The 47696-nt window shown below is 41.7% G+C and carries 32 protein-coding genes and 5 pseudogenes; 17 read left to right on the forward strand and 20 right to left on the reverse strand.

What is annotated here, in order from left to right; translation table 11 throughout:
* The first annotated feature begins 427 nt into the window (after nucleotides 1–427).
* From AB6C75_RS11415 to AB6C75_RS11440, 6 genes are all read left to right on the forward strand, one after another.
* Nucleotides 428–685 carry a helix-turn-helix domain-containing protein gene (locus AB6C75_RS11415; RefSeq protein WP_016800114.1) on the forward strand — a complete coding sequence of 86 codons (258 nt, stop codon included), beginning with the start codon at nucleotides 428–430 and terminating at the stop codon, nucleotides 683–685.
* Nucleotides 686–1113: 428 nt separating this feature from the next.
* Nucleotides 1114–1701, forward strand: a complete 588-nt coding sequence (locus AB6C75_RS11420) for a hypothetical protein (RefSeq protein WP_229648121.1) — start codon at nucleotides 1114–1116, stop codon at nucleotides 1699–1701.
* A 383-nt stretch (nucleotides 1702–2084) separates the two neighbouring features.
* Nucleotides 2085–2537 (forward strand): helix-turn-helix domain-containing protein, encoded by a 453-nt coding sequence (locus AB6C75_RS11425; RefSeq protein WP_017098630.1) that lies wholly within the window; start codon nucleotides 2085–2087, stop codon nucleotides 2535–2537.
* On the forward strand, nucleotides 2537–3106 hold the full coding sequence (locus AB6C75_RS11430; RefSeq protein WP_017098631.1) for a PIN domain-containing protein: 570 nt from the start codon (nucleotides 2537–2539) through the stop codon (nucleotides 3104–3106). Before AB6C75_RS11425 ends, AB6C75_RS11430 begins: the two co-directional genes overlap by 1 nt.
* Before the next feature lie 495 nt (nucleotides 3107–3601).
* The gene (locus AB6C75_RS11435; protein WP_280605215.1) at nucleotides 3602–4018 is read left to right on the forward strand and encodes an SRPBCC family protein; all 417 of its coding nucleotides are present in this window, start codon (nucleotides 3602–3604) and stop codon (nucleotides 4016–4018) included.
* Nucleotides 4011–4445 (forward strand): MarR family winged helix-turn-helix transcriptional regulator, encoded by a 435-nt coding sequence (locus tag AB6C75_RS11440; RefSeq protein ID WP_017103759.1) that lies wholly within the window; start codon nucleotides 4011–4013, stop codon nucleotides 4443–4445. Before AB6C75_RS11435 ends, AB6C75_RS11440 begins: the two co-directional genes overlap by 8 nt.
* A 184-nt stretch (nucleotides 4446–4629) precedes the next feature.
* On the opposite strand, the gene AB6C75_RS11445 is transcribed toward AB6C75_RS11440, so the two are convergent.
* Complete coding sequence (locus AB6C75_RS11445) at nucleotides 4630–5868, reverse strand: ISL3 family transposase (protein ID WP_372107818.1); 1239 nt, start codon at nucleotides 5866–5868, stop codon at nucleotides 4630–4632.
* Nucleotides 5869–6184: 316 nt separating this feature from the next.
* On the opposite strand from AB6C75_RS11445, the gene AB6C75_RS11450 reads away from it, so the two are divergent.
* Nucleotides 6185–6856, forward strand: a complete 672-nt coding sequence (locus tag AB6C75_RS11450) for a site-specific DNA-methyltransferase (RefSeq protein ID WP_372107819.1) — start codon at nucleotides 6185–6187, stop codon at nucleotides 6854–6856.
* Nucleotides 6857–7210: 354 nt separating this feature from the next.
* On the opposite strand, the gene AB6C75_RS11455 is transcribed toward AB6C75_RS11450, so the two are convergent.
* The 4 genes from AB6C75_RS11455 to AB6C75_RS11470 all read right to left on the reverse strand — a co-directional run bounded on the left by AB6C75_RS11455 (nucleotide 7211) and on the right by AB6C75_RS11470 (nucleotide 11296).
* A complete protein-coding gene (locus tag AB6C75_RS11455) occupies nucleotides 7211–8155 on the reverse strand; it encodes an SIR2 family protein (protein ID WP_372107820.1) in 945 nt (314 codons plus the stop codon).
* Between the two features lie 618 nt (nucleotides 8156–8773).
* Nucleotides 8774–9583: a DUF2167 domain-containing protein gene (locus tag AB6C75_RS11460; protein WP_102257508.1), complete on the reverse strand. Its 810-nt coding sequence runs from the start codon at nucleotides 9581–9583 to the stop codon at nucleotides 8774–8776.
* A gap of 575 nt (nucleotides 9584–10158) precedes the next feature.
* Nucleotides 10159–10863: a TetR/AcrR family transcriptional regulator gene (locus AB6C75_RS11465; protein WP_017103707.1), complete on the reverse strand. Its 705-nt coding sequence runs from the start codon at nucleotides 10861–10863 to the stop codon at nucleotides 10159–10161.
* A 28-nt stretch (nucleotides 10864–10891) separates the two neighbouring features.
* Nucleotides 10892–11296 carry a nuclear transport factor 2 family protein gene (locus AB6C75_RS11470; protein ID WP_017100096.1) on the reverse strand — a complete coding sequence of 135 codons (405 nt, stop codon included), beginning with the start codon at nucleotides 11294–11296 and terminating at the stop codon, nucleotides 10892–10894.
* 426 nt (nucleotides 11297–11722) lie between these two features.
* Between AB6C75_RS11470 and AB6C75_RS11475 the strand changes: the two genes are divergently transcribed.
* The 3 genes and pseudogenes from AB6C75_RS11475 to AB6C75_RS11485 all read left to right on the forward strand — a co-directional run.
* Entirely contained in the window at nucleotides 11723–12058 is a 336-nt protein-coding gene (locus AB6C75_RS11475) for a helix-turn-helix transcriptional regulator (protein ID WP_017100095.1), read from the forward strand.
* A complete protein-coding gene (locus AB6C75_RS11480) occupies nucleotides 12045–13307 on the forward strand; it encodes a type II toxin-antitoxin system HipA family toxin (protein WP_017100094.1) in 1263 nt (420 codons plus the stop codon). The genes AB6C75_RS11475 and AB6C75_RS11480 overlap by 14 nt, the downstream gene beginning before the upstream one ends.
* 117 nt (nucleotides 13308–13424) lie before the next feature.
* Nucleotides 13425–13664: pseudogene (locus AB6C75_RS11485) on the forward strand (IS6 family transposase); the annotation flags it as partial.
* On the opposite strand, the pseudogene AB6C75_RS11490 reads toward AB6C75_RS11485, so the two are convergent.
* A pseudogene (locus AB6C75_RS11490) lies at nucleotides 13656–13730 on the reverse strand (S-adenosylhomocysteine hydrolase); the annotation flags it as partial. The pseudogenes AB6C75_RS11485 and AB6C75_RS11490 overlap by 9 nt on opposite strands.
* Nucleotides 13731–13917: 187 nt before the next feature.
* A pseudogene (locus AB6C75_RS11495) lies at nucleotides 13918–14451 on the reverse strand (integrase).
* Between the two features lie 84 nt (nucleotides 14452–14535).
* Here AB6C75_RS11495 and traD point away from each other — a divergent pair.
* From traD to traI, 3 genes are all read left to right on the forward strand, one after another.
* Complete coding sequence (traD, locus tag AB6C75_RS11500) at nucleotides 14536–16641, forward strand: type IV conjugative transfer system coupling protein TraD (protein WP_102258447.1); 2106 nt, start codon at nucleotides 14536–14538, stop codon at nucleotides 16639–16641.
* A gap of 611 nt (nucleotides 16642–17252) precedes the next feature.
* Complete coding sequence (locus AB6C75_RS11505; protein WP_102258448.1) at nucleotides 17253–18776, forward strand: hypothetical protein; 1524 nt, start codon at nucleotides 17253–17255, stop codon at nucleotides 18774–18776.
* Nucleotides 18777–18869: 93 nt separating this feature from the next.
* A complete protein-coding gene (traI, locus tag AB6C75_RS11510) occupies nucleotides 18870–24647 on the forward strand; it encodes a conjugative transfer relaxase/helicase TraI (RefSeq protein ID WP_372107821.1) in 5778 nt (1925 codons plus the stop codon).
* Between the two features lie 18 nt (nucleotides 24648–24665).
* On the opposite strand, the gene AB6C75_RS11515 is transcribed toward traI, so the two are convergent.
* Complete coding sequence (locus AB6C75_RS11515) at nucleotides 24666–25025, reverse strand: hypothetical protein (protein ID WP_016790675.1); 360 nt, start codon at nucleotides 25023–25025, stop codon at nucleotides 24666–24668.
* Nucleotides 25026–25763: 738 nt separating this feature from the next.
* On the opposite strand from AB6C75_RS11515, the pseudogene AB6C75_RS11520 reads away from it, so the two are divergent.
* Nucleotides 25764–26729, forward strand: a pseudogene (locus AB6C75_RS11520) (IS1634 family transposase).
* Nucleotides 26730–26882: 153 nt separating this feature from the next.
* Here AB6C75_RS11520 and AB6C75_RS11525 read toward each other — a convergent pair.
* The 6 genes from AB6C75_RS11525 to darA all read right to left on the reverse strand — a co-directional run bounded on the left by AB6C75_RS11525 (nucleotide 26883) and on the right by darA (nucleotide 34606).
* Nucleotides 26883–28622, reverse strand: coding sequence for an ABC transporter ATP-binding protein (locus tag AB6C75_RS11525; protein WP_102579770.1), 1740 nt, complete (start codon nucleotides 28620–28622; stop codon nucleotides 26883–26885).
* A gap of 9 nt (nucleotides 28623–28631) precedes the next feature.
* Entirely contained in the window at nucleotides 28632–29924 is a 1293-nt protein-coding gene (gene darE / locus AB6C75_RS11530; protein WP_372107822.1) for a darobactin maturation radical SAM/SPASM protein DarE, read from the reverse strand.
* 10 nt (nucleotides 29925–29934) lie between these two features.
* The gene (locus AB6C75_RS11535) at nucleotides 29935–30600 is read right to left on the reverse strand and encodes an ABC transporter ATP-binding protein (protein ID WP_102579772.1); all 666 of its coding nucleotides are present in this window, start codon (nucleotides 30598–30600) and stop codon (nucleotides 29935–29937) included.
* Between the two features lies 1 nt (nucleotide 30601).
* The gene (locus tag AB6C75_RS11540) at nucleotides 30602–31840 is read right to left on the reverse strand and encodes an efflux RND transporter periplasmic adaptor subunit (RefSeq protein WP_102579773.1); all 1239 of its coding nucleotides are present in this window, start codon (nucleotides 31838–31840) and stop codon (nucleotides 30602–30604) included.
* Between the two features lie 2 nt (nucleotides 31841–31842).
* The gene (gene darB, locus AB6C75_RS11545; protein ID WP_372107823.1) at nucleotides 31843–34149 is read right to left on the reverse strand and encodes a darobactin export ABC transporter permease subunit; all 2307 of its coding nucleotides are present in this window, start codon (nucleotides 34147–34149) and stop codon (nucleotides 31843–31845) included.
* A gap of 289 nt (nucleotides 34150–34438) precedes the next feature.
* On the reverse strand, nucleotides 34439–34606 hold the full coding sequence (gene darA, locus AB6C75_RS11550) for a darobactin family peptide antibiotic (RefSeq protein WP_157939742.1): 168 nt from the start codon (nucleotides 34604–34606) through the stop codon (nucleotides 34439–34441).
* A gap of 337 nt (nucleotides 34607–34943) precedes the next feature.
* Here darA and AB6C75_RS11555 point away from each other — a divergent pair.
* A pseudogene (locus tag AB6C75_RS11555) lies at nucleotides 34944–35225 on the forward strand (IS5/IS1182 family transposase); the annotation flags it as partial.
* A 221-nt stretch (nucleotides 35226–35446) separates the two neighbouring features.
* Here the strand turns inward: AB6C75_RS11555 and AB6C75_RS11560 are convergent.
* Genes AB6C75_RS11560 through AB6C75_RS11575 form a run of 4 tightly spaced genes read right to left on the reverse strand, consistent with a single transcriptional unit; the run spans nucleotide 35447 to nucleotide 42771 of the window.
* Nucleotides 35447–38677 (reverse strand): type I restriction endonuclease subunit R, encoded by a 3231-nt coding sequence (locus AB6C75_RS11560; RefSeq protein WP_372107824.1) that lies wholly within the window; start codon nucleotides 38675–38677, stop codon nucleotides 35447–35449.
* Nucleotides 38674–39822 carry a DUF4268 domain-containing protein gene (locus AB6C75_RS11565; RefSeq protein WP_102458606.1) on the reverse strand — a complete coding sequence of 383 codons (1149 nt, stop codon included), beginning with the start codon at nucleotides 39820–39822 and terminating at the stop codon, nucleotides 38674–38676. Before AB6C75_RS11565 ends, AB6C75_RS11560 begins: the two co-directional genes overlap by 4 nt.
* Nucleotides 39823–39839: 17 nt before the next feature.
* A complete protein-coding gene (locus AB6C75_RS11570) occupies nucleotides 39840–41078 on the reverse strand; it encodes a restriction endonuclease subunit S (RefSeq protein ID WP_372107825.1) in 1239 nt (412 codons plus the stop codon).
* Nucleotides 41068–42771, reverse strand: coding sequence for a class I SAM-dependent DNA methyltransferase (locus AB6C75_RS11575; protein ID WP_102546629.1), 1704 nt, complete (start codon nucleotides 42769–42771; stop codon nucleotides 41068–41070). Before AB6C75_RS11575 ends, AB6C75_RS11570 begins: the two co-directional genes overlap by 11 nt.
* Nucleotides 42772–42881: 110 nt before the next feature.
* Here AB6C75_RS11575 and AB6C75_RS11580 point away from each other — a divergent pair, with 110 nt between their 5' ends.
* Nucleotides 42882–43478, forward strand: coding sequence for a tyrosine-type recombinase/integrase (locus AB6C75_RS11580; RefSeq protein WP_016788355.1), 597 nt, complete (start codon nucleotides 42882–42884; stop codon nucleotides 43476–43478).
* 195 nt (nucleotides 43479–43673) lie between these two features.
* On the forward strand, nucleotides 43674–45515 hold the full coding sequence (locus tag AB6C75_RS11585; protein WP_372107826.1) for a hypothetical protein: 1842 nt from the start codon (nucleotides 43674–43676) through the stop codon (nucleotides 45513–45515).
* Nucleotides 45516–45713: 198 nt separating this feature from the next.
* Here the strand turns inward: AB6C75_RS11585 and AB6C75_RS11590 are convergent, their stop codons facing one another.
* Both AB6C75_RS11590 and AB6C75_RS11595 read right to left on the reverse strand, forming a co-directional pair.
* Nucleotides 45714–47471 carry a hypothetical protein gene (locus AB6C75_RS11590; protein ID WP_102579782.1) on the reverse strand — a complete coding sequence of 586 codons (1758 nt, stop codon included), beginning with the start codon at nucleotides 47469–47471 and terminating at the stop codon, nucleotides 45714–45716.
* Nucleotides 47472–47506: 35 nt separating this feature from the next.
* Nucleotides 47507–47696: hypothetical protein (locus tag AB6C75_RS11595; protein ID WP_372107827.1), on the reverse strand; the 190-nt coding region annotated here is incomplete at its 5' end.

The following is a 47696-nucleotide window of genomic DNA, read 5'->3' on the forward strand; positions in this document are numbered from 1 at the left end:
GCCGTGTCACCATCGAGTCCCGCCATGGTGGTGAACTCTTCAGTGCGTGTGTAGTATTGCCATTGCTCTTTCGCCTCGGCAATATCTTCCGGTTGGTAAGCGGTCATTAGGCGTTGGACGTCTGGTTGGTTTAATCCTATGTCTTTTTCCAAGTAATTCTGGAAGCCTTGAATCGCGTTGGCCGTAAAGCTGGCACTGCCAGAGTCGAGGCGCGTTTGAGTTGTTGATGATGGGCATCACCGGACAGGGATTGGTCGAGTGTTTTTAGAAACGAATGGCTTTGAGCTTATGATTAAAAATGTCCTCGTTGCTTATTGCGCTGGACAGTTATCCATCGTATTCGTATTTTCCCGCGTCGGCTGATTTCAAGGCGATTTCATGGTAAATTTGTCAGAATGATAACGTTCCTTAATGACCTTCAACTTCTATGAATGACCAACTAACCCCAATCAACAAAGACCATTTAAAAAAACTTATCCGAGCAGAACTGGAACCGACATGGTTTGATAAACAATCAGTTAGCCCTGATATGTCTTGGGTGACTCCTGCTGTGTTTGAAATATTGTTTACTGAGTTGATAACTCATACGCGCGGTAATCAGTCTAAGGCTGCTAGGGTTTTAGGGATTAACAGAGGTAATTTCACCAAAAAGTTAAATCAGATCACAACTCGTGAATTTGGATAGGATGAGAGCTTATAAGTAGGTATCCGCCTATTGGTACCCTAACGAGGGTGCAGAGATTAACCAACCCCCATGACCTCTCAAGAAATCAATGGCAGTTGCTCTAATTTTCGCTTCAAGGAGCACTGGCGGTAATCTACTCCAATTGCAAAGTAACCATCATTGGGCTCTTTTAGAAGTCAACGAATATACCCGCCTATTTTAGTGTCGCGATAAGTTTTATAATTGGCGCTTTTTACTTCAATTTGAAAACAATTATCGGCATTTTTAGGTGATTTCGATCTATTTGGTACCATGAGCATAAACTCAACCGACGAAGGTTTTAGACAGGTTACGCCCCAACTTTGTGGATAACTGCTTTAATTTGTTATAAAAAAATAATGTTAGGTTGGAATTTAACGAAGCAAGCAAAACGGAAGGCCAAATTAACCATGGAAAAGATAATTCACTACGATATTCTCAAGGTTAAAGTTAGAAGCGATAAAGAAAGCACTCGACTGACCAGCCAATGGGATCAGGTTCTACAAATCTGTCGTGACAAACCACTCGGAGAGATCGCGAGAGCAAGATTAGCGTTTAACCTTGTCGATTACATCACAAGTGAAGATCTACCTTTTCGCTTATTCATCACACGCGCACCACAAGCTATGGCCACCATAGGCGAGGAAACACGAGTGTATAAAGAGCATCGAGTTATTAATGGTAAACAAAGCGGAATGATTTACGCCAAAAGCGAACAAATGTTACCAAGAGAAATCCACTATACGAATGAGTTTGTGGCAACCCGCTACGTTGCTGGGACAAAAACACCACTCTCTGCCACCTCCCTCGTTGATTGCCTCAAGGCTGGAGATGTCATAACACCACTCGATGGCATCTTGTTTTTAGGCTGTAAACGAATCGCCAGTGATATAGCACGTCTTAAAAAAATCGAACCCACCATGAACATCGAAATGAAACGTATCGAAGTATCAGACAACTTCACAGGCACAACAAGAAAGATGGCAAGTTACGAATGAATAACGAGGCGTAAACGATTGCCGCATGCTTTAACATGACAGATATAACTGAAACTAATCTTCGGACAATTCCGAGTTATGAATCATAGAACACTCTGACCTTTCGAATTACTTCTAATATTATAATCATTCAGCTAGCCTACATCTGGCTGACCAATTCCTCTCATACACTACATATTGAAGTACTATGATTAAAGATAGTTAAGCATGCGTTGATAGACCTTGAACTAGGCCGCCTACGAGCACTAAGTCCAACGATAATGTGACACTCTCTTTCTTTCGAATATTTCGAATGTTGACTTTTTTCGAATATTTCGGATAATGTCATGGTGAGAAGATTTGTATACCATGACATCAGAAACTAAAAACTAGAGAGAAACACGATGAATACTGCTACAAAATTGCCAAGCGCTGAAGAAATGGCACTGGCTAAGCTTGGTAGCCAAGAGTTGTCAGCCGTTATAGAAATTAATGGTGAAGCTCAAAGGATTAACGTTGTCGATAAGTCTGGTAAGACTCACGAAGTAACTATTCCAGCAAGCGCATTAAATATGATGATCGAGATGCTTACTCAATTAGGTCAAGGCAACTCTGTTAGCATCACACCTATTCATGCGGAACTCACAACGCAAGAAGGTGCTGAGATGCTAAACATGTCTCGTCCTACTTTCATTAAGCTTCTTGATTCAGGTGATATTCCGTTTAGCCGTACTGGCAACCGTAGAAAGGTAGCTTATACTGATCTTATGGAGTACAAGAACTGCCTAGAAGAGAACAGACTAGCTGCTCTTGCTGAACTATCTGCATTAGACCAAGAAATGGATATGGGATATTAATGGCGTCATATACGGTAATTCTAGACGCATGTGTAATGTACCCAGCTCCACTCCGAAGCTACCTAATGTACTTGGCCAATACTGGCCTGTTTAGAGCGCGATGGACAGAACAGATACATGATGAATGGACTCGAAATCTACTGAAAAATAGGCCAGAGCTAAATGCAGAACAACTGCAAAGAACTCGACAGTTAATGAACGCAAATGTTCCAGACTGCTTGATTGAAGGGTATGAGTCTTTAATTGATGGCCTTACTTTACCCGATGTTGATGATAGACATGTTGTAGCTGCCGCCATTAAAGGTCAGGCTGAGTCTATCATTACGTTCAACCTAAAAGACTTTCCTTCTTGCGAACTCGAGCCTTTAGGTCTAACAGCAATACATCCAGACGAGTTCCTGTGCGATATGTTCGAATTGGACAGTAGCGCATGCGTTAAGGCTGCTCAGCAACAAAGAGCTTCATTAAAAAGGCCACCAATGAGCCAAGATGAGTTCTTAGCTTGCTTACAAAAGCAGAGACTCCCAAGCTTCATCTCACACTTAAAGAGCTTCAAATTGATGCTTTAACTTTGAATTAGTAGATTTTAAACTAGGCCGCTGATTGCGGCCTTTTTGTATACACTCATTCGCGTCTGAAATGTGTTTACTATTTAGCTGTACTCTCCCCGATATTTAAGAGAGCATCATTCGATGTTCTCTTATCTTTTTAACACTTTTGGCATATAAGAAAAAGTACGGTGATTTCAGTAGCGTGATCTGCTACTGAGTAATTACGTTAACGCAGAAAAGGGCACTTTCGAGTTAGAAAGTGCCATAGGTAAAAATTCAGCCTGTGAAGGTTTTGGACAATTATGTGTCAGTGCTTTTGCTAAATTAGCAAACCATCAATAACTACAGGTATGGTAAATTGTTAACTTCGTTCCCATTTTAAATGTCTATAGACAAGAGTTATTAAGCGCGCACTCCTACCTCCTATTCAAATACACTTACTTGCTCTTGCAAGCATGCCCATAACGAAATATAGTAAACTAGTTTACTAACTTGCAATCGAGATGGAACAGAATGATTTTTGAAGAACGTATTTGCATTGAAGCCTCACCTCAAGACATATATTCGTTATATACCGATGTCGAAAATTGGAGTCAATGGGATGAAGAAGTTGACTACTCTCATCTCATGGGAGAATTCAAGATCGGTACTAAAGGTATTCTGAAGCCGAGTAATGGACCTAAATCACAGATTGTAATTGCAGATGCTATACCAAATAAGCACTTTACAGTAACAAGTAAACTACCATTCTGCGTTCTATCATTTGAGCATCATTTGCAGGTCAATGGAAAAGCAACTCAAGTAACTCATAGAGTTAAGTTTTCAGGTTTAACTAGTTTTTTGTTTGGGAAAATCATTGGAAAGAAAATCTATAAAGGTCTACCGTCTACTCTTGAAGGACTAAAAAAAAGGGCTGAACACAATGTTTAAGCACGAACTCCCTTCGAACAGCGTAGGTCTACAGCTCTGGGTTGTTTACAATAAATGGCATTCAGAGGTAATGAAGCACCTCAAGCCTCTAAATATTAATCATACTCAGTTCGTTATACTCGCCTCCATACTATGGTGTAACAAAAATAAAAACGAAACAACACAAGCAGAAATAGTCAATATCACTGGCTTGGATAAGATGACACTATCCAAGTCGATGAAGGCTCTAGTCGCTAATGAGATCATAATTAAAGATAAAGACGTTAGAGATACACGTAGTTTTTCGCTCAAACTCTCGAAAACTGGAGAATCTCTAACGAAAAAAGCCATCGCTCAGGTAGAAGAGTTAGACCAGTTATACTTCGAGAGCCTACAAGACCAGAGAGCAATATTCACTTCTCTGCTACTAGGCCTTAAAAATAGTTAAGCGAAAGTAAGGCAAGTTGCAGAATTTTAAACTGAGTTCAATCCCTCTCTGGCTGAATTTGAGTCATTTTCGAGCTAGGAAATACCATGCGTTAAAAATCAGACTGTGAAGATTTTGGACATTTCTGTGTCAGTGGTTTTGCTAAATTAGCAATTTATGAATAACTACAGGGGCTCTTCTCCGCTTAGATGAGCTTGATTTCTGGGTAAATGGTAGAGTGAGTTTCTAGGATTGAGGTTTGTCTAATCTTCAATTTAAAGTAATCAGTATCCCTTACTCCTCGGGCTCGCCGTCTAAGAAGGCCTATCGATACATTCCCAGCTTCAACTCGGGCATTCGTTAGCCTATATTTTGCATAATTGCAGATCCCAACTCTTCTCTCCCAAAGCGCATCTGCAAAGTTGATGAGAGATAAGATCCTTGTATTTTTAGCAAGCTGGCACCACGCATCAAGCGCTGCGATCATCAAGTCAAAATTACGTTCATTCCATAAGGCTTGAAGCTGCTCTTTGAGCATATAAATAGTACAAAGTGTCTTATTGCTTTCAAGTAAATCATCCAGCCTATCTGACTGCTTATCGCTTAATTTCGGCGCATTTTTGAGGAGTAAAAATAGCGTCCCCTTAAGCATTTTTTTCTCGTCATGCGTTCCTCTCCTAAACGCTTTATTACGCTCTTTCCTTATCAGAAGAGAGTAGTTCTGCATAACGTGAAACCGGTCAAAAACGATGTCTGCATTCGGAAGAGCCTTTCTCACCGCTGATTGGTAAGATTGACCCATATCCATTGATACCGCTTGGATGCCGTCTCTCGTTTGTGGTGATAATTGTTCAAAAAAGTTGATGAGTACGTTTGAAGTCCGTCCATGATCAACCCAGATAAGTTGTCCTGAAACCAGATCATAAACAACGGTCATATAGTCATGGCCTTTAGCCCTGGCGACTTCATCAACGCCAATATGAACAAGGTTGGTCAACCTCTTAGGCTCTAAAGCGGGCAAGGTAGATAACAGAAATGCTTTATCGATATTTTTCACGGTTTCCCAGCGAATGTCTAAATGCTTAGACACTGCATGGATGCTCATATAGCGGCATAGTCCACTAATAAAGTGACAGAATCTCTTGGTATAGCGACCACCCTTATCAACAAAATCAGTGGCTTCAATCAATCTTCGGCCGAGCTTATCTCTCGTCTGAGCCAGTTCAATTTCTATTACGCAAGGGCGACCACTTACAGGTAAATCTGACAGGCGACGTTGAACATAGTGGTCGACGGTACGCGGTGCTCCAGTCTCAGGGTCAACGACTTTACAGCGTCTGTCTCGCTTGCATTTGACGAGTACTGAATGAGAGCTTTCTTCGAGCGTTACAGACTGTACGGATTGACCTTTAAAATTAAATAGAGCGGAAGATAATAACGACAAACTACAACACTAAGATATAAGACAGGAAGTAATTATAAATCAATGCTTTATTGATTTTATTGTTAATTTATAGACTCATCTAAGCGGAGAAGAGCCGATTAGCTAATGGGGCTCTTTTAAAATCATGCCCACATTGCTCTGTTGCTAATGGCTCTGAGCATGTTTTCCATCGTCATCCTCAAAACTTTGGTCAAACACCAGCAAGAGTATCGGCTAGAAATCCTGATGGAGATCAAAGTTACTGTATAGATTGTAGAGCATTAGATAAAGGTGAGCCTTCTAAAGTATCTGATCGTGGGAATGTGTGTAGTTCATTTTGAGTGTATTCAATTGTGACGCGGTTGAGTGGCTTTCATCGCTAGATAGTGAAAGTGTAGATTTGCTTATTACAGATCCACCTTATGAGTCTTTAGAGAAGCATAGGAAAGTGGGTACGACAACTAGATTGAAAGTAAGTAAATCTTCAAGTAATACTTGGTTTGAAATTTTCCCGAACTCAAGATTTGAAAGTTTACTGGTTGAGATATATAGAGTGTTGAAAAATAACACTCACTTTTATCTTTTTTGCGATCAAGAAACGATGTTTTTTATCAAGCCGATAGCTGAAAAGGTAGGCTTTAAGTTTTGGAAGCCTATTGTTTGGGATAAGGTCTGTATTGGGATGGGATACCATTATAGGTCTAGGCATGAATACATACTCTTTTTTGAAAAGGGTAAAAGGAAAATCAATGATTTAAGCATTCCTGATATATTGGAACATAAGCGTGTCTTTAGAGGTTACCCAACTGAAAAACCAGTTCCATTATTAGAAGTTTTAATAAATCAAAGCTCTCAACAAAATGAGTTAGTTGTTGACCCTTTTTTTGGATCAGGGTCAACTTTACTGGCAGCTCTAAATCTGAAAAGGAAGTATCTAGGGTGTGATATATCGTCTTATGCTCATGATCTATTTCTAGAACGAATAAAAGTTGGTAATCATAGTGTTTAAAGGCTTTTTTTATGATTTGCATGGTCACGAAATCAAGACACTGACTCCCATTACCTTGCTTTCAGATTTGGAGTCATCCATTGTCGATGTTTCACTAAACCTTGGTTTAGAGCCTATGATTGTTAGTTACCAAAGAACATGGGCTTTGTTTGAGGTTAATTCTCAAATTAGGCTTCTTGTTGCTACTGACAAGTTAACGTAACGTCACTTTGTGCGTACTCAGATTTAGACACAAGAACGGCTCCCGATTGGGAGCCGTTCTTTATTGTGGGGGGGATGAAATTGAACATAATAGGAATAATAAAGACCGATTTCTAAAGCCACGTGTGGCGAATCCCTCTTGAATGCATCTTATTAGGCGATGACCACGCGCGATACGGTACACGTTTCTACCCACGGCTCAATATCAAATTCTTCTCTAGGGTCCAACACTTCAATTTTACTATTAGCCCATAGGCTCTTGGCACTTTCAACCTGCGGATAGGGATCAATTAGAAGAACGTTTTTGATGTTTGAACCAAACGTTTTAAGATACTCCAATAGTGCTTGGTCATAAGGGTTAAACGCAAAACCAAAAATAATAATGCTTTGCGATTGAGATAGTATATTTCCCCCCAGATCCCAAACTTCTTTTAGTTCAGATGGAGGCTCTTTTTCAGGAGCCGGAGGGACAATTAGTGCGTTACCCGCCTTTCCTGGCTTACCGCTAGTATATTTAGTGTCTTTATCCCACGAAAGTGAGCCATGGAGCTTAACCAATGGGGTGTCACCAGTAACTCTTAAATGCGCATTTTGCCATGGAAACTGTGGGTTGATTCCTCGACCTCTTAGTTGCTCCCCAACCATGCCATAATTAAAGCCCGATGTTCCAAGTGCACATTCGACAATCGTGTCATAGTTACATGTAATAATGCCCTTTAGACCAAAAACTTTCAGTTTTTCAAAGAATTGCTTTAGAAAAACAATTTTTTCATTTTCTCTAACAACACGCTCATCAAACATTGCTGCTGAATATGACCCACTAATTCTAGTCATAAATGGTTCTGTAAGGCGTCGATTCACATACCAGATAACTCGACTTTCCCTGTGGCTAGATTTTTCAACGCACCAATGAACAAACTTTTCTGGAGTGCAATCGGGGTTGCTTTCCCTCCACAGACCCCAGTCTTTTTTGATAAGCTCAAGTTTTTTCTCTTCGACGTCAGAGGTGGTGCCTATATCAAAATCAAACAGATTATTAACTAACGGTAGGTCAAATGCCCATTTCGAAAAGCCCGCACCTAGAAATAAAGTTACCAATGAATCCTCCTCATATCGCCTAACGCTTTCTATACGGCGAGAGGCCGTATTTAGACATTGATTTATGCTTAATTTTTCATTACCAATTATAAATTCAAAGACTTAAAACGATTTTTTGAATGTTAGATGGCAACATGTAGCTTAATGTGAGGAATTGAATTTAACGTAATGGCACCTAAACCAATACTTTTGCTAGTGCGATGCTACTCATCGCACTAGCTCTTCACAAGTAAGTCTGCCATACCTGTAGTTATTGATGGTTTGCTAATTTAGTAAAAGCACTGACAAATAAATGTCCAGAAGCTTCATAGGCTTAATTTTTACCTGTGGCACTTTCTAGCACGAAAGTGCCCCTTTAAATACTAACGTAATGACTCAGTGACAAATCGTGACACTGAAATTACAGTACTTTTTCTCATGGTTGCGACTAGCAGCGTAGTGAAAGGAATCTCCCAAAAGTGTGCGTAGACGATGTTCTCAGCTTGTAATTTTCGTATGCATCATTGTGTTTCTCGTTGGCAGTAATATCTCGCAACTGGCCAAATTGCGTGCACTTATTGATGACTGCGAGGATATCTGGACTAAATAGTACAGTAGCCCCAGTAATTAACCTCACTGCTATTTGTCTTTTTTGAATAGTTTGTTTTTTAACCAAACCACAGGCAAGAATATAAGAAACCATAGCTTTTTCCCGAAGGCGAGTAAGAGAGCTCCAATAGCTAATCCACCTTTACCTGCAACCTTTCCTGTGATCAATTTGTACATCAAAGCACCAGCTCCAAAAGCTGCAACCGTATCAGTCTCTGGAACAAAGTCTTTATAGGTATGGCCTTTTTCATACTTTAGCTGTTCTAGAGTCGGCGCTAAGTTATCTTCCGCTGATATAAATTGCTCTTGAGATCCTACCCAAGTGATTTGACTATAACCTTCTCTAGATAATTTCAATGCTCTTGCATTAACTATTTTCTCATTCTCACTACTGTGCGCCCTTATAGCATAATACATCGTTGCTTCTTTCTTGTTTAATGTTGGTTTCTCTGCCCATCCATCAATAAAGAGAAGTGCGCCTTTCCTATGCTTATTATCATCCTCTGTACTATCGATAAGCTCTTGAAGTAAATCATTGCTATCAATACTTTCTTCCCAATCATCCATTTTTATAAAGCCAGGTCTGCTTTCTGTTATAATAAACCTGCTTAAATCTTGGTTTAAAAGAACTGCATTTGGAGAGCTAGGAACTCCATTAATTTCTTCTTCTAAAATTGCTGCGTCATCACCTCTAACCAAAGACTGCTCAGTCATAACTAGGATCGTTGCGTCTTGATTTGGTACGTCATATATACCTTCATATTCCCAGTTAAGGTTATCGAGTGGATTGGCAAATACCGAGCTTGCGATTAGCACTAATCCAATGGCCATGTATTTCATTTTTTTTTCACTTAAATGCATATTATTTTTGTGCAATTTACCAGCTAAATACTTTAGTTATGTTGATAAAGATCTAAATGTAAGATATTGATATATATGTCAATTGTTTATGATTGGTAGGCTATGCCGACATAGAGCCAGAAAGATTTAGTACAGTATTTATCTACCTTGAGCAATAACTGGAAGTATTTTAAAACTAATACTTGAACTTGCTGTTAAGTATTCACATCAGAGACTAAGGGGCATAAGCGATTCAGGGGGAGTTGAATGTTCGGCAAATAAAATTGCATCAAGTGAACCCGACACAATGAACTGAAAATAGAAGAAACTGCCTAGTTCTTATCAAAATCGCCACCTGTAGCAACAGTGCCTTTCCGCATTTTGAGATACTAAAAGTTATTCAGGCGCGGCTAAATTGGGAGAGTCATTGACACGTCTTTGTCCAGAGGCTTCATAGACCTGAATTTTGACTCGTGGCACTTTCTAACTCAAAAGTGTCTTATTGGCTTCATGAGGTGCATAGTTAAGCACAATACTTTCTGAAATTAACGTTACCATAAGGTATAAAATTCCTGCTATGGCATCTCGTTTAGTGCGTTAATCTGGTGTTTCAAACCATCTATAAAAACATCAACATACCTATTAAAACTCTCATCCATCGGTTTGTCATAGCCATTTTGCCAGCGTAAAATGAAAGAAGCATTCATCATTTGAGGTAGAAAACGAGTTAAGTTTGGATACTCACTATTTTCTACCTTCTTAGCCTCCCCTCTTAACTTAGCTTCCCATTCATCCGCATTATCTAGCGGTAAATGACCGAACTCCATGGTTACGAAACCACACATTGATGCAATTACTGTGTTGTACATAGGGACTATATGAGACGGCGGACAATTTGCATCCAAAAGAGCAGCTATAATTCCATCTAGCAATCTAGGATCTTGATACGCATTTGCCAGAAGTCGCCCTCCTATCAAATCTGCGATGTGGGGATGGTGTTTTACTGCACCTCTGTAGTTTTGGAATAACAGGGTCAACCAGACGTGCCAATCCAGGTTACCGTAGTTAGGTGTGACACTAGACATCACTGTATTTGCAATTTCACCTAACAGTGTGTTTTTGTTTTTAAAATACCAATAGATAGCTGTTGGATAGGTATCTAACCGTTTAGCTACGTCTCGAATACTAAACGTATCGATTCCTTTCTCCGCAATAAGATTCAGTGCTACCTCGATTATAATTTCCTTAGAGAGAGGTGTTGTATTTGCTTTTCTTTTCATAAAGGTACCGCTATCTATAAAGTACTTGCTAAAGGGAGGTCTGCTTTTTAGACAGATTGAACGAACTTCTAATGTTAAAAGTATCGTAAACAATATTTAATTTGGTAATCAAGCGGCTACCTTTGTCGACTTCTAACACATCGACAACATTAAAAGGTGCAGGTTCACCATTGGCAAGTGTCCAGTCAAAGTAGAACCAGATAGATATCAAATCTGTACAGTCACGAGTTGATTTCCCTTCCATTACGCCCTTCAAGGTTAGCTTTGAACTGCTCGTATCTTCAAACAATTCAGGATAAAAGTCTGCTGCCTTACGTTCACCGTAAAGTGGTGAACTCACCAACGCATCTGGCGTGAAAAGCGATAGTACTTTTTCAATGTTTGCTTCTTCAAGTGCTTCAAGGTATTTGTTTGCTATCGTATTGGCATTCATGATTTTACTCTATTGTTCAGTGTGCAATTCTATATTGTACACTGAACAATAATGAGAGCAAGCTTGAGTTTGTAGCTGTTTAATAGAATGAAAGGTGCTGCATTAACAATGAATGCACTCCTGCATTAAATGCATAAATATTTCGCATCGTTGACTGTAATTGGAAGGTTTTGTCCAAAAGCTTCTCAGGTGTCGTCTACTCGACCAAAGTGTGGTAAAGCAATAACTAAATAGAGAGTTCAGACAGGATCTCTGTTTTTCATTGCAGTCATTTCAATGACTGTTTTATTGTAAACTACAATTCACTTTAAGATTTTTATAGTAAAATAGTTTTTACTATAATTATTTCTAACCTATTACTTTGACATTTAAATTTTGGTAAATTAATATTTACCTTATTGTATTTACGGTAAAGGTTAATTTACTATGGGAAGAGGTAACATTCAGGTTAGCACTGTTGCTAGTGCCGCACTAACTCATTTTGCCACGATGCTTACAATCCAGCGTAAGGAAAAGAAAATCACTGTAGAAGAGACTTGTTCCCGAGTTGGGGTATCTAAGCCCACTATGATAAAGATTCTTAAAGGTGATCCGTCTGTAAGTATCGGACTCTACTTCGAAACTGCTTGGGTATTAGGTGTTCCTTTATTTGAACCCGATGAAAACCAGTTTGCTATTAAACGTAAAACAAATGCGAAAATTGAGGCATTACTGCCTAATCGAGTAAGAAGGAAAAAGGTAATTTTAGATGATGACTTCTAGTAATCAATGCTTCGTTTGGAAATGGCTTAAAGGACAATCAGAGCCTGTGGTAGCAGGTAGACTCACTATTGATGAAACTGGCCAACATTTTACGTACGGTCAGTCTTACTTGAAACGTTCAGATGCAGAACCAATTTACTCAAATGAATTACCGCTTTCTGCTGGTACTAAGGAACCAGTTCAAGGTATGCCTATATTCTCTTGCTTGCGTGATGCAGCTCCAGATGCTTGGGGACGTAGGGTCATTAATTCTCGGTTGATGGGCAAAGACTACGATGCTGAGTTAGGCGAAATGACGTATTTGATGCATTCCGCTTCAGATCGGATCGGTTCTCTCGATTTTCAAGAATCGGCCACTGAGTATTTTGATCGTTCTACTGATGCGGCAACTCTTGAAGAATTATACAATGCGTCTGAAATCGTCGGTCAAGGTAAGGAAATCTCTTCGGATTTGGATAGAGCACTTATGCATGGTACATCCCTCGGAGGTGCTCGCCCGAAAGCGATGATCACTGGTAATGAAGCTAAGTATATTGCTAAGTTTTCAGCATCAAATGATACTTACGAAGTTGTACAATCAGAATACGTAGCAATGAGGCTTGCCAAGTTAGCAGGACTCAATGTTGCCGAAGTTATTTTTGAAAAAGTATTAGGAAAAGATGTTCTTCTTGTAAGACGCTTTGATAGAGCGTTAGTTGGTGACGTTTGGTGTCGTCGCTCAATGGTGTCCGGGCTGACAGTTTTAGGCTTAGATGAAACATGGGCTAGAGAGGCATCTTACGCAGACCTAGTGAACAATATGAAGCAGTATTGCATCGATTTTACCTCTGATAGCCAAGAGCTATTTGCACGGATGGTATTTAATGTACTGATCGGTAATACGGATGACCATGCTCGAAATCATGCTTTCTTTGTAGAAGGGGAGAAAATATCCCTGTCACCGGCTTATGATATTTGTCCACAAAACCGTACAGGTGGGGAGGCGAGTCATGGAATGAAGATCTTCGAAAATCTTAATTTATCTCTGTTATCACTTTGTATGCAAGCAGCACCAAGTTTCAATATTAAGGCTGAAAAAGCAGAAGAAATTATTAGGTTTCAAATTTCTACGATTACCCAAGAGTTTGAATCCGTGTGTAACGAAGTAGATGTCCCTGAAGTTACGCGAAAGTTACTTTTCAAACGTGTGATATTGAATAACTACATATTCAATGAAATGGAACATTTAAAGCCGCAAGATGGTCATTAAGTAGAATACATGGAATATCTAAATAAACAATGTCCGTACGACATGATGGGTTTTGTCGCAAAGTTTTGCGTTGTCGGTTAAGATTTACTCAATCTTTACCTAATACTCTGAATCTCAATGTTTAAAGGTTGCCACTTCCCCTCTGAAGTTATTCTCGAAACCGTACGTTATTATCTCGCCTATAAACTCAGTTATCGTGAAATTGAAGAGATACAATTGGAGCGCGGAGTCGTTGTGGATCAGGCCACTATTAATCGTTGGGTTATCAAATTTACGCCAGTATTAGAGCACAGAGCGAGGTGTAGAAATAAGCCCGTATCTGGCTCGTGGCGAATGGGTGAAACCTACATCAAAGTCTTTGCGCTCAAAAACATAGCGTCTGGAGCGCTTTATCTTTTGATAAACGCGATCAACTGCTGTCATTTGAACCTCCTAACTTTCATACGTGTTCGTAATATAACGCAACCTTATTATGACAGGAAGAAATACGGCAAACTCAAAGGGGATAATACGGCAAAAATAACGAATAAATATTATTAACCTATTGTTTTATAATAATCATTTCAAGGTCATTAAAAATGACCTTTCTAAAATCAACACTCCAACCTTACTATGAGTCTATCCCCTCAGAGATGTTCAGAGCCTCCTCAATTTCTACGCCTAAATAGCAAATGGTATTATCCAACTTAACATGGCCAAGTAATAGTTGCACAGCGCGAATGTTTTTGGTTCTCGCCTAAATTAACGTCACCTTGGTACGGCGCATCGAGTGGGTACCATAGAGATAGGGATCGTAGCCGAGTTCCGTTACCCAGCGGAAAATGATGGTGGCGTAGCTGCTACAACTAATTGCTTTACCCTGCCTTCGAGGACTTGGGAAAATAGAGTCTGGTGCAGAGAGTTGGCTGTGCAGTGCGTGAAGTGAGCTCAAACTGTACCCCTCTGGCTGTAAAGCACGCGATCTTGAATCGCACCACCAGAAGAGATATCCCTCACTTTCATTCTAAGTAAGTCACAAGAACGTAACTTGCAATCGATAGCGAGATTGAGCAAGGTCGATTTCAAGCCTAGTGCGAATTCGCCAGATATCTTCAAGCTTGAAGGACTTTTTCTGCCCTGTTAGATGACCTTTCTTCGTCCACATAATTGACCTCCAATCTAAACCAGCTCATCTGCATACGCAGGTAATTATATAAAAAGTACTGCATTTAACTCTCAAGGAACCACTATGCCTAGACCTAAACGCGCGTCCGGCAACCACTTTACCCGTGGCGGACAAATTACTTTTCACTCCATTCGGATGTTCTTTCAAGTCAACAACACCTTAGTCTACGCCGCCATTTGGTCGGTGATAGCACTCACTGGTGTTCTAACCTGGCTACGCGCTCCTGATAACGCCTTTTGGTCTGTGTTCTACTACTGGCGCAATCATATCTATGCCAGCTTTGGGCACGATCTTAACAGCGAAGTCACGACGTTCTGGAGCGGGAAACGCTACGTTGGTACGCTCGCCTCCCAACTGGAAAACACCCAACTCATCGACCTCTACGATAACGTGATACACCAAATACAAATCAACTTCTTAATTGCCATCGGTATTGCCTTCGCTATTTTGATGCTCGCCATGAGTTTCTTTAAACGACAAGGCGAAAAGCAAAGTGAAGATTTCCACGTTCGAGGCTTTCAATACGCCGAACCCAAAGTGCTCACAAATGATTTGAAAAAACGGGCAAAGAAACTCAAGAAACAGGGTGTAGGCAACGGACGAATTTCTGATTTCAAAGTGGATGGGCTGGCCTTATTTAAACGTGAGTTTGAAGTGCAGCACATGCTGATTGACGGCACCACAGGGGCCGGTAAATCCGTCATGCTGCGGAAACTGCTGCGCTGGATACGCAAACGTGGGGATAAAGCGATTATTTATGATAAAGGCTGCACCTTTACCAGTAAGTTCTTTGACCCTAGCCAAGACACCTTACTCAACCCCTTCGATGAACGCTGCGCCAATTGGGATGTCTGGTGCGATGCAAAAGAAGCCCCTGACTTTGAAAATATCGCCAGCGCCCTTATCCCGCAGCATGGCGAAGGTGACCCATTCTGGGTCGACTCCGCCCGGACTATCTTTTCAAGTGCGGCGTATCGCATGAGCCAAGATGACAAGCCCTGCTCGACCGCAAGGCTGCTTAGCCTGATACTCACGTCTGAACTTGAAACCCTGGGTAATTTCCTGCAAGGCACAGAGTCTGCTTCCCTGGTCTCGAAAGACATCAAAAAGACGGCCATCTCCATTAAGTCGGTGCTCGCTACCTACATTAAGAGCCTACGCTTTTTAGATGGCTTGGATGACAAAGACACGAAAGGAGAGCCCAAACGTAAACCGTTTTCTATCACCGATTGGGTACAAGATGACAAACAAAAAGGCTTTTTGTTTTTATCGAGTAACGCGCAGCAACACGCCTCATTGCGTCCTTTGATTTCGACGTGGCTTGCCATTGCTTCTAACGCTATCTTGGGACTCAAAGACGATGAAGACCGCCGCATCTGGGTGATTATGGATGAAATGCCAAGTCTGCATAAACTGCCTGAGCTTGACACCATCATTGCCGAAGTGCGTAAGTTTGGGGGCTGTTATGTGATTGGTCTCCAGTCTTATGCGCAGCTCGTGAAAACCTACGGAAAAAATACCGCGGACGTTATTTTTGATTTACTCAACTCTCGCTTTTACTTTCGCGCCCCATCAGCGCAGATGGCGCAAATCTCATCCAAAGATTTGGGTGAGCAAGAGGTGGATGTCTCAAGAGAGCACATTTCTTACGGTGCAAATGCACTCCGTGATGGGGTATCGATTGGCCACCAGACGGTGACACGACCGGTTATCTCTAGCAGTGAAATCCAAGCCATGGATGATTTGCAATGTTACCTTCGCGTACCAGGAAGCAGCTTTATCACTCGACTGGATTTGCACTTTGATAAGATGCGAGATGTGACACCGGCCTTTATAAAACGTGATTACACCCCATCGCCCGCCATGACCAAAGCGTATCAAAAAGCGATTTACTTTGAGTGTGTCGCCCCAGGTATGCTCCTCAACGAAGAAGAGCGTAACGCACTCACAGAAATCCAAGCCAAGCAATTTGAAACGCCGGAAGAGATGAAGCTGGAAACCGACCAAATCCAACAAGCACAACGAAGTGAGACAGTCAAAGCGTTAGCCAGCAAGGAGTCGGAAAAGCTCAAATCAGACAATGCCCCTCAAGATCGCGCGCATCAAGAGCTCGACGAGTCGGCGATATCTCAAGATATCGAGATGGAAGCGGGCGATATGGTTGAATAGCGCATCAAATAGTCGATAGCCACACAAGACAGAAATAGGTCATTGCAAACCAAATGTATTAGGTATTTTTATGTTACCGAGTTTGTCTACATTAATCTTCGAGACCTTGGTCGTCTCACTCTTATTTTTTGCACTTTGTTTTATGCAGATCACCGAGAGTCAATTTCAGTGGACGCAACTTTTCATCGCGTCCACTGGCTTTTTATCACTGTATGGTTTGAAGCGCATCGTGGTTTTTTTGTTAAAAAACGCCCCAACACTCCTCACTACATCGTACTCACCTTTGCAGTATTCGCTTTACTCCTGAGCATCAGCATGAAGTACTCGTTATTTGGTTTATTGAATTCGATAGGCCTGACTTTCATGTACTTGGCACCCAGCGTGTCAAAAAGTGCACTGACTCAATCTTAGTCATGACTAGATATTTAGTTATAGTGCACCATAACGTAAGCCCTATCATTGATGAGATTCATTAAAGGAAAATCGATGAAAAGCGTAACGCCCCATAGAGACGACACCCTAGGGCCTCATCATCTCGAATAATCACTCAACCACTCTTCCAAGCCTTGTAATGGCAAGGCTTTTTTACGTTCATTCATCAAGGAATTACCATGTCAAATAAGACCCTCTTTAATTCTGACCATCTACCGATATTAAAGAAACAATTACACACTATATTCGATCAACTTACCTTCGCTGAAATCATTCAGGGCAACGCCACCGAAAAAAACACATGGTTATCGATTTGCGCTCAAGCGGTAGGTTATGGCGACTGGGACGACTTAAAAGCGCAAGCAGTCACGCACCACGAGCCAACCCACAACATTCTATTTAACCAAGCATCCATCATTCCTTTCATCCAAAGTGTCAGAGTCAGCTTGGGGGAGCACATCGACAATATTGAAGGCTTTACCCATGTCATACTAAGAAACTTAACTACCGAAGAGTTAAACGCCATGAATGGCAATAAAGAAGAGCTTCCCCCCCTACCCAAAGCGCCAACGTCCTATACGTTAGAATTAGGACCGAATACGGCCTATGCCCGCGACCTTTTAGATTGGCTGTGGCCAAGAACAAAAAATTACCAAGTAGACCCTATCAACACTCAGTATCTAGCGCACATGAAAGAAAAGCGAATGAGCTTGAGCAAGTCTCAAGCAAAAGAGCGCGCTTTGGATGTTTACCCACACTCTGGCATGCTAATCAGAGACATCTTAGAGCAACTGATTTCAGAAAATTACCTAGAACTCAACGATGATCAAAGGTGCGTCACTTTTACTCGCAAAGGTCTTAATTATCTCAACGGAAAAATGACCCACGAATATGACGACCAATGGAAAGAATGGTTTAAGGCATTTGCAGCGCATCTCAAAAAAATCCCATACCGATACATCAAGATAGATTGGACACCCTATATCGATTTATATGCCCGGGGCATGTCACCCATTGAGGCGGCAAAAAGTCTTGAATGGTCAGAATGCTACACTCAAGCACACTCAGAGATCCAATCGGCCATTAAACACCAACTCGACATCCATCTGCCTCTATACCCCAAGGAACGATACCTGCAATTTACGCCTAGAATATTTCTGACACCTGAGCTGACCAGCAACAAGGTAACAGACATTCATTTTGAATTTATAGGACCCGACTGGGCTAAACCAAACGGCAATCCAAAAACAAAGCGCTTTTGGCCAAACAAACGCTACGTGTCTGTTTATTTAGATACCTCCCCCAAAAGTCGAGGTTGGTATGCCGTCATTCCCGATGAGGTTGATTGTTTTCAAGTGAGCTACAAATGGACAAGCCAGTCCCATTCTTTTGCAAGCGTCACCCACCATATGACTTACCAGTTAGAGCCAAATATAGAGTGTGCTCAAGATTGGCTGTATGGCAATGAGTGCATGAAGCATTCTGATTCTTCGAAACTAGCGATGGCCGCCGATGAATACAGCTTTAACCATCTAGAATGCCTGACTCATGGCAAGCATTTAACCAAGGAAGAAATTGTAGCGTTAGACCGATTTAAAGCGGGCATTACATCCATTCACATTGATGAAAATGGCGTCATCATTCACGAAGAACGAACGTTAACCGCTAGCAATTCCTTTGCTTGTGTTGGGATCATTTTGTAACCACACCTCTTTTAATTCCACTTCCCCCTTAACCTCCACTCACCGCTCAGTTTTGCTGCTAGCGGCAATTTGCGTTGCATAAGGAAAATACTCATGCTTTCTATTAGCCCATTAAAATCCGCTTCTGGCGCTGCCAAATATTATCTCAGCGAAGAAAACCCCAAAGACCTACCTGACGTCTCTTTAGAAAAAAACGCGGGCGATAACTATTACCTCAAGGAAAAAGACCAAGAAGAAAACACCTTCTGGCATGGCAAGCTGGCCATCGAAGCGGGACTGGCGGGTAAACCCGTAGAGCAAGCCACCCTAGAATCGGTACTCTCAGGCAGTCTTGGCGGTGAAACCATTAAAGGAAAACGAGATGATCATAAATCGGGCTTCGACCTGACCTTTTCTGCGCCCAAATCCCTCAGCGTTCTTGCGCTTATTGGCGGAGATAGCCGCCTCATTGAAGCGCACAATAACGCCGTGAAGTTCGCCTTAACAGAGCTGGAGAAAGACGTAGCACAAGTCAAAGTCACCCATGAGAAAGGCGTTCAAGAATACGAAAATACGGATTCGATGCTATTTGCAGTCGTACGCCATAAGACCAGCCGTGAAAATGACATGCAAGTGCATTCGCACGCGCTAGCCGCTAACATGACGCGCGATAAAGAAGGAGATTTACGCGCTTTATCAACCAGCCTAAAACAAAAAGGGGGCGTGATTAACGGGACTGGCGAGCGCATTTACAACTTCCAAAAATACTACGGTATCTTGTACCAGAGCCAATTAGCTAAAGAGGCAGAAACCCTCGGTTATTCCACGCGAGGCGTCGGCAACGGTCAGTTCGAAATCAGCGGTGTCCCTCAGCCTATTCTTGATGCGTCGTCCACTCGCAAACAACAAATTGACCAACGCACACTCGATTTAGGCTTTGACTCGCGCGCGGCGAAAGACGTAGCAAACCTCGATACTCGTAAAAGCAAAACCTACCAGAGCAGTGACAGCCTCAACAAACAGTGGCAAAGCACCGTAAAAGAGCAAGGGTATGACCCCGCAGAGCTTGTCACCATGGCGCAACAAGTAAAGGAAGCGCAAAATACCCCGCCACTCGGTGAAACCAAAGCCGCGATCAGCAGAGCCATTGACCATCTAGGGCAATACAGCACTGCGTTACACCTTGAAAAAATCATTGAACTCACCGCCTCAGAGTTCACCAAAGGCGGCGTGCAACTCAACGCCCTTGATATCAAAAAAGTCGCGGATGCAATGATTAAACAGGGCGACTTGATAGGACTCAGTCAAAAAGGGCAATACACCACCAAAGGCTTAATTGATAACGAACAAGCGCTTATCGACAGCACACAAGGTCGTGCGCATCACATGCGCACCCACGTTGAATCGAACACGCTCAACAAGCTCGCTATCCCTGAAAGCCAGCAGCGTATACTGACCGAGCTGTACCACTCCACCAAACAGTTCCATGTGGTCAATGTACACGGCTCATCACAGGGTATTGCGCAGCAGCTACTCAATGTAGGCAATCACAGCGGTAAGCGTGTCCAATTGGTCTCCCAAAGCGTGAAAGCCAAGACTGAGGGCATGGAGAGCGTACAGCGCAAGAGTCAAACACTCAGCGCCTGGGTCGGTCAGCTCTTTTCACCAGAGCAGCGCCACACTACCCATAGCTTACTGCAAAGCGATACGCCGCTGACCAATAAAGACGTCTTGCTCATCGATGACGCCAATAAGATGAGTGCCAATGAGTTGTTAGCCCTCACCGACAAAGCCAAACAATCGAGCAGTAAAGTGGTGATGCTTAATCGTGTATCAAGCCGTCAGGGATTTAAAGCCAATAACGCTATCTCGCTGTATCAAAAAGGCAATGTGGAGAGTCATTCTTGGGTCGGCAAGCGAGCCAACAACACCAACGTGAAACTGCATGACAATGACACCGATAGGATAGCGCGGGTGTACTCAGACCTCCCCGATAAAGCCAACACGCAAGTGATTGCCACCTCCAGCGTCGAGCAGCGGCGGTTAACCGAAGCGATACGGGGCCAACTGAAAAATACCGGCGCCCTCACCAGACACGAAACCACCCTATTCACTCAAACCCCTCACCACCTCTCTAAAGCGCAACAACCCCTCGTTCAACACTACAAACCAGGCATGACACTCACCCATTGGGAGAAAAACAAACCTCAGAGTTTTGTCATCGCCAGTATCGACAAAGAGAGCAACACCATGACCGCACTCAGCAAACGCGATGGACAATCACACACCTTTGACCCGTCCAGTCGCGCCTTTAAGCACATGAAGATGCAAACCAATAAACCGCAAAGTCTCAACATCGCCCAAGGCGAACGCCTTCGAACGTTAGGCAAACACTTCCCTGCTGGCTTGGACGCGAACCAAAGCTACCTTGTCACTCACATTGACAAAGAAAGCCTCACGCTTGAGAGCAAAGGGGAAACGCAGCGCGTCAACTTAGAGAGCTTAAAAGACGCGCCGCTGCAATACGACTACGTTCATAGCGCCCACCATATTGAGCCAAAAGCCCATACTTTACTGTCTGGCAAAGCGTTTACCCTATCTAAGCCCCTGATAAACGACCTGACTGAAAAAACAGAGCGCCTTGATATCTTCACCGACAAACCAGAAAAAGCCCAAAGCGCACTCGAAAAAGAACAGGTCTCCCCTTCGGCCATTGAGCGCGTATTACAGACGCAAAACGTCAACGACCGCTACCTAAACGATGCCACCCAAGATTGGCTAAAGCAGGATGTCAGTCAAGCGCTGTCAGCACTCGCGCAAGCGCAAAACGCCCCACTCATCGAAAAAGCGGTCAGCTTTGCCCTGAACCACCTCTCAGAGCGAGAAGCGGCGTTTAGCCAAAAAGCCTTAGTGGTGGAAGCGGTGCGTTACGCCTTTGAAGAAGCAGGAGGCTCTATTACCAAAGAGCAGGTTGAAACAGAGCTGACTAAACGCAGCGACACCCTCTCTGCAGAGTACAGTGACGGCACACGCTGGACGACGCAAGCCGCGCTAGAAACTGAAAAGCGCATCCTGCAAAACATCGATGATGGTAAAGGCCAACATCAACCTTTTGCAACGCCTAAGCAGGTGCAAGACTTTCTCGATACCAAGCCTCGCCTAACCCAAGGGCAAAAGGACGCCATCACCCTTATCTCAACCACCAAAGACAGCTTTGTGGCCATCCAAGGGTTAGCCGGCACAGGTAAGTCCACCCTGCTTGAATCCAACATTGAATTTATCCAGTTAGTGAAAGAAGCCAGCCAGCAACCAGAGCAAAGCGTCATCGGTCTTGCGCCCACGCACGCCGCGGTTGCAGAGCTCGAAAGCAAAGGCGTGAAAGCGCAAACGCTAGACAGTTTGCTCTCTGACATCCGACAAGGCAATCGAGAAGCCAGTGACTATCAACACACCTTGTTCTTTCTCGATGAAAGCTCCATGGTCAGCAACAAGCAAGCCGATGAGTTCACAAAGCTGGTCAATGACAGTCAGTCCAAAACAGTCAAATTGGGCGATAAAGAACAGTTGTTATCGCTCAGTGCCGGTAAACCCTTTGAGCTGGCCATAAGTCAAGGCCGCATCGATACCGCTTACATGACCGATATGGTACGCCCACAAAATGACACTTTGCACAATGCACAGCAAAACACCATTGATAAACAGCCGCTCAGCGCCCTAGATAAACTCCAGCAGCAAGCCCCTGATACCCAAGGCAACAGCCAACATGTCATTTCTACGCTGAATGAAAACGACAAAGACCGACGCAGAGCGCAGCTCACCGCCACAGAGAAGCTGCCTTATGTGGTCGCCAAAGACTATTTAGAGCGCACCCCAGAAACCAGAGAAAACACGCTTATCATCGCTTACACCAACAAGGAGCGTGACACCATCACCGAATACATCCGTGTCGGTTTGATGAAACAGAGTGAGTTAGGCAAAGAGAACGTCGTCGCAACCCGGCTACGCTCAATCGGCGCCACGGGTGAAGAGCTCACTACCATGATGCCGTATCAAAAAGGCTTGATATTGAGCACCAGACCCGGTGAGTACGCGACAATCACTCACGTTGACTCAGAGCATGGCGTGGTGACACTTCAAGACGCAGCGACAGGTAAGACTAGGCCATTCTTACCGCGCAACCGTGACCACCGCTTCACCACCCTGTTCTCTGCGTCAGAAAAGCCACTTTCGACGGGCGATAAAATCATCACGCGCTTTACCGATAAAAGTCGTGACATCAAAGCCAACGTCGAATACCGCATCACGCAAGCCAATGAGGAAGGCATCAAAGCGCAATCCAAAACAGGACAAGCGCTCACCATTAACCCCAACGAGCTTAAAGACGGGCATTGGGACTACGCGTACAGTCGAACCGCAGACATGGCGCAAGGGTCCACCTATCAACACGTCATTAGCGCGATACAAAGCAAAGGCGCACTGACCAACTTAAGACGCGCCGGTATCGATGTCACCCGTGCCAGTCAGCACATTCGCCTCTATACCGACAACACCAAACAACTGGTCAAAAGCTGGCTCTCTAAAGAAAGTCATAAAGCCAGTGCAATAGAAACCCTCAACCAAACGCCCCCCAAAGACACCACCTACTTTAACCGAAATGCCCTCCCTCACGAAGACGTTCGGTTCCAAAATAAAAGCGGTGACTTTGACTACAACACATTTAGGGAGCACATCAATACGCAGCTACCAAAATACACCGAAAGCCTCGCCATTCAGTTATTAGGCCAGCCGAATCAATCCAAATCAGACCGGGATTATTTAACCTTTGGCCTTGGAAAATCGGCGATTAAAGTGACCCTAACTGGAGAATATCGTGGGTATTTTAAAGACTACACCACAGGCGAAAAAGGCGCATTGATTAACCTTATAATGAGTCATAAGGAAATGAACTATAAAGCCGCGATGAATGAAGCGCACAAGATGCTAAACGAACCGGACAAATATCAATTGGAGGAAAACAGTAAGCACGACAAATTACTGAGCACCACACCTAGGCATATTGCGCAGTTTGAAGAACGGGCTAAAGATTATATCAATCAAAGCTTACCGATGGATAACACACTGGCCCAAACGTACTTAAACAAGCTCGGTGTCAATAACATTGAAAACAACCATGTAAAATTCCACCCGGCGGTCTATTCATCCGAAGATAGATCTCTTCATCCTGCGATGTTAACCAACATCCACAATAAAGAAGGTGAAACTAAAGCCATTGAAGTGACCTATTTAGACACTCAAGGCAATAAAGACACCTCCCTAGACATTAATCCAAGAACCCTAGGCACAAAGTCCAAACAATTAACCCAATTCCATCAAGGAGAGAATTTAAACACCACCATCATCAGTACCTCAATTGAACACTCGTTTTTAATTCGAGACCAAACCCAAGGGCAGATTGACATTATCAATGTCAATCATAAGAACGACATTCAAAACATCTCCACCGATGAACTGAGACAGAACATCATTATTGTATTAAATCACGGCAACCACGATTTAAACCCGAACAACATTGAGAAAATCGTCGAGAACTTTAATGGACGAGACATTCAATTCATGTCAGACGATAATCTTAAAGAGGACATTAAATCGTGCATTAACAAATTAGAGCGAGATAACAGCGCACATAACATTGAATTAAATGAGGCGCACACTTCTCATCAAGAGAGCGAATTAGACACCCTCAACTATAATGAGAAAAAAGAAACCGACAGCCAATCACTCGACCACTTTGAGCCAAAAGAATATTCACCTCAACAAGAGATGGAATTTAATCACTCAGAGAAAGAGAGTCAGTGGGAAGACAGAGAAATCGACAGAGAGTTAGAGCGATAATAAAAGGGTAGCCAATGGCTACCCTTTTTTTTCGCCTTCAAGATATTCATCGACGCTTTTATCAACCAAAGCGGTGTTGGATTTTCTTTGCTCAATCGAATCCGCTTTATTCTTATAATACCCCTCCCCATCAAAGCTATGCGCCAAATTTAAATTTAGCACGCCTTGTACCTGCCTAACTCTACGATACGTTTCTTCCATCAACTCACGGTTCGACGGCCGCTCATCGTCACTGTCATTCAGTTTGATACGCAACGCCAAGGTAAAAAGCTGACGAGTTGCCTCGGCATCACTTAACTTTTCTCTGTCTCTGAACTTCTTAAAATCTTGCTCTAGCTTCCCTCGAAGGGAGCTTTGTAAAGGGTAAGAACGTGACATAATTTAGCTTTTTCTCCTCAATGAATGTCAATGAAGCCCACCTTTAAGCCTCAATGAAATCCAATAAATTCCCAATGTAAACCCATTGTACTTAGTTTTGAAAAAACCGCTACAACCTTACCGATAAAGGGATAAATAACAATTTAATTAAATCCCATTGAATTTAGATTGAAATCACCACAATCCCTTACACAGAAAGGCGCCAATGATAATTCAATGTAATTACATATTTTCACACTGGGATTTCAGCGGCTAATTAGTTGAGATTTTGAAAATTTTTTCACGCTCTATTTCGCCTCCACTATTAAGCATAAGTCATTGTTTTTATAGGTTTTAAATTCATCACAGACAATCATTTAAATCGTTTACGATTTAGCGTGGTGTGTGGTATTGGATTGAGGGGAAACAGGGCCACTTCGTTAAACGCTTGCATAATTTGTGCTTTCTCTAAGGCTTTATATTATTAGGGAAAGTCGCCCATATTAAAAGGGGTTGGGGTGAAAAATGGATCACACTATTAAAAAGTCACAACACCTTTTAGGAATTCAGGGCCATTCGTAAAACGAAATAACAGTAAAATATGACTTTAGAAAGGCGATATTGTATCCGTCATTCCGCCCCCCAATTTAATAATTAAAATAGTGTTATCCAGCGTTCATTTATCAGTAAAAAAAACGACACCATCTTGACCGCGCTCGGCAGTTTTGATCTATTACTGTTATTTGACAGTCTCAAAATATGCCTACTCAGCCTGTTATTAAACGCTTGGCTCATCTTGGTCTCATTGCAGCATTTTTCCATGAAATCGGCCTACCACGAATGATGGACTCGGAGATCACAGCAGAACACTTCACATGTTCTCCGACTTTTTTGAGACCAAGCCGGTCTTCCTGTTTATATGCAAGCGCTCAGTGGTAACACCAATGATGCCAAGGCATTCGCTGAGGTCACTAGCAAGCACATTCATTGTCTAAAAGACGTGCAAAATAGCCGTTACTTTATCGCTGATGCCGCCTTGTACACAGAAAAAACATCTCCTCGTTAGATGAACAAAAGCAAAAGTTCATTACCCGCGTCCCGATGATCATCAAACTCGCAAAGCAATTAAGCGCTATAGGAAATGGCTACTCAGGGTGCTGGATAGACTCTGACTACGGCAAGGTTATTCAGCGCTGGTTGCTAGTCACAATGAGCAAGCTACGAAGCAAGAAGATATCATTTTTACAATAACTTAGAGGAAAATTTAGCAAATAAATCAATATGTTAGATAAACTAAGCAAAAGCCATTCGCTTGCGATGCTAATGCAGAGTTGGCGCTCAAAGAGTTCAGGAAATAATGCCACTTACTGGGATTTGAACAAACCGCGACCATAAAAGTCCCTACTTTCTCGAGTCCTGGTCGCCCAAAGAAAAATGAAAAACCGACAGGGTATCAATACTTCATAGAGGCAGGACCGTTTACCGAGCTAGAAAAAGCCACAACGTATTGAAGCATTGCTAATGATAATGACGTTGAGCCTGCTTGTTTACCCCAGCTTAGAGCACAAAATCAGAGAGCAATTAACACAAACCGAAGAGTTCTTCCCGAGCATGGTAAAGAACAAGCCAACGTCGAAACCGACGGCACGTTGGGTCTTCTTGAAGTTCGAAGGTATAGATATCTTGGAGATAAACGGTCAACGATTTATAACAGAGCTTCAATAGCATCAAACTCGGCTTTCAAAATTGTTAGGTAGACTCTCTGAGGCCGTTTATTCCTGAATTGGATGCGGAAACTCGGATTAACATCTCGAATTAATGATAATTTTCAGGTGCTCAAGCTTGCATCTTCAAGTTGATTAGGTATATGCCAACGCATTATTCAGATCCATGGCTTCGTTGTTTGCCTTTACTTATACGCTTGAAATACTTATTACTAATGATTTTCTGAGGGGGATCAGCTGCAACGATGTGTCCAGAATCAACGACAACAACTTGATCCGTTAGATAAATATTATTTAGATTATGGGTAACTACTAGAACAATTTTATCTTTAGAGATCTCTTTTAGGTGTTGGTGAAAACCTATCTCAGTAGCGAAGTCCAATGAATTCGTTGCTTCATCAAATATCAGTATATCCTGTTCACTATAGAGCGCTCTCGCAATCGCAAGACGTTGCTTTTCGCCACCCGATAAGTTAGCAGCATTCACATGAATATAACTGTTAAAGGTTAGATCATTGTTTAGCATTACTGTGTCGAAATTTGATAGCTTAGACGCACGTTTAAGTCTGATCTCATCAACCTGAGTATACCGCGGCAATAATGTGATGTTTTCCCATAGTGTACCGCTAAAAAAGAAGGGGTCTTGCTCAACAAGAGTTACCCGTTTACTTCCTTGAAGAGTTTTTCCCTCGACTTCTCCCAACATTATTTGGCCATGGTAATTGTAGTATAGGCCAGATATGAGCTTTATAAGTGTACTTTTACCAGAGCCAGAACGCCCAACTATTGAGTAAATATGGTTTCTATAGAAGGTGTGCGATACGTTTTTTAATGCTGGGAACTCTGAGGAATTATAATAAAATGATAGATCAATCAGATCGATCTTATCCCCGTGAATCGTGTTATTTTTTTTAATTATAGTGCATTGATTATAGTCTGGCTGCAATAGACAATTAAGATGTGTCATAGCACTCTTTGCTTTAAGTGTAACTGAATTAATATCACTAATAGAGGCAAAAGAATATGACATAAACAGTAAAACCATCACGAATGCGACTAATTCACCCGATGACATTGAGCCTGTTATAACATTCTTCCCTCCAACCCAAAGGACTAAAATGACACTGGAAAATCCGCCGAATATTATCATTATAGATATAATAGAATCAAAAAAATGCAATTTTTTTGATTCTATATAGACTGTTTTAGCTTTGGATTCGATTTGATTACCCAGTAAGTTCTCCATTTTGTGTATTTTTATAGACTCAATGCCAGACAAAGTTTCAATAATAGCTGAGTTAAACAGCGATGATGCATTTCTTTTTCGGTTGTTAGCTGCCGTAGCATTCTGACTTATCCGAAATATAACCAGAATCAAAACCGGCACAACCACAACAGACAATAAGGTCATATATAAGTTGGTAGAAAGCAAATAAATTAATCCGCACAGTAAGGTGCCAGAGGCTTGAACAAAAATACTAAGAATGAAGTGAAGGTAAACATTGATAGCGTTAATATCATGGTCGACATTTGCATGCAAACTAGAGGGTGATACTTCATCGAACAATTGTTGTGGCTTGAACATAAGCTGTCGAATAGCGAAGCTCTGAAGTTTGGTACTGAGCATTTCCTTTACATCAAAAACTAGTTTTTTTCTAAGTCCGCTGCTAATTACAAAAGTGACTAATAACAACAAAGTCATGACGACAAAAGAGTTGAGCCGATCTATTGTCACTTCTCTATCAAACAACCGTTCAATCGTATAAGCTATAAAGAACGAACTACCAACAACCATAAAGTTTAATATAATTATCAAAACTATGTGCCAAAATTTTTCGGCGCATAGCGACTTCAACTTCGCATAAACAATATTATCTGGGATAGTTTTCACCATTATATTTAATTATTTTACTAATGATTCTTTAATGACTTTTAACAATTTACCTGTACCACAACACTTATCATTATAGCCTTCAACATGACGGGAATTAATAACACGATCATGTGGGCAACCGCCATTACAAACAGAAAACCACTCACATTCACCCATACGATTATGGGATTCAACCTCTTCTTTTATTGAATCTTTATTATGACGAGATTTTTCTAATAAAGTAGCCAAATCGGATTCCATTAACGAACCGTAGATACTACCAACCTCTCCAACATATTTATCACATGGAGAAACATCTCCATTAGGTTCTATAGTAACAATCTCTTGTGAACAATTACCTGACCAATAGCATGCAGACAATTTTTTTTCTTTGCCTGATAATACCTCAATAAAGTTATCGAACATACGAATTTTTATTTTTTGTTGATATGAAGTATACCAAACTTTATATACATCACTCAAAAATTTAATATACTCCTGATAACTAATATAGGCTGTACCAATATCATCTCCTGGTTTAGCACGGTTATCAGGCACAATGTTTAGAAATTCAATATCATTCAATTCAATCGAAGTTAAGTAGCTGAGGAGTTTCTCCGGCTCGATATTGTACAAATCTCGGTCGACTACAATTAGTGCACCGTATGGTATTCCATATAGTTTCAATTGCTTAATTCCATTTACTACTTTATGGCTGGTTGGCCGTCCTCTTACATCGAGACGTCGGCTATCATGTATTTCAGGTACACCATCGAAACTAATACCGACAGACATGCCCATTCCTTTTAAAAAGGTGAACCATTCCCGTGAGATATTAACAGCATTCGACTGCATAGTATTGGTAATAACATGATCTTTACGTTTAAACTGCTCTTGCAACCATATAAGCTTTTTGAAGAACTCAGTCCTTAACAAAGTCACTTCACCACCATGCCAGACAAACTCAACCCGCGATACATTAGGTATTGATAATATACGTTTCACAATTGTCACTAGTCTCTCAAACTTGATTGTTTGATTTGGTCCTTCAGCCCAAGAATGACAGTAAGTACATCTGAGGTTGCATAAACGTGTTGCCTTAAGAACAACTACTAACTTGTTTGCTCTCAATGGCTTTGCATCAAAGCTCTTATTCATTTGAAAATTAAATAACTCAAGTTCCTCGTCATCTAAAATGTCACTACCTTTGATTTCACCAATCATTTGTGAAGCCAATCTATTATATTGAAAATCAGTCACTTCTAATTGATCAATCGAACTGATTGGCTCATCTACTACCTTAACAGAAATATCTCCAAGCATAATTCCCCCCCTAAACTACTAGCGTTCCTTCAACCATTTTTAGTTGCCTATTTGCCACGCTTGCCGCTTTTTCACTGTGCGTGACCATCACGATGGTGGCGTTACATGCAGTGTTCGCATGCTGCAAAATATCGAGAATATTTTGTCCTGTTTTATCATCTAAATTTCCTGTCGGCTCATCAGCAAGAATGATTTCTGGTTTACAGGCCATGACCCTTGCAATCGCAACACGCTGCTGCTGCCCCCCTGATAATTGACTCGGGTAATGGTCTTTTCGACTTGATAGCTCCATCAGTTCGAGCTCTTTCTCGGCAAGGGCGATACGCTCTTGCTGTGAAATACCACGAAACTTGAGCGGCAACATGACGTTTTCAAGTACCGTCATATCAGGAATGAGGTTGAATGACTGGAAAACATAGCCCAATAGTCCGCGCCTGTAGTTCAATTTCTGTTTTTGAGAGAGCCCACAGACATTGGTGCCATTGAGCTCAAATTGCCCTGAATCAATATTGGAAAACAACCCAATCGCATTGAGCAGGGTTGATTTTCCTGAGCCCGATTTCCCCATAATTGCCACAAACTCGCCTTTGTCGACCTGCATAGAGACATTATTTAATGCCGTTGTTTTTAGCTTTTTGGTATAAAAATGTTTATAGACATTCTCAAGCTTAATCATGTTACTCAATGTATAGCTCCTCTTCGTAATTTTTATCCCAATCTAGAACAATCAACGTTTTACCAAGAAGATCCATGTTGTCTACCAGTAGGACATTACCAATGGTATTTTTGATAGAGATGGGGGTTTTTACGGCCTTAGATTGATTTTTGGAAAGCAAATAGACAAACACATTACTGTTTTCTTTGAAAGTCGCATTCACAGGGACACTGGGTTGCAACGTTTCAGTTGCGTTGGTTAGTTCGATTTCGATGGATTGTCCGACTTTGATATTGCGGGCAACGCTTTCAAGTAAGCGCACTTCAAGGTGCATGCGAAACTGACCTTGTTTTACCTTTGGGAAAATCTTAAGAACATTGAGTTCGACATTACGATTATCGAACGAGGCAAGTACTTGCATCGATTCATTGACGCGATCCAAGTAGAATTCACTGAGCTCGACTTCGATTAAGAAGTTATCAATGATGTCTAATGATCCAAATTCCTCTTTGGGGAGTATCTGTTGCCCTAGCTCAATGTCAAAACCAACCAAATTCCCCGAAATTGGGGCACGAACTACTAAATTTCTTTCACTTTCCTGAAGCTTTAGTAAGAAGTTTTTTAGAAGATCAACGGTCTCATTAAGCTCCGTCAGTTGATGTTGGATATTGTTTTTCTGAGACTGGTAATAGGTCGACAACACCTTTCGCTTGGCGATCCAACGAGAGAGGTCATCTTGCAAATATTGAGCATCCGATTTACTAATGAGATCTTTCGTTAGCAACCGCTCTTTTTGTTCCAGTTCTCGATAAATGACCCTGACGTTGAAGATGGCATCTTCAAGTGACAATTGTGTCGATTTCATCTCGCTAGCAAGGTTGAGACGGGTATTTCTGAGGTTACTAATCTGTTCAGAAACCTGAGCCACCTTCTCTGTAATGTTCAAAGTGTAGTCATAGTTCTCCAACTCAAGGAGTATGTCACCTTGCTGAACATAGGGCTGTTTTTTGTTAATGTAGTACTTTACCCGCCCGCCAATATCAGACGACAATTTAATCGATTTTCTTGGTTTAATTGTCCCCATGGTGGTGATCTTGGTGCGAAAGCCCTCCACGGTGACTAGCTCCAACTCAGAGCTTGAGACCGTTGATATCATTCGATATTGACTAACACCCATGAGCACAATAACAACCAGCAACACAAGGATCGCCAGTGCTATTTTGGTCTTATGGTGATGTTTTGGTTCTCTTGCCGAATCCATAATCATTCCTTCAGGTCAGCAAGAAACTGTTTTCTACTGATAACGAGGCTTAGAGAAATGATAAAGGCGGTCGTTGCAGCCACAACCAATAGTGACATGACGTAATGACTTAGGCCAAATTGCACCCCATCAAGCGCTAGAATTTTTCTACTGATCGCTGCGTATCCCAACAGCACACCAACGCCAGAAGCACCGAGGTAAATGAGTATGTTATTCTTAAACACATACCAAAATATCGATTTTAATCCAGCACCTAGCTGCCTCATGATGATCAAGGAGAACCGGTTTCTCTCAACTTCAACCAGTGAATTCGTCATGGTGTTTAGCAAAAGCAAGACAATATTTAACACGATGACAAACAAAAGATAAATAACGATTGTACTCAAATCTGAATACTCTTCATCTCGGGCATCAAGGCTGGATATAAAGGTAGTATCGTTCAATACCACCTTGGTAGCATCATCATTCACGATAAGATAATTGGCTTTTGTCTCATCTATGATGATCATAATGGGTTCAAAGGATGGCTTGACTTTGCCCAGATAAAAGTTACTCACAACGTCAACAACTTGAATCTCTTTTACACCATCACCAAGATTGGTGTAAAAGGTATGCTCAATCAATTTCTCAGCGCTAATATTGGCGAATAAGTGAGAAAATGCCTCAGTGACGATCACAAATACTCTTTTAGACGTGTCTTTTTCACGTAAGACTGGCACAGCATGGTTTTGTGTCAGTACCGTGAGTCCTAGGATGTCGACAATCTTGGGCCCTGCGTAAAAATATTTGGCCGGTATGATCTTTTCATCCATGGTTTGTTGCGCGGTTGAGACCGAAGCGTAACTCACCGATCTATCAAACGGATACCAACTGGTGACTTCGGAAACCTGACCTTGTTCCGCATTAATGCGATCCCTTAAATAACGAGCCTTGCTGTCATTACGCCCATTCAATTTAGCATAATGCGTGCGTTTGATATCGTATCCATAATCGACTTGTTTAACAGAGAGCAGCTCGTAGGTCACACTCACAGAGATGAATATGACCATCGTCGTTATAACGATCTGTATCATCATTATAAATTTGGTAAGGTGCACCATATTGAGGTCAGAAAACCTTGAGATGCTTTGGCCTTCTTGTAATGCAATCGCTTGGGAGACCACCAGAGCGATCACGGTGACATAAACGACTACAAAACAAATCAGCATCACGACAGACATGACCCACTGAACTTCGGTACTGAGCACAGATAAGAAGGTAAACGCCTCAGTTAAAAAAAACAAACCCGCATTAAAAATAGAGATCGACAGCACCACCCCACCCAGCAACGCTATTCTTCTTTCCATTAATGCGTTAAGAATAATTTGGTAATAACTTCCACCAATACTTAACATTGTTCTAATTCGCTCAACTTGCGATAACTGTATGGAAATCATTGAGCTCACAAAGCCAACAAAGCCTAATAAAAAGGAGAAACCACAAACGCCATAAATCAGGTATAAGCTGGATTTTGAAAATGTCAGGCCAAGCGCATCAGAAAAGTTCAAATCATAATGTAGCTGTGAGATAGGCCGCTGCGATAATTGTATAAAAGATTCAGGGGTAAAAGGCGCGCCGGGAATTTGTGGCGCATTTTCAAGGATAATCTGGTTTAGATTCAAAGGAGTTTTGTTTTTTAAATCAACAAAGACATCGACATGCGTATCATACCAGTTGTCATATTGAGACTTGATGACAGAATCATAAGTGGGAGAAAAAGCGATGATCATATCTGGTCTGATGGATGAGCGCTTATCTAACTTAATAATGCCTTCTACTTGGTACAGGCCTAGTCCGTTCAGTTTAAGCCTTTTTCCGATCAATGAACGAGGGCTTCGAGTGAGTTTTTTTGCAAAGGGCTCTGACAAGTAAACCCCGTTGCTACTCATTGCGAACTCACCGTCATTGTCAAGTTTTAGCATCTTTCGGGCCGATTCATCCATCGCAAGTACGTCGGCACTTTTCACTTCTTCAGTGCCATAGGAGATAGTGACCAATTCACTTTTAACCCTACCGACGCTTTTAACCTGTGGGTGTTCACGAAGTTTCGAAAGTAAGGCAGCAGGGGCTTTTGAACTCTTTACATGATCGCCATTAGGTAGGTTAAATTGCGTCTCTATCTTAAATACGGTCTCGCTAATTTGGCTATTTATATCATGATCGGACCACATAAAGACCAGCATCACACCAAGTAAAACAGTGCCTAATGAAATAGAAAACATACCCGTTATGGAAGACAATGTCTTTGGGCTAGTAAAAGTTTTCAACATCTAAAATTCCTATTTAAAACGACTTACTGAAAAAATCATAAAATCATAGAAAAGAGTTCGATATTTTTTAATTTCTCATATGACTTACTAAAGTGAACTAAGTATAAATAAGGCTGCCATTGACACTAAACATCGTATATTTTAGAACTAAGGTAATAATGCACGGTAGAACTATGTGCTTAGACAATTTTTACAACAATCAGGTAAAATAAATATATATTCCACCTTGTTTATCACATTGATATAGACTGCCAAAACTACGGCTATCTGACAGTCTACACTAAGAATTCTAGAATGATTTCGACCAGTTCCAAGCTGTAATAGGAGGTGCAATATTAATACTATTTACTTGCTCCTGATCAAATTTTGTAAGTTCTAAGTTCATTTCTGAAAAACTACTCATTAACGCATCTAATCTCTCAGAAATTGATACTTTTTCTTTTTCTACGATAATCATAATAATTATTCCTTATTTTTTTGGAAATATATACAGCGACGAAAAAATATCCTTGGGAGTCCTGAAATGGAATTAAATTAAACATAATTTATATTTGGCTTTGTTGCGTAATTCAGTGAAACTAAATCCAGAACCTACGCTCTGCTCAGCTACATTCACTCCCTCTCGTAGCTTTAAGCCTTCACCTCTTTACAAAACAACCAACTAGAAGCAATACAACCAAGCGCTCATTAACCGTGGTTCTCTGACCTTTTGGATTGATGAAGAGGCGGTGTAAAGCAAACAGAATAAGTGCAGTTGGCCTCATCGATTCAGTGATTTAGCCATCACGGCAGCGCTCATCCCTCCAAGAGAAGGCTCAGCTTCTGGGAGCGTGGCCACCCCCGAAATCTCGAAGTTGGTTGCCAGAAGTTGTAGGTTCAAATAAGTCTTGGAAACAGCGGTATGGTTATCACAAACGTTCACTCTCAAAAACAGCGATGTATCGAGTTAAATAGTTGATAGGAGGACGATTGAGCTTAAGAAATTACAATGCACAGGTGGGGAAACTTACGCGATGATAAAAGCGTTGAACAAGCTTACTGGGTTAGGTATGCCTGAAACTTGTCGTCTTGACTAAGAAATACACTAAACGGGACGACTCTGGATCTAAACTGAATTACGCAACAAAGCCTCAAAATACCTAAAAAATGGACAGAAATCATTTAGAGTCGATGGTCTACATAATCCTCAGTTCATTACTTTATGTATTCTGACCCAGCCAATACCACACTACATGTGAAAATCAGTAATGAATAAATACGCAAAAGGCAAGGTTTTAAAACCTTGCCTTTATTTTACTTAAGCTGCATACCAACCATCAGCTAGCACTTCAGCTTGTTCTAACACAAGCTTAATTGCTTCTTCAGCCGCATCAGGTGGGTACTTCCATCTGCGTAGCAATCGACGAACAAGATTTCGCATACGAGCACGGACGCTGTCCCTCTTTTGCCAATCAACCGTAGCTGACTTACGCAATTGATGAGTCAGTTCTATAGCAAGCTTACGTAAGTTGTCATCACCAAGCTCTCTAACCGAGGATTCGTTGTCGACCAAAGCACGATAGAAGGCAATTTCGTCGACAGAAAGGTTGAGCTTATCTAGTAACTCTCCATCTTCTTGCATCTCTTTGGCCCATTGAATCAGCTCTTCAATGACCTGAGCTGTTTCAATGCTGCGGTTATGGTACTTTTGCAGCGTCGACATAATTCGTTCAGAGTATTTCTTCTCTTGTACGACATCGTTCTTCATCCGAGCTTTAACCTCATCACGAAGCAGCTTTTCTAACAGCTCTACAGCAAGGTTCTTCTCTTTCATGTTCTTCACATCTTCTAAGAACTCTTCCGAGAGAAGACCAATATTGGGTTTATCTAAGCCAACCATTGAGAAAATATCATCGACACCATCAGCGACTACCGCATTGTTTAATATTTGCTTCAATGCTGTATTGCGCTCTTCATCGGTACGCTTTTTATCTACCGTTGAGTGCTTGATGAAAGCCGTCTTGATCGCAGAATAAAAAGCAATTTCGTTCTTATAACCGTGAGTTTCATCCATGGTATTACATAGTGAATATGCCTTAGTAAGCGCTGCCATCACATCTAAGAACCGTCTCTTTCCGTCTCTGACTTCTTTACCGTTAGCATCGGTGTGAGACAAACCTGACAAATGGTTTACCGCTCCCGGTAATAACCGCAATGCGTCTGTTTCAAAGTCAGGACGGTAGTTGAATACCTTTGTATCCACAGGGGTTGCAAACATCCCCCTGATGATATCGACTTTCTCCATCAATACTGAAAACGCTTCTGCGGTATCGACAGTGGGTTGCCCTTTACCTTGGCTGTTGGTATAGGTTTTTAATGCATTTTTAAGCTCATTAGCGATACCAATATAATCGACAACCAAACCACCAGGCTTATCTTTAAATACTCGGTTTACACGAGCAATCGCCTGCATCAGGTTATGCCCTTTCATTGGTTTATCGATATACATGGTATGACAACAAGGCGCATCGAACCCTGTTAACCACATGTCTCGAACGATAACGAGTTGAAGCTCATCGTCAGTATCTTTGTAACGCTTCTCGAATAGTTTTTTTGTTTTCTTATCATGGATGTGAGGCTGCATCTTTTCTTTGTCTGATGCAGAGCCAGTCATCACAATCTTGATTGCACCTTTATCGGTATCTGGGTGATGCCACTCTGGTTTAATAGCAACAATAGCATTGTAGAGGTCGACACAGATCTCTCGGCTCATCGAGACAATCATTGCCTTGCCGGGAAATGTCGACGTTCGAGTGGTGAAGTGCTCAACCAGATCTTTTGCTACTTGTTCAATGCGAGGCTCTGCGCCTACCAACTTTTCTAATGTTGCCCATTCTGATTTTACTTTTTCACGATCTGCCGTTTCTTCATCTTCACCAATCTCGTCTTCAACTTTATCGTTAAGTTGCTCAATTTCATCTTGGTTAATATCAAGCTTAGCGAGGCGAGATTCGTAGTAGATAGGCACAGTGGCACCATCATCTACGGCATCTTGAATATCATAGATAGAGACGTACTCACCAAAAACACCACGCGTGTCTTTGTCATCCATTGCTATAGGTGTCCCTGTAAAGCCTATGAATGAAGCATTAGGCAATGCGTCACGCATATACTTGGAATAACCATAAACGTACTTGTGACCCGTTACAGTGCCGTTTTTGTCCTTCACTTCCACCATCTTTGACTTGTTGCCATACTGGCTGCGGTGCGCCTCATCAGAAACGACAACGATATTACTTCGCTCAGACAGTCTAGGGTGCTCTGTCTCTTCATCTAATAAAGCGAACTTTTGAATCGTCGTGAATATGATACCGCCAGACTGCCGATTTAAAAGCAGCTCACGCAATGCATCTCGGTCGTCCGCTTGTTGAGGTATTTGCTTTAACGTCTCTTGCGCCATCCCAAAGGTGTTATAAAGCTGACCATCAAGATCATTTCTATCCGTCACCACCACGATCGTCGGGTTATTCATTGAGGCTTGCTGTAACAGTTTACTCGCATAGCAAACCATAGAGATGCTTTTACCACTCCCTTGAGTATGCCAAACAACCCCAGCCTTACCACTGCCTTGCTTGATCTTTTCTAGCGCTGGAATTGTGCTCTCTAGGAAGTGACCAGAGGTATTAGCAGCACGAACCGTTGCCTCAACCGCCGCTCTCACAGCGTGGAACTGGTGATAACCTGCTATTTTCTTGATTATTTTGTCGTTATCGGTTTCAAATAGTACAAAGTAACGAATGTAATCAAGTAGTAAATCTTGCTTGAAAAAACCACGAACCATGGTTTCTAATTGAAATTCTAACAGCGGTCTATCGTCTTCTGTGGCAACTGTTTTCCAAGGTAAGAATCGTTCTTTATTTGCAGTTAATGAACCAACACGAGCCGTCCAACCATCGCTGACAATCAAAGCCTCATTGAAAATAAACAAATCTGAAATTTCATCTTTGTAGGTTTGAAGCTGGTTAAAGGCATTCCAAATATCGGCATGTTCATCTGCTGGATTTTTTAACTCGATAACAGAGATGGGTAGTCCGTTAATAAACACCACAACATCAGGACGGCGATTACCTTTTGTACCTGTAATCGTAAACTGATTCACGATAAGGAACTCATTGTTATCTGGCGTCGTAAAATCCATTAACTGAGCGTGAGTATGCTTTGTCTTCGATTCGCCATCTTCAACAGCCGTGTATTCGACAGGCACCCCTTCAATCACAAACTTGTGGAAAGCGCGGTTGTTTTTAATAAGAATGGGCGTATCGGGGGAAGATACCGTGTTAACCACATCATTCAGTGCCTTTATCGGAAGCTCTGGATTGATGATTGTTAACTGATTTAATAGCCTCTGTTTTAATACCACTTGGTGGTAATCGTCACGCTCTGGATCGTCGCCATCAGGTGCGATGTCATAGCCATTTTTATAAAGGTAACCTTGATCGGTAAACCAATTAATACACAGCTGTTCTAGTTGGTCTTCAGTTATTTTCATATAACGCCTTGCTCCTCAAAGCTGGTGCTTTTCAACTGGCGATTAACTTCAAGCAATGCTGATTTAAAGGCTAACTCGAATTTTGTCATGTTATGTATTAGCCATTCGACGATCTCAGGCCAATGCTCGCGATTGTAACCGTCAAACTCTTTACTCACTTTTATTCGACAGGCTTTCTTACTGTCAAGCCTTTGCCAATCAATAGGAGAACCGAATTTTTCTTCTATATCAGCCCGTTGCTTGAATAACTCATCAAAGACAAAATTGTTTTCTTCTGGCGCCTGTCGACTGAGGTACAGCTCGACACGAGCCTCTTTAGTACCAAATATTAAATTGAACCGACAATTTCTTACACCAGAACCAGCACCTAACCACTGGTCTTTACTCGGACTAATATTATCGAACATGCGACAAGAGCTATCAGTCATCCTTTCGAGTAACCGCTCCCAAAACTCATGACGAATTTTGTGACGGTGTTTAATCTCAATGGATGTGCTTTTTTCTTCTGCTTCTTTGGCATTCATACCTATCATCAGCTCTTTAGCCTCAGGGGTCGGTATAATTTGTTCAACATTCAGAAATAGCTCTTGAGCCATGGCATACGGCGTTACCTTGAAGCACTGAACTTGAATATCATGATTCAATAACCACAATGCTGTGCTTGTTACTTCCTTTCTAAAGTTAGCTGCAACTAACATCAAGCGTTGATTGATACCTGAATTTAAAACGACTTCACTTAGATCTGGAGCATCTAAAAATTCACAAAGTTGAGAGCGAGCATCGCCGCCACCGCAGAAGCGCTCCAAATAGCTTTGGAAAATCTCAACGATCTGCGATTTCGTTAAGTTAGAACAATAAGACGCATATTTGAGTGCTTGCCACATGACATCTCGCCCAGTGTCGTCGAGCTTGTTTTCGATGATCACTAGATTTCCGTCTTTGTCTAATGCCAACAAGTCGAGGCGCTCCCTCGTATCATCAAAGCCATCAAACTCTTTCTGGATGATCAGTAATTCTTCACCTAGAGCATCAGGTTGATTGGCTAACCACTCTTGTAAATGATCACGCTCTCTAAAGCCAAGCTCACTAAAACGCTTGGTTTCAATTCTTGAGATTCGATTGGATTCCGTATCGATTTTAAACACGTCTTATTATCCTTTTCTTAGTTCTCGGTTGGCATTTCTAAGTCGATTTCGCCGGAAAGCAATTTAGGAAGGAGCGTGTCGCGAAGCTTTGCGAGTTCTTCATTCTCAAGACGGTTTTGATGAGCTTTCTTCAACATTGAACCTGTAAGCTGCAAGAATTTTTGAGCGATATCCTTGGTAGGGATTGCACATGGAGTATCTGCAACAACTACAGGCTTAATTGCAGGGTACGCACCACCATCAGCTAAACGAGCATACTCGTCAATAGAGTCATCATTGGTAGTAGCTAGGTAAACAAACGATGTCCAACACTCTTCTTTTGGCGATAAAACAGCGAAGCCTGTGCTACCTGTAAGTGGTTGTTCTGTATCACCGATAAATGCAAAAGATCGATTTCCCGGACGTACAGTGCCAACAATGGTATCCCCAGAGTTCAAGATTCTTCTCGCTCGTGATGGCGCTTCACTGAAGCCATAACTTGTGACTGTTTCAATTACACCATTTTTTGTGTTTGCTAGGTCAACATAGTGAACTTGTTCGGGTTGGTTTTTCTTTGTCCATGACTTCGCATTGAGTTTGGCTATATCTGCAATCACGCCCTGACTCCAGCCAACAGGAATACCAGTTTCGCTATCTAGCTTTTCTGGGAATAGCGAGGCAGTGGCTGCATCCATTCCCTCTGGTTGCTCGCCATTCATTTTGGCTTTGACTGGGTCAAAATCGACAAACCATGACTTGAAGACAGCTTGCGCCATTTCTTCTAAGGTTTGGTTAATTCGACGATTGAGCCTGCTTTTGTCCCTGAAACTGTTGAGAACACCATTTAGCTTTAATCGTTCCTCAAGTGGTGGAATTGGAATTTCAATCTTATCTAAATTAGCTTTGTTCAGTTTTGGCTGAACAGCTCCAGTGATGTAGGCACCGATATTAAGAACAGAAAAGTAATACTCAAGATAATCAAGAATGCCGTCTTCTTTTTCTGAAAAAATATGAGCATGGTTATTAACCCAAAACTTCCCTTTAGCCTGAAAAGCTATTGGCGTATTTCGAGTTCTTAAATTCTCACCATCTTCCGAAATCAATAAATAGTTGCCATCAAAAATGAAGTCATCAATGTAATCAACAATGCCTGACGCTCCATAATACGGGTAATCCCCTTGCCTTTTTTCTCGATCAAGACTTTTTAGAGGTACTCGTTTATTGTTTTCGAAGTTGGCAACCTCAGAGATGCGTTTAAGAGGCCAATTACAGCTCATAACCCAACCCCGCTAGATTTTTCTTAATATCCGCCTCTAACGTTGCTGACTCAGCAAACTGCTCACTTAGCTTTGAAGTCAGCGTTGCCATCTTCTCGCCAAATGGGATGCCATCATTTTCTTCCTCAGCAGCACCAACATAACGACCCGGAGTAAGTACGAAGTCATGTTTCGTGATTTCTTCAAGTGTTGCTGACTTACAGAAGCCTGCTTGGTCTTCGTATGCCACACCATGTATTTCTTCACCCGTTTTCCATGCATGAAATAGGTCAGCTACTTTCTTAATGTCATCAAAGCTAAAATCGCGTAAAACGCGGTCTTTCATGAAGCCAAGGTTACGCGCATCGATAAACAGCACCTCACCCTTACGGCCACGCAGCTTACGGCCCGCTTTATCAACGCGAGGGTTCTTGTTCTTAGTTAAGAACCAGATACAAGCGGGGATCTGTGTGTTGGTAAACAGTTGACCGGGAAGCGCCACCATACATTCAATCAAATCATTCTCAATTAATGCCTGACGAATAGTGCCTTCGTTGTTTGTAGTTGAACTCATAGAGCCATTTGCCAACAGAAGCGCCTGAGAGCCTTCAGGAGCTAGGTGATGAAGCATGTGCTGCATCCATGCGAAGTTAGCGTTACCTGATGGCGGTTGGCCGTATTTGAAGCGAGGATCGTTTTCATCAACACCCGTGTTCCACTCTTTCATGTTGAATGGAGGGTTAGCCATGATGAAATCAGCACGAAGATCAGGATGTTGCACGTTAGTGTAGGTACTTGCAGGCTCTTTACCGAAGTCGTAATCAAGACCACGAATCGCCATGTTCATCGCCGCTAGTTGCCACGTGGTGTGGTTGTATTCCTGACCGTAGATTGAAATTTTCTGTTTCTGAGTAAGAGCATCAACCTTCTTCTCGTTTGCATGACGCTCGATGAACTTCTCTGATTGAACGAAGAAACCACCAGAACCCATTGCAGGGTCGTATACTCGACCTTCAAACGGTTCAATCATTTCAACAATCAGCGTTACGATAGAGGCTGGCGTGTAGAACTGACCACCTTTTTTACCTTCAGCCAATGCGAACTGACCAAGCATGTATTCGTATACATGGCCTAGGATGTCTTTACTGTTGAGGTCGGCATGAACAAACGGGATTGTCGCAATCAGGTTAATAAGCTCATTAAGCTTGGCTTGGTCAATCTTCAATGAAGAGTATGATTTGTTCAGTACACCTTTCAGTTTCGGGTTATCGCGTTCGATACCCTCTAGAGCATTGTCAATGAGGTGCCCAACAGAAGTGATCTTCTTAGCTTTGCCATTGATATCTAGCTCTGCACCACCAATAACCAATGGGCCGTTATCTTGCAGGAACTGCCAACGAGATTCAGTAGGTAGCCAAAACACGTTTTTCTCTGTGTAGAAATCACGCTGTTCTAGTTCAATCGCAACCTCTTCTGCTAGTTCTTCTTCCGAGAAGTCAGCAGGATCTAGATAGTATTCATGCTCAGGGTTAGCGATGTCAGCTTTGATCTCATCCTGACGCAGCTTAAACGCATCAGAGACGTATTTAACGAAGATTAGACCTAACACTGCATGTTTATACTGCGCGGCGTCTAGTGTTGAGCGTAGCTTGTCTGCTGCGTTCCAAAGCTTGCCTTCAAGCTCTTTCAAATACTGTTGTTCTGTTTGATTCATTAGAAGTTTTCTTGTTATAGAAATATTCCGTCAATCATACCACTGGATGCAGCATTGTCTTTGATTTCTGCCTTACTTAAAGAGTATTTTTATGAAGTAAGGAGCACATTATGGAAGCGTGGAATAAAGGGAAGCGTGTAGGTCAGAAGAAAGCCTTCAAACTAGAAGACATTTGGCGCATCCGTATTCGACTTGAATTGGAGGAGCGTTTGTTTGAGCTGGCACTGTTCAACCTAGCCATCGACTGCAAGTTGAGATCCTGTGATTTACGTAACTTGAAAGTCCAAGATGTCAGTCGCAGTGGTTGTGTTATGTCACGAACTATCGTTAAACAGCAGAAGACCCAACAGGAAGTACACTTCGAGATCACCCCCAAGACTCAACAGACCTTGTCGCAGTGGATCATTCAAAACTCATTACAGCCAACAGACTATTTATTCCCAAGCCCACGCCGTGAAGGGCAGCCCATCTCGTACCATTACTACACCACCATGGTTAACCGTTGGGTTACTGATATCGGGCTAGATAAAACGCAATACGGCACACATTCACTGCGCCGAACAAAGGCTTCTTTGATCTATGCTAAAACGAAGAATCTTAGGGCTATTCAATTACTTCTAGGTCATGCTAAGTTAGAAAGCACGATTGAATACCTTGGTGTCGAGATTGAAGATGCGCTGAGGATTTCGGAGAGTTGTGAGACATGAAGAACAAAATTATAGACATAAAAAAACCCTCGAATTCGAGGGCTTTATATAGGGTGGTCGGATCTACTTGTGGGACAAACACCAATCCAAGAGGCGACCATTCTTTCGGTATATCAATCTGTTAGCTATAGAACAAATTGACTAAATTCTTTAATATAAGATAAGTCTAACAATAATTTAAACCAGAGGCAAGCAGTGAGAATCGACAAGGCATTACCTACGGAGCATTTAACCATAAATCAGGCCTTCTTTAAAGGTTGTTGGTTTAATATGTCTCATGAACTCTCTTTAGATAGTGATAGAGCCTCATTCGTACACCCTATTAATGGCGCTTACGAGCTTTTGTCATTGATTGACTTTGGTGATAATTTTGGTGGTCCATCTAAGCGAGTTGCCGCTAGCCTCGAATTCAGCGAAATTCTAGAGAACGACCCTGTATTAAAAAGTAGCAAATATGCACTAACAACCGAAAAGTTAGTTTCACTCTTATCCGTTACTAAAAATAATCCAAGCAATCCAGAACAATGCGCAATCAACAAACAAAGCGATCTAGTAACTCTTCTGCTGAAAGAGTTTATTCACCTAACCAAGGCTTATCTAGAAGACGCATTTGTATTACTTGAAGAACAACTAGCCGTTGAAATCAATGACGACAATAGAGAATTAGTAATTTCAAAAATACTAAGTTTGACAAACTCTGTTGTGGGTGCCTTGATATCAAATGGAATGGGGCTTAATGAAATAAGTTCCTTCTATCGACACATTTTATGTCGAAATCTAGAAACGACTACTTTTACACAGCGATACGACAAATTACGAGCTGCCGCAACAAAAAGCCCAGAGGATTTTGAGATTACTTTCAAGGTGGAAAGTAAAGAACTAGCCAGCATTCTGAATAATATAAATGATAGTTTCACATTTGGTTTATTCACTCTGTCAAAAGTAACTGAGAATCTGCTTACAGCAAGATGTATTGTTCTAGCTCAGTCATTTACTACTGCGGGTATGAAGGCCTACGAGCTGCTGGGTGAAGTAATAGATGCCGTGAGCTATACTCAAGCGAAATCGAACATAATTGTTCGTAAACAATACACCGCTAAGAGTGTCTTTTCGCAGAGAGAAAAAACCTTTTCAATTCAAAGAGCAATTCCAAATCCGGTCTATCACTTTAGCGAAGAAAGCTTTCGCCACTTTTGCGACAGTATTCAATCAACGTCTCACCAAGAGATTAGTAGCTTCAAACATAACAAGATTGCAGCAGCATTCAGGCTTTTGCGTATAGGCATGGGTGCAACAAGCCTTGAGGCAAAGTTTACGAGTTATTGGACAGCCTTGGAATCCCTAACTAGAGATGTATTTCCTTCATACAATGGTGATGACGGAAAGGTTATAGCCGCAGCTTTACCATCTATTTCAATAAATTATGTTAGTAAACGTTTAAAGTCATTCATATACGCATTCAATCACATCGGGCTTACTGAGTTTCAAATTAATGAAGAGGATGAAAGCACTGCATTTTCCCTTCAAGGGGCTGATATTATTGATATGTACAGAGTCTTAAAAGATGAAGATAAGACTAACTACATTTTAACGAAATTGAACGCACATCCATTTTTTCAATTTAAACTATTAAGCTTTTCGAAGTGCTGCCAATCGTCGTTAAAAATGGGAGCTAGTATTGAATCTCATGAGCAGAAAGTTAGGCTACAACTACATCGGATTTATAGAGCCAGAAATGCTATAGCACACGATGCAGGCAAAGTAGATAATCTGGATTTATTATGTGCGAACCTAGAGCACTACCTAACCAGCAACTTAAACTCAATGATTGGTCTTATGTCAATCAAACCAACCCTTGAAAGCCCAAAAGAATGTTTCATTCAATATGCCGATATGGTTAAAGACATTAAACTTTCCCTCAATCCCGCACTAAAAAAGAAAATCGATAACAGGCAAGCCGAACAAGATAGGTTGAGTAGGGATAATTACCATAATGATGACAAACTACTAGTCCTACTTGCACTGAACAAAACATAATCTCCTTCACCTTAAGCGACTTAGGGGGAATCTAAGGCGCTTTTGTCCCGTAGCGAAAGACCGCGGACGAACCAACACTATTTCAACGAAAAAAGAAAACCACTGCTAGTTCTTCAACATCAGGTGTGAATGAAATTGAGTAATTCACCTCTAAAATGATCGCTTACAGGGCAAAAAACTTTGCCCTTACATTGAAAACTATGACTGTATGGGCATAGCATAGGCAAGTTCATGAACTAATTGTCTAAACAACGATTCTTTGCCCTCTGGGATAATTAACTGGTCTTTTCCTACGCGTTGGCACAATTTCTGTAATTTAGGTGCTGACGCTATGTTCTTTGCTATCGACTCGGTATCGCATTTCAAAAGTAAAAAACGCCCCTCTAATCGTACTGCATTCTTATTGCTCTCTAACGTTTTGAAGAGGTGCTCAATTTGAGTCGGGAAATATGGTTGTTCATCTCTTTCAGATAGGAAAGATTGTATTTCTTCTAAGTCACCACCATTTTCGAGGTGTGAGAGTATCTTGCTTGTGCATAGCTGCCAGACTTGGTCGGTAGCTTCATCCGCATAATTAGTAAGAAATACTCGCTCACTTGTAGTGGGTGGCTGCATAAACTGAACACGATACTTCGGCAATAATGCGATCGATGTTTTCGTTGATTCGGATACATCAATGTAGGTATCAACCACTCCAAGCACATAGGCTCCGAGCTTTGTAAGCCTGATATATTTTAAACCATCATAAATGGACAAATAATCTAGGTCATATTGCCCCCAACGGTCATAGTAATTATCTTGAGCGCCCTCCGGCGTTACGTAAGCTATGTCGACGATCCCTAGAGTCGCGAAATACTCCATAATTAAACAGCGAGAGTAAGCATTAGTAAGAAAGGTACCGTCATGAATGCGGCCATACGTGGAATCACCAATATACAAGCTATAGGGTTCAAACGTAATATTAAAGAATTGCCCCTCAACCGCCATTAATCTCAGATAGTCATCAAAAGAGACCCATTCTTCAGGTGGGCAAGATCGCAATGTTTCTATACAAGCATCCCTGCGGCTCAGAACATTGGTAAAATATTTCTGACCTTTTCCTTTTTGCCCTTTAATCTGATTGATACGTGAGAACTCGTCAAATTTGCTTCGATCTTTCCAGTCCAAGAAAAGCTGTTTAATGACGTCACAATGTCGTTGTTGAAGAGCGGCTTTTTTTAGGTTGATTTGCAATTCGCCCTTTGTCTCTTTGAACCATAGAGCAGCTCTTAGAATTTGAATCCAACCAAAAGCCTTTATACTTTTCGCTGATTCGTCATCAAGTGATGTTACCTTTTGATACGGTTCATTGAGTTGGTTGCACAGTTGGTTGAGCAATGTTTTAGAAGGCAGCCCAGTTTTCGGACTGACTTTTAACTTCTTAACCTTAATAGTGTTAAGAAGAACGTTAAGCTCCGCTTCCGTGTATTGTGGGGTTTCTGACGTTTCAATCTCGTCACCATCGACAATTGCCGTTGGCACAGAGAAATGTGGTGGCAATGGAACATGAGGTTTCAAAAAAGCTAATAGGTCATTAGGTATTCTGCGTGAAGATCCGTAACGGCGGTCAGGATAAAAGAACGGAGATAAAGCTTTGCCACCGTTATCTTTATCTCGACTTCGATACAACGACCAGTCTTCTGTACTAGGTGGTTCTTTTTGATATTTTGACCAGAATACGAAACCGTCCATATAACCTGCTTGATTGTGAACGGCCTCTTGCAAAGCAAGCTTCTGAACCTCTGAGAGGTGGTTCCAAATTAGCTGTAGGTTGTCTGGGTTCATCAATGCATTAAAGAGTACACTTGCAACTTCTGCTTTGCGACTGGGGATAGCACAAGAAAAGGGTAATGACTTGATACGAAACTTCAGGTCATCGACGGTGCTGTAATCAATAAGGTTTTGAAAATTATCCATGCTGTTACTAGCTCTCTTGATATCTTCAGGAGATTTTATACGACCCCCCTTAGCTCTTCTTCCTTATTTTCGAAAAAGCGTACTTTGCATGGCTTAAATAAATGCAAATTCAATGGAAAGTGTGATTTTGCTAAGGCACTTTTGTCCCAAAGCATGGCGGCATAACACGCCTCTGGACAAAAGTTTGTCAGCGACTTTACTAAATTAGCAATTAATGAATAACTG

This window comes from Vibrio sp. 10N.237.312.B06, assembly GCF_041464685.1.
Taxonomy (GTDB): Bacteria; Pseudomonadota; Gammaproteobacteria; order Enterobacterales; family Vibrionaceae; genus Vibrio; species Vibrio tasmaniensis_A.

Excerpts from the sequence above, each read along its gene's own strand:
- AB6C75_RS11415 (WP_016800114.1), top strand. The coding sequence starts at position 428 with ATGAATGACCAACTAACCCCAATCAACAAAGACCATTTAAAAAAACTT.
- AB6C75_RS11420 (WP_229648121.1), top strand. The coding sequence starts at position 1,114 with ATGGAAAAGATAATTCACTACGATATTCTCAAGGTTAAAGTTAGAAGC.
- AB6C75_RS11425 (WP_017098630.1), top strand. The coding sequence starts at position 2,085 with ATGAATACTGCTACAAAATTGCCAAGCGCTGAAGAAATGGCACTGGCT.
- AB6C75_RS11430 (WP_017098631.1), top strand. The coding sequence starts at position 2,537 with ATGGCGTCATATACGGTAATTCTAGACGCATGTGTAATGTACCCAGCT.
- AB6C75_RS11435 (WP_280605215.1), top strand. The coding sequence starts at position 3,602 with ATGATTTTTGAAGAACGTATTTGCATTGAAGCCTCACCTCAAGACATA.
- AB6C75_RS11440 (WP_017103759.1), top strand. The coding sequence starts at position 4,011 with ATGTTTAAGCACGAACTCCCTTCGAACAGCGTAGGTCTACAGCTCTGG.
- AB6C75_RS11460 (WP_102257508.1), bottom strand. The coding sequence starts at position 9,583 with ATGAAATACATGGCCATTGGATTAGTGCTAATCGCAAGCTCGGTATTT.
- AB6C75_RS11465 (WP_017103707.1), bottom strand. The coding sequence starts at position 10,863 with ATGAAAAGAAAAGCAAATACAACACCTCTCTCTAAGGAAATTATAATC.
- AB6C75_RS11470 (WP_017100096.1), bottom strand. The coding sequence starts at position 11,296 with ATGAATGCCAATACGATAGCAAACAAATACCTTGAAGCACTTGAAGAA.
- AB6C75_RS11475 (WP_017100095.1), top strand. The coding sequence starts at position 11,723 with ATGGGAAGAGGTAACATTCAGGTTAGCACTGTTGCTAGTGCCGCACTA.
- AB6C75_RS11480 (WP_017100094.1), top strand. The coding sequence starts at position 12,045 with ATGATGACTTCTAGTAATCAATGCTTCGTTTGGAAATGGCTTAAAGGA.
- traD (WP_102258447.1), top strand. The coding sequence starts at position 14,536 with ATGCCTAGACCTAAACGCGCGTCCGGCAACCACTTTACCCGTGGCGGA.
- AB6C75_RS11505 (WP_102258448.1), top strand. The coding sequence starts at position 17,253 with ATGTCAAATAAGACCCTCTTTAATTCTGACCATCTACCGATATTAAAG.
- traI (WP_372107821.1), top strand. The coding sequence starts at position 18,870 with ATGCTTTCTATTAGCCCATTAAAATCCGCTTCTGGCGCTGCCAAATAT.
- AB6C75_RS11515 (WP_016790675.1), bottom strand. The coding sequence starts at position 25,025 with ATGTCACGTTCTTACCCTTTACAAAGCTCCCTTCGAGGGAAGCTAGAG.
- AB6C75_RS11525 (WP_102579770.1), bottom strand. The coding sequence starts at position 28,622 with ATGGTGAAAACTATCCCAGATAATATTGTTTATGCGAAGTTGAAGTCG.
- darE (WP_372107822.1), bottom strand. The coding sequence starts at position 29,924 with ATGCTTGGAGATATTTCTGTTAAGGTAGTAGATGAGCCAATCAGTTCG.
- AB6C75_RS11535 (WP_102579772.1), bottom strand. The coding sequence starts at position 30,600 with ATGATTAAGCTTGAGAATGTCTATAAACATTTTTATACCAAAAAGCTA.
- AB6C75_RS11540 (WP_102579773.1), bottom strand. The coding sequence starts at position 31,840 with ATGGATTCGGCAAGAGAACCAAAACATCACCATAAGACCAAAATAGCA.
- darB (WP_372107823.1), bottom strand. The coding sequence starts at position 34,149 with ATGTTGAAAACTTTTACTAGCCCAAAGACATTGTCTTCCATAACGGGT.
- darA (WP_157939742.1), bottom strand. The coding sequence starts at position 34,606 with ATGATTATCGTAGAAAAAGAAAAAGTATCAATTTCTGAGAGATTAGAT.
- AB6C75_RS11560 (WP_372107824.1), bottom strand. The coding sequence starts at position 38,677 with ATGAAAATAACTGAAGACCAACTAGAACAGCTGTGTATTAATTGGTTT.
- AB6C75_RS11570 (WP_372107825.1), bottom strand. The coding sequence starts at position 41,078 with ATGAGCTGTAATTGGCCTCTTAAACGCATCTCTGAGGTTGCCAACTTC.
- AB6C75_RS11575 (WP_102546629.1), bottom strand. The coding sequence starts at position 42,771 with ATGAATCAAACAGAACAACAGTATTTGAAAGAGCTTGAAGGCAAGCTT.
- AB6C75_RS11580 (WP_016788355.1), top strand. The coding sequence starts at position 42,882 with ATGGAAGCGTGGAATAAAGGGAAGCGTGTAGGTCAGAAGAAAGCCTTC.
- AB6C75_RS11590 (WP_102579782.1), bottom strand. The coding sequence starts at position 47,471 with ATGGATAATTTTCAAAACCTTATTGATTACAGCACCGTCGATGACCTG.